This window comes from Bacillus sp. 3255 (assembly GCF_031456485.1).
Classification (GTDB): Bacteria; Bacillota; Bacilli; order Paenibacillales; family NBRC-103111; genus Paenibacillus_E.
Window position 1 is genome coordinate 115344 of the sequence record NZ_JAVDUS010000009.1, and the last position, 57671, is coordinate 173014.

Genomic DNA, 57671 nt, shown 5'->3' on the forward strand with positions numbered 1-57671 from the left:
CATTATGTATCTCTTTACATCAAAATATATGGTCAGCGGTATGACAGTAGGAGGAGTTAAGTAATGGCAGCAATGCGAAAAGTGCTAGTTACGGCAACGAATTATTCCGTCTTGTGTGCGGAAGCGAAACAGATGCTGGAGGAAGCCGGCTGCGAAATTATTGAAAACCAGGTCGGCCGTCCGCATACGTTCGAGGAGCTTGTGCCTCTCGTAGGCGATATCGACGGCGTGGTCGCAGGAGTCGATACATGGGACGAAGCCGTATTCAAGCTGGCCCCCAAGTTGAAAGGGATCGCACGATTCGGCGTAGGGGTAGACAATATCGATTTGGCCCAAGCCAAGGCATACGGCGTCAAGGTAACCAACGTGCCGGCCGGCAATGCGAACGCCGTGGCCGAGCTGGCGGTCGGATTCATTCTGTCCGCGATGCGGAATATCTCCGCACTGCAGCAATCCGCACGGCGCGGTTATTGGGACCGCAGAGTCGGAGAGGAGATGGCGGGGAAAACCATCGGTCTGCTCGGCTTCGGCAACATCGCCCAGATGGTGGCCAAGAAGTTGCAAGGCTTCGACGTGAAGCTGATCGCCTTCGACAAGTTCCCGAATGCTGCGAAAGCGGCGGAGCTGCAGGTTGAGATGGTCAGCTCGGATGACGTGCTCAGCCGGAGCGATGTGGTCAGCATGCATCTCCCGAGCTTGAAGGAAACGTACCATATGATGAACGACGAGGCATTCGCCAAGATGAAGCCTGGTGCGATCTTCGTCAATACGGCGAGAGGAGCTCTGGTGGACGAAAAGGCGCTGTATCGTGCGCTGAAAGAAAACAAGATCGCGGGCGCAGCCATCGATGTCTACGAGCAAGAGCCCGTTTCGGCGGATAATCCGCTCTTCGAGCTGGATAACCTGATTGCTACGCCGCATACCGCTGCCGAGACCGTAGAGACGTATCGCAGAGTCAGTCTGGTGACGGCCAAGGCGCTGATCGATATCTTCGCAGGCCGGGAGCCGGATAACGGGCTTACGTAAAGGGGATGGCGTCAGTCATGCAGATCAACCTTGGCCGTGTTAACCTGGCCGGATTGGCACCGAAGCGGCTGCCACGCATGCTGCCGGTCAGGCAGGCGTTCACATCCAAGAGGATCGACCCGGCCGACCTGCCGAAGACGATAGCCGAGCAATTCCGCAGAGAGGGCATCGGCGATACGATTAAGCCGGGGATGCGAATTGCCATCGGCGTCGGCAGCAGGGGCATCGGCAATCTGGCAGCGATTGTCCGTGCCGTTGTATCCGAGCTGCGCAGTCGCGGAGCCGATCCCTTCATCGTGCCGGCCATGGGGAGCCATGGCGGCGGCACGGCGGAAGGACAGCGCGATGTGCTGGCGGGCTACGGAATCACAGAAGATCATGTCGGGGCGCGGATCGCAGCTTCTATGGATACTGTCCATGTGGGAACTGTGCAGGACGAGGTCGAGGTTCATTTCGACAAGACCGCTTATGAGCAGGCGGACGGTATCGTGGTTGTGGCTCGAATCAAGCCGCATACGGACTTCAAGGCGCCGATCGAAAGCGGCATCACCAAGATGCTGACCATCGGCCTTGGGAAGCACAAAGGTGCAGCCTACTTGCATCAGTTCGGCTTTCAGCGCTTCGGAACGCTGCTGCCGGCGGCAGCGTCGCTCCTTCTTGAACGTACGCCGTTTCTGTTCGGCATCGGCATTGTCGAAGACGCCTATCATGATACGGCGTTGGTGGAGTGCGTGGCGAAGGCTGAGCTCCCGCATCGCGAGCAGGAACTGTTGATCGAAGCGAAACGGCTGATGCCCCGGTTATGGATGACGGATATCGATGTGCTGGTCGTGGACCAAATCGGCAAAAACATCAGCGGGAGCGGGATGGATCCGAATATCACCGGGCGCTCCGGGGCCGGGGGAATATTCGGTGACGGCCCCCGTATTCATAAAATCGCTGTGCTCGGACTAACGCTTGAAACGAAGGGGAACGCGGTCGGGATCGGCCTCGCCGATTTTACGACCAGACGGACGGTTGAACAGATCGATTTTGCGGCTATGTATACGAACGTGATTACGTCCCTTGGAACGGAGGGAGGGCGGCTGCCGATCATCATGGAGAGCGATGAAGCGGCAATTGCCGCCGCCGTCTTCAGTTCAGGAGCAAGGGATCATGCGCAGGTCAAGATCGTGAGAATCCGGGATACGCTTTCCCTGCATGAAATATACGTATCGGAAGGCTTCTGCCCAGAGGTGGAGGCCCATCCGCTGATGCAGCCGACCGGCTCGCTCCAGGACTGGCCTTTCAATGGGGCGGGAGATGTCGTAACGGAATGAGACAGGCAATAGGAGGAGAAACAAGGTGAGAATGAATATTGCGGACGGCATTTGGCCGACAATGATTACGCCCTTTACGGAAAAGAACGAAATCGATTATGAAGCCTTGGAACGGTTGATAGAGTGGTATATCGAACAAGGGGTTCATGGACTTTTTGCAGTTTGCCAGTCCAGTGAAATGTTTCTCTTAACCTTGGAGGAACGGGTTGAACTGGCGGCATTCGTCAAAGCGAAAGCGGCAGGCCGCGTTCCGGTCATTGCCTCAGGGCATATTTCCGATACCTTCGAAGACCAGGTGAACGAAATTAATCGTATGGTTTATACAGGAATTGATGCCATGGTGTTAATTACGAACCGTTTGGCAGGCGAGCATGAGTCCGATGAAGTGTTATGGAGCAATTTGGAGAGGCTGATGGCAGCCATTCCAACGGATGTACCGCTCGGTTTCTACGAATGCCCCTACCCGTACAAGCGTCTGATCTCTCCGGAGATCCTGCGGAGATGCTCGGCAACGGAACGATTCCTGTTTCTTAAAGATACCAGCTGCGATGTCAGCCAGATCCAAGCCAAGCTGGCAGCCATTCAGGGCACAGGGTTGAAAATCTACAATGCAAATTCAGCAACGTTATATGAAACGCTGAAACTGGGGGTCTCCGGATACAGCGGGGTGATGGCCAATTTCCATCCGGACCTGTATGTGCGGCTTATGAACAAGGCTTTCGCTGCGGGCGAACAGGCTGCCGAGCTTGCTGACTTCCTCAGTCTGTCATCCTTGATCGAGAAGCAGCTGTACCCGGTGAATGCCAAGTACTATCTGATGCTCGAAGGCGTACTCCGTAACGAGTACTGCCGATCTAAAAATCATGCCGAGTTTACGCCGACGAACCGGCTTGAGGTGGCACAATTGCACCGCATGTCCAAGCGGTACCGGGATTAATCCAATTGGAAAAAGGAGGGATGCGAATTGGACCCTACCGTCATCTTCTTGATTGGAGCCGCCGGAACCGGGAAATCTACGATCGGTAAACGGATTGCATCCGAGCTTCAATGCTGCTACCTGGATAAAGATACCGTTTGTAATAAATTTACCGGGCTATTGCTGGAAACGCAGGGCTATTCACCCTATGAGCGTGATAACTGCGCCTTTTACCGTGAAGTGGTGATGGATATTGAATACCAAGCTTTGCTTGACATTGCCGACGATAACCTCAAGCTCGGCAGATCGGTCGTCCTGGATGCGCCGTTCTTGGGCTACTTTTCGAACAAAGATTATGTGAAGGAGCTAAGCCGGCAATATGATTGGCACCATATCAAACGATTGGCTCTGCAAGTCCGTATAGATATACCGGTGTTAAAAGAAAGGCTGCAGGCCCGCGGGCTGGAAAGGGATCAGTGGAAGCTGGCCAATTGGGAAGCCTTCGTTCAAAGCATTCAGGAGAAAGAATGTCTTTGGGAAGATATTGAAATGAAACGGGTGGACAACAGTTCGATTCCGATAGACAGAGCAGGACTTATGCGCGTATTAGGATGTCACGAACAGGAGGAATCGGTATGTGGAGGAAATTAGGAAATTTGAACAAGATTGCGGAAACCGGCATCGTGCTTATTATCCGATCGGATAGCGAGCAGGAAGCGCTTGCTGTCGCGGAAGCAGCGATCGAGGGCGGCATCAAGGTGCTGGAAATTACGATGAGCGTGCCGAACGCTCTGGAAGTGATTCGCACATTGGCCAAGAAATATAACCATGGCGATATTGTGATCGGCGCAGGTACGATTCTGGATGGTGAAACCGCCAGGAATGCGATTCTGGCCGGTGCCGAACTTCTGGTAAGTCCGCAGCTTCATCCGGATATGATTACAATGGCGAACCGTTATCAGGCGATTACGATCAGCGGTGCTTTTACGCCCAAAGAGGTTGTGGAAAGTCTGGAAGCGGGTGCAGACATTGTGAAGCTGTTCCCGGCTGAAGCAGTGGGACCGCAGTATGTTAAAGCGATTAAAGCGCCATTATCGCAGGCGCCGATCGCGCCGACCGGCGGCGTGACGCCGCAGAACGTGCATGAATGGCTGCAGGCAGGCTGTGTGGCCGTCGGTGTGGGAAGCTACATTACGAAGGCGGCACAGAAAGACGGCGATTACGGGAAAGTCACCGCTGCGGCAAAAGAGTTCCTTCAAGCCGTTTCACTCGCCAAACAGGCATGAGATTGTTATAAAGGGTTGTCCTGCAAGTCGTGCATCGTGACGGCGGGAGAACCCTTTTGTTATGCAGCACATTTCGGTGCTGAATTGCTTGTACGTACCTTTTTGCTGATAAGGTTTCAGACTAACGCCAAGAAGTCCAACTCCAAGAAAATGTATCTAAATAATTTTCAAAAAATCCTGGGTTCAAGTATAGTCAAACATGTACGTACAAGTTATAATACTTTTGTAGGTAATTGAATTGAGCACGGTTACATGGACACAATGGCCTTTCTCTCGTCCAAATGGGGGGAGGGCCGTTATTTATGTGAAAAGATACGGAGGAGTATATGATGAGTGTTGAGATTAGGAATGCAATTCAGAATGGACGAACTTCGTTAGGTATCGAGTTTGGGTCTACGCGAATCAAGGCCGTGCTGATCGGGGAAGACTACACGCCAATTGCCTCAGGCAGTTACGATTGGGAGAACAGCTATGTCAACCAGATTTGGACATACGGGCTGGAAGATGTTTGGAAGGGCTTGCAGCATTGTTACCGGTCCATGGCGGATGAAGTAAAGGGCAAGTACGGAGTTCCTTTGCAGACCATCGGTGCCATAGGATTCAGCGGTATGATGCACGGGTATATGGTATTTGACGAAAAGGGAGAGCTGCTGGTACCTTTCCGTACGTGGAGAAACAATATAACGGAGCAAGCGTCGCACGTTCTGACCGAATTGTTTCAATACCACATTCCCCAGCGCTGGAGCATTGCGCATCTATACCAAGCTATTCTTAATCAGGAAGCGCATATTCACGATATCGATTTCCAGACTACATTAGCCGGCTACATTCATTGGAAACTAACCGGCCGGAAAGTATTGGGCATAGGCGAAGCTTCGGGCGTATTTCCGATTGACTTAGCATCCAAGACTTACAATGCCGGCATGATTGCCAAATTTAACGAATCGACTGCGGCACATAAGCTGCCGTGGAAACTGGAGAACATTTTGCCTGAAGTCTTAGTCGCGGGCGAACATGGCGGTGTATTAACGGAAGAAGGAGCACGGCTCTTAGATGTCAGCGGGGAATTAAAGGCCGGTATTCCGATCTGTCCGCCTGAGGGAGATGCAGGGACCGGTATGGTTGCAACGAATAGTATCGCTGAACGTACGGGGAATGTTTCGGCCGGTACTTCCGTTTTTGCTATGGTCGTACTCGAGAAGGAACTCTCTCAAGTGTACTCGGAGATTGACCTTGTGACGACACCGACGGGTAGCTTGGTCGCTATGGCTCATTCCAATAATTGCACGTCCGATCTCAATGCTTGGGTCGGTTTATTCGAAGAATTCGCCGTGGCCTTGGGACAACGTGTAGACAAAAATCAATTATACGGCACCCTGTATAACTTAGCCCTGCAAGGAGACCCGGACGGCGGCGGCTTGTTGGCTTACGGTTATCTTTCAGGCGAGCACATCACCCATTTCGAAGAGGGACGTCCGTTATTCGTGCGTTCATCAGATAGCAAATTTAACTTGGCGAATTTCATTCGAACCCACTTGTTCACCTCGTTGGGAGCACTGAAAATTGGCATGGACATCCTGTTACAGCAAGAGCATGCCAAGCTGGAGAAAATTCTGGGTCATGGCGGTTTCTTCAAGACGGAAGGCGTCGGCCAGAAGATCATGGCGGCTGCTCTGAATGTTCCTGTCTCGGTCATGGAATCGGCGGGTGAAGGGGGAGCATGGGGCATCGCGCTGCTCGCTTCTTACATGAGTTCCAAAGAGGATGGCGAGTCGTTAGATGACTTCTTGAGTACCAAAATATTCGCAGAGAAAACAGGCAGGACCGTATTGCCGGAGCAAACGGATGTTGCAGGTTTCGAAGTCTTCATGGAAAGGTACAAAAAAGGGCTGGTCATCGAGAAGGCTGCCGTCGACAATTTGTAAGGCTAGGAGGATTTTCATTGACAGCACGTAATTGCACATATGCAGGTTATCTTTTGACGCATTTCATCGGGGAACATCCGGACGGTGAGCAGATCTATTTCTCCTACAGTGAAGACGGTCTGCATTGGAAAGATCTGAACGCAGGTTTACCTGTGCTGCGCTCCGAACTAGGGGAGAAGGGCGTGAGGGATCCTTTTCTGGTACGCTCGCCCAAGGAGGATAAGTTTTATCTGATCGCTACGGATCTTCGAATTGCCAACGGGAAGGGCTGGCAGGCCGCGTCGGCTGCCGGCAGCCGAGACATCATCGTATGGGAATCGGCCGACCTGGTCCGTTGGTCTGCGCCATGGGCGGTCACGATCGGCGTTCCGGGGGCCGGCTGCGTCTGGGCGCCGGAAGCGATCTATGACGAGGACTCCGACGATTTCCTGGTGTTCTGGGCCTCCGCAACGCAGGAGCCGCAGGATCAAGAACGGAAACAAAGGATCTATAGCGCCCGTACCCGGGATTTCCGCAGCTTCACAGCCGCTGCGACGTACATTGAGCGGGAGAACCACATCATCGACACGACGATGATTGCCCATAACGGTACTTACTTCCGGTATTCGAAGGATGAAACGACGAAGAATATCCGGGTCGAGCAAGGCGCGTCGCTTGCCAAAGATGCCTTTAGCCATGTGAGCGCTCCGGCTTTGGAAGCATTGTTCGGTGTGGAAGGACCGCAAATGTTCAAGTTCAACGACCGCGAGGAGTGGTGCCTGATCGTGGATCGCTTCGCCGAAGGGAAGGGATACCTGCCGCTGGTGACCTCCGACCTGGCAAGCGGTGAATTCCGCGTTCTGCAGGAGGGCGAGTTTGACCTGGGTCGAACCAAGAAACGCCACGGCGGGGTTCTCCCGATTACCGCTGATGAATGCAGCCGCCTGCTGGCGGCGTTTGGCGACGGCCATCAAGTATTGCCCGGGCAATATGCCGATCCCGATATTGCGAAGTTCGGGGACCGCTATTATCTATATCCCACAACGGATGGCTTCAAGAACTGGTCGGGCACGCAATTTCACGTGTTTTCTTCGGCGGATATGCGGATCTGGAAAGACGAAGGCGTGATATTGGACCTAGCGACGGAAGACGTGCCTTGGGCAACCGGCAGCGCATGGGCTCCGGCCATTGCCAGCAAAGCCGGGAAATACTACTTTTATTTCTGCGGCAAGATGGCCAGCGGCGAAAGCGCCATAGGCGTTGCGGTTGCCGAATCGCCGGCAGGTCCGTTCCGCGCACAGCCGAAGCCGCTGATTACATTGGAACAAATGAAGCGTCTGGGCATATCCATGGTACAAACCATTGACCCCTCCGTGTATATGGAGGAGGACGGCAAGGCCTACTTGCTGTTCGGCAACTCACACGGTGCGATCGTACAGCTCAGCGAAGATATGGTGAACGTCGTGGAAGACACAATGAACAATATCGCCGGCCTGTACGACTTCCGGGAGGCGGTCACTGTGCTCAAGCGCGGCGGCTTGTACCACTTCACGTGGTCTTGCGACGACACCGGAAGCGAAGATTACCATGTGAACTACGGCACGGCGGAGCAGCTGTATGGTCCGGTAACCTATCGGTATCCGATTCTTACCAAAAATAAGGAAAAGGATATGCTCGGCACCGGTCATCATGCCATTCTTCAGGAGCCCGGTACGGATCAGTTTTGGATTGCTTATCACCGGTTCGTCACGCCGCTTACCCGGTTTCAGGAAGGCAAAGGATTCCATCGGGAAGTCTGCATCGACCGGCTCACCTTCGGTGAAGACGGATGGATGCAGCCTGTACAGTTATAAAGCAGGCAGCTAACGTAATAAAGAAAAGAAAGCGCGAGTGTTGTTGAACTCGCGCTTTCTTTTTAGCTTGGAATCGTTCACCGTAACGTTTGATGCGAGCGAAATGTCATCCGGTAGGCGGTCGGCGAGAAACCGGTCGACACCTTAAATAATCTCGATAAATAGGAGATGTCGGGTATTCCGACTGTTTCACCGATTTCGGATAACAAGAGGTTCGTCGTCACAAGCAGCAACTTGGCTTCTTCCAGTCTTTTCTTATTGATGTATTGGATCGGCGACGTACCGAACTGCCGTTTAAATACGCGGATGAAATAGTTGGGATGTAAGTGGGCTTGTTCGGCCAATTCTTCAATCGTAAGGTTTCGGTGGTAGTTGCCTTGAATATACGAAATCACTTGCTGGAGCGGTTCAGATACAAGAGAAGGCCTGAGCCCCTCCATGGATGTAACAGCGTGTTCCAAGTAATAGGAAATTAATCTCAACATGGCGGATTTAATAAGAAGCGGGCCGCTGATGGAGGCGGCTGAATCGCCATTGAGCAATTCGCCGAACAGCTGTACCGCTTCGCTGTCATTCGTCGTATCAATGAAAAGTGGAGTTTGAAGCAAATCAAAGAGGTTGCGTTCTCCGACCCGGGCCGTGAAATGGCACCAATACTTCGTGTATCTGGGGCCGCTTGTGTAAGAATAAGATTGCTTGACGCCATGCGGCATCAGGAACAATTGTCCAGGCTTCGGATGAAATTCCGAGTCTCCAATCTTGATCCAACCTTCCCCGTCACAAATCAAATAAAATTTGTTGAAGTCCGGTGTGTAATCGATCTCCCGCCAATCGCTCCATACACGATTGTATCCAATCGCTGTTACGCGGACATCCAAATTCTCCATGTACAGTCGGGTTAATTGCCGGTTGCTCACATCCTCACTCTCCATTCCATCTGCGGTAGATAGTATTATACAACAGGAAGTTAAGATTAGATATTCATTTGGCTGCATGAAGTTGCTAGGATAGAAGCGAATCCAATATGAGAATAGGAGGCAGTATGACATGAACGGGAACACAATCGCCAGCGGTCCGTTTGAGCCTACCTTCGAATCGCTCCGCCAATTCGAATGCCCGGAGTGGTTCCGTGACGCCAAGCTTGGGATCTGGTCGCACTGGGGCGCTCAGTCGGTACCGATGTATGGAGACTGGTATGCACGAAACATGTACATCGAAGGCTCCGAGCAATATCGCTATCATGTTCGCCAATATGGACATCCCTCGAAGTTTGGCTACAAAGATCTGGTACAGCTGTGGAAAGCGGAAGCGTTCGATCCGGATGCATTAATGGACTTGTATACGGCAGCTGGAGCTAAATATTTCGTGGCACAAGCGATGCATCATGATAACTTCTTTAATTATGATTCTGACATTCATCAATGGAACTCGGTCAATATGGGTCCCCGCAAAGATATTGTTGCTATGTGGAAGGAGGCGGCTGTACGGCGCGGATTGCCTTTCGGTCTGACCGAGCATCTCGGCGCGACATTCAGTTGGTTCCACTGGAACAAAGGACGGGATAAGGAGGGCCCCTATGCCGGCATTCCTTATGACGGCAGCGATCCGGCATTCGAAGATTTGTATTTGCCGAATAGCGAACACTTTACCGAGAAGCAGCAGACCGACCTTACGGAGCCTTGGTATACTTCCAATCCATGGTGGCATCGTCATTGGCTGTCCGTCATGAAGGAAATCATCGACAAGTATCAACCGGATTTGCTGTATTCAGACGGCGGGTTACCGTTCGCAGACACTTGGTTGGGGACGCAGAAAGCTTTCGTAGATGCCCCTGACTACAAGGCGGGACTTCTTGCTGTTGCCCACCTGTATAATACCAGCGCGGCCATCCATGGCGGCGTGAACCGGGCAGTCTATAACCAGAAGGACCGGCGTAAGGACGTATACACCATTGGCGTTTTGGATATCGAGAGAAGTCAGGAGCCTGAGATCAAGCCTGAGGCTTGGCAGACCGATACCTGTGTCGGTGAGTGGTTCTACAATGTGAAGACGGTGTATAAGAAGCCGGAGCACGTCATCGAAATTTTGGTCGATATCGTTTCGAAGAACGGCAATCTTCTCTTGAACATTCCGCAGCGGCCGGACGGCACCATCGACGATGAGTGTAAGCATATTCTCCGGGAGATGGCCGACTGGATTCGAATTTGCGGAGAAGGGATATATGGTACGCGGCCGTTCCGTGTGTCGGGCGAAGGCTTATCCCAGGTCGTTATCGATCACTTCACCGAGAACGCAGTGAACTGGTCGCGGGACGATTATCGGTTCACACAGAAAGGGAACATCCTGTATGCCTTCCAAATGCGGTGGCCTGAGGATCATATCGCCGTTATTCGCACTTTGACAGCCGCTGACAAAGTCAAGTCAGTCCGGCTGCTGGGTATGGGGGAGGTCCCGTTCGAGCAGCCCTATGGAGCTCTGATCGTTTCGCTCCCAGCATGCAGGCCGTCCAAGTTCGTCAACTGTTTGGCTATTGAGCTTGAGCCCTGATGGGATGTTGAGCGGCGAAGCTTGTCAGCTCCGAATAGGGCCTCGAATGGGCCACGCATGCCACGTAAACAAACAAAGTAAATAGAGGAACTGTGAAAGATAATTGGCTGCTTAGGCAGCCATTTTTTTTGTTTTATTCGATTAGGACGTATTCATCTTCTAAATTACATGTTCGCTTTAGATATTGAGCAGTGCGATTTCAGATTTTGATGATAAGTTTGGTTTTTGATGATTTATTGTGTGTAAGGGTTTACATATGATGAGTGTATTGTTTTCGCTTGCCTGCCTTGTTGCAGGAGAGCGTCATGATGATGAAGAGGTGATGGATGTTTGAAGAAGATGTCTAGAATAGGTTCGAAGCGCACGTTCAGCATGCTGCTCGCCGCCGCATTGATTCTCGCAGAACTGCCTGCGAATTTCTCCACAGCGCAAGCGATTGCCGAGCCAGCAGGAACGCCCGGCGGTGTGGAGGCTAACGTGTTGAAATTATGGTTGAAAGCGGATTCAGCCAGCATGACCGTCAATGGGAACGGCGAAGTTACAGAGTGGAAGGACAGCAGTCCGCAAGGGAATCATTTCATCAATGACGGGACGGTCGGAGTCAATAGTCCGCGGACGAAGCCGAAATATGTTGCCTCCAATCCGCTGCTGAACTTCCAGCCTACGGTGCAATTTATCCGCTCAGGCAACGGAAGTCTCTTATTGGATAAGGACGGTTTGTTCGGCCAGGATGAGCCGGTTCAACATGCGAGCGCCTACGCGGTCACCGGCGGGTTATCGGTATCGAACCAGACGTCGCAAATTTTTTATGAAAATTTACAAGGAACAGGGAGGTTCGGAGCGTATATCCCTATCTACTCTTCCAATGCTTCGCAAATTTTCTGGGATTCGGGGGCTGTTTCATCCGGCAATCCGCGGATCTCGACAGGGTATTCCGTGCCTCCGCTTCAATACAACAGCTGGGGCTTTCAATTTGAATCGCAGCCAGCTGTCACCGGTGCCGTCTATCAAGCCATTACGTTAGATGGACAAACGATCGCCCAATCAACGCAGCCGCGACTTGCTATGGCCGGGGATGGAAGCAGTCCAATGTCCCTCGGTTCGGCTGTTGGCGGGGGATCCGGGTACAACGGACAAATCGGGGAGATGATCGTATTCGGCGATGCCCTTACCGGCATGCAGCATAATCAAGTGCAGACGTATTTGGCCCTCAAGTTCGGCACGCCGTTGAAAGGGAAGGATTACGTATCGGCCGGCACGTCGCCTCAGGTTGTGTGGCCGTCAGCGGCCAACGCGGCTTATGGCCATAACGTAGCGGGAATCGTACGGGACCAGCAAGGTGCCTTGGCTCAGAGCACCGGCCGAAGCAGTGAGGGCGGGGCGACGTCGCAGGTCGTCATTAGCGCCAAACAAGCTTTGGCGGATAAGCAATACCTGCTCTGGGGAGATAACGGAAGCACCGCTGCTCCGCTGCCTTACGGGACGGACTTCAAGCAGTCGGCGCGGACGTGGAAGGTCCGGAATACCGGCGATGTCGGGACTGTGCAGGTCGCTTTCCCGCAAGAGCTGCTCCCGTTAGGCGGATTGCTGTTAACGAGCAGCAGCGAAGACTTCAGCCATGCGGTTCCGCATCCTTTGAGCCCGGTGGAGCTGCACGGAGCCGCTTATTATGCAGCGGACGCGGAGCTGGCGGACGGAACTTATTTCACCTATGCGGAGAAAATGCCGTCCATCCAGTTATCCTCCCTCGAAGTATGGGCGGACAGCCAAAAGCTGGGGATGAATACCCCATTCACGCCTGTGAAGATGGACGGGTATGAGGTGATAGTCCAGGCGGATGCCAAGCCGATCCGGTTAGAGCTGCAAGCGGACGCCGGTATTTCAACGTCCGTGACCCTGACGAATCAGGAAGGTTCGAATCAACCTGTGAGCGACGTCACCCGGGTATCTCTAGCGCCGGGTATGAACAAGCTCATGATCCGGTTGACGAGCGGTGATTCAACGAATACCTATACGCTGCAAGCCTACCAACTATCGGCTAAGGGAACGAACGGCCAAATCCGGTTGAACGGAAGCACCGTTACCGCCAGCTCCTATCAGCCGAACACGACGAATATTCCCGCCAATGTGGTGGATGGGGTCTGGGATAACGATGTACGTTGGTCGGCTTCGGGACAAGGCCAATGGCTGCAGTTCGATCTGGGACAGCCTGAGCAGGTCACCTATTTGAATATTGCTTTCCTTAACGCGATCGATCGTCAAACCCATTTTGAGATTGTCGGTTCGAATCAAGCGGATTTCCAGAATTCCGCGGTGCTGTTGCCCAAACGGAAAAGCCGAGTTCTGCAAGCCTTCGATGACATCATGCAGCCCTATGTGTTGAGCAGTCCCGCAGCCGTACGATATTTGCGTCTCGTCGGATATGGCAATACGGCAACAGGCAGCTCAGGCAACTGGAACAGTATAACGGAGGTTGAGCTGTACACAGGCACAGCCCCCGCAGTGGAGGAGCCGGCGGAGCCTGAGGGACCGCCGCAAGCCGGCGATAAACCGGTGGAGCCGCTGCCTCCCGTTCGGATCGTGAAGGTCAGCTCCGCCAATGACTTGCAGGCCGCGCTGGATCAAGCCGTGCAAGGCACAACAATCGAACTGCAGAATGGCACGTACCAACAAAACGGTCCGTTCGTGATGAAGAATAAAATGGGTACGGCCGCGCTTCCGATTCGGATTGTCGCTGCGGAGCAGGGGAAGGCGGTGATCGCCGGGGACAGCTACATGCATATCGAGAACTCCGATTATGTGGAAGTGGAGGGGCTTACGTTCCGCTCGGGCGGCGGGTCGGAGTATGGCGAGGATACGCTGCGCAGCAGAGCGGTTCCGGATGAAAGACTGACCGCCTTGAAGGGCTTGCATCCGGGTGTGGAGCTGTACGATTCCAGCAATGTCTCCATTCTGCGCAATGTGTTCGCCTTGGATGAAACAGGTCAGAGATACCGCTTTACGAAGAATGAGAACGGTGTTAACAAGCCCGTCTGGTGCGTGATTGGCGTAGAGAACAGCTGCCGCTATGGCAGCGAGTATGACCCTCATGGAGCTGTGTATACCGGAGAAACCCCACATACGCCGAACTCCACGCTGCTTACGGACGGCGGGACCGACCGGCATTATATTCAGGTAGAAGGAACCAGCAGCCATAACCGGATCGCGTACAACGATATCGGACCGAAGACCGGTTTCGGCGCCGTGATGACGTACGACGGCAAGGATGCGGTTTCACAGTACGATGTCATTGAATATAATCATTTTCATGATATCGGACCGCGGGTGAGCAACGGATTGGAGGCGATCCGTCTGGGACTATCCGGATTATCGCTAGCCCCCGGCCATGTCACGGTTCAATATAATTTGTTCGACGGATTGAACGGCGAGGACGAGATCGTTTCGGTGAAGAGCAGTGATAATACAATCCGGTACAACACCGTTCTCAATTCTTACGGAGGGATAGTTGCCAGACACGGTCATCGCAACAGCTTTTACGGCAATTTCATTATGGCCGATGGCAAGAAGCCAGGTACGAGCGGCTTCCGCATCTATGGGAATGATCACAAAATTTATAATAATTACATGGAAGGGCTTACCGACGATGCCATCCAGCTGGATGGCGGAACGGAAGACGCCGGGCCCGACGGGGGAACGAATCCGGTCATCCGCTGGGGCACCGGAGCGAACGATTTCGCGGAGCTGAGAAGCCTAACGCCGGCGAGACAGCAGGAGCTGCTGCGCGGACATTGGAGACAGTACAATGTACAGATCTTTAATAATTCCATCGTAGATTTAGGAAATAAGGCATCGGCGGTATTAATTGACAAACGCACGTTCGAGCCGACGGGAACGCAGATTTATAATAATGTGATTTACAGCAACGCCGGGACAATATTTAATGAAACGAAAGATATTACATCCGCCGGCAGGCCGGCTTATGTAGGCAACATGGCCGACGGCATCGCGGCCGTGGCTGCGAATGCGACGGTCGTAAGCGCGACGTACAAAGGCGATTTGAAGCTGGTTCGCGGCAGCGACGGACTGATCCGGCTATCGCCGCTAAGCCCTGCGGTCGATGCCGCTCAAGGTCCCTATATCGCTGCGGACGATATGGACGGTCAAAGGCGGACGCATACCGCCGACGCAGGCAGCGACGAGTACGAGCCGGCAGCCGAACCGGGACAACGGCCGCTTACGGCAGCCGATGTCGGACCTGCGGCCGGCCGGAGCATCCCGGAGACGGTGAAGCCGAGTTTGAGCAGCCTTCAGCTTAGTGCGAATCTGACCGTCTCGCCGGCCTTCCGTTCCGAGACCACCTATTATACGGTGACGGTTCCTGCCGGAGTCGGCAGCTTGAGTGTGACGCCGTCTTCCGATCGTGCGGGGTCTGCCATTCAGGTGAGCGTAGACGGCGGCGCGCTGCAATCGGTTCGCAGCGGCAGCGAGAGCGGACCGCTGGCCATCGCCGCTAGCGGCAGTGTGATTCTGATCGACGTGTCGCTGGCTTCCGGCGTGCATCAAACGTATACGATTATGGTTCAGCGTCCTCCGGCAAGCGGCTCGTCTTCATCGGATTCAGCATCCGGCTATTATCCGGCACCTACACCAGCACCAGCACCTGTGCCGAACCCGATACCTGAACCGGACGTGAAGCAGCCTTCGAAACCGCTGGAGCCTGCAGCACCGGTGCCATCGCACAATTCGTTCGCAGATGTGCCGAACCATTGGGCAGCGGAGGCTATCTCCCGCGCCGCTGCCAAAGGCATTGTCAACGGCTATTCGGACGGCAGCTTCAGGCCTGACGAGCCGATGAGCAGATTGCAATTCGCGGCCATGCTGGTCCGCGCCCTGGGCTTGAAGGCCGAACCGGCGGAGCTGGATTTCGCCGATAGGGAGGATATTCCCGCATGGGCCGAAGGCGAGCTGGGCGCAGCGCTGGAAGCGGGCATTCTCCAAGGCTACGAGGACCGGTCATTACGGCCCAATGAACTCATCAACCGGGCTGAAATGGTCACGATGCTGATCAGGGCTTATTCCCGAGCAGAGGGAAGATCCGCTGCGACCACGTTCAGCGACAATTCCCGGATTCCGGACTGGGCGCTTCCAGCCGTATCGCAGGCGGCCGCTCTGGGGCTTGTAAGCGGCCGGGCGAACGATGCTTTCGAGCCGTTCGCTGCGGCGACGAGGGCGGAAGCCGTAACGATCTTGATGCGAATGTTGGAACGTTAGCCTATCTCCTAGCATGCAGCAGGTTTGGCTTCCCGGAATACGGGGGCCGGCCTGCTGCATTTGCCGCTTAAATCTTACGCATGAAAGGAGTTCGAATAACATGCAGGGTATCCGCACAGTAAACAGGGAAAACTGGGGGAACTATCTCGATCTGGACGCGATCGTCCGGCAGGCCGATGCTTATCTGACTGCTCCTAGCGTACATATCACAGAGGCAAGAGCCGCCCAAAGTCCCGGAAGCGCACACGATTATTATTCCAATGGAGATTATTGGTGGCCGAATCCCGGTACGCCGGACGGACTGCCTTACATTCGCCGCGATGGCGAGAGCAATCCGGGCAATTTCCATGAACACCGGATCCTCCTTAGACGGATGCGGTCCCGGGTCGCCGCTCTGGCAGCGGCCTATCGCATCACGGGAGATCAGCGGTATAGCGCGAAAGCCGCGCGGCTGTTATCCGCCTTCTTCCTGGACGAACGCACGCGCATGAATCCGCATCTGCTCTATGCCCAAGCGATCCCCGGCGTATGCGACGGAAGAGGGATCGGTGTCATCGACACCCTGCACCTGATCGATGTGGCGGCAGCCGTACAGGTGCTCATGAGCTATCCGGCTTCCGAGACAGATTCCCACGTCATGCAACAGGTCGCTTCATGGTTCGCGGATTACTTGCAATGGATGAACGAGCACCCCCAAGGGGTTGAGGAGAGGAACGAACCCAACAATCACGGGATCTGCTGGTTCGTGCAGGCTGCCGCTTTCGCGCGGGTGACCGGCCATCGTGACCTGCTGGATTGGTGCCGAGAACAGTTCAAGACCCGGCTTCTGGAGGAACAGATGGACTTGAACGGCAGTTTTCCCCGGGAATTGGCCCGTACGAAGCCATACGCCTACTCGCTGTTCACTCTGGACAATCTGGTAACGCTGACGCATCTTCTCTCTACGCCGAATGAGAACTTGTGGGAATTCCAGCTTTCGGATGGACGCGGCGTACGGAGGGGAATCGACTTTCTCCTGCCCTATTTGGCAAATAAACAAGCTTGGCCCTATGGGCGTGATGTAGAATACGACGCTCACTGGCCTTGCGCCATGTCTTTCTTATTATTTGCAGGGCTCGCTTACGGCTCTGATAAGCTGTTAGCCCTCTGGCAGACGCTCGATCAGAAGCCGCAGGAAGCGGAAGTCCGGCGGAATATGGCTATCCGGCAGCCCCTGCTCTGGATATAACGGAGTCATATCGACAAGACGGTTCCTTAACTTTTCGTTATAATACAATTGAAAGCTGTTACAACATGGTGATAAGGGGTTAGTGCTAATGAAGTTTAATCGGATCCGGTTTCATAAACGCAGCGTCATGGTCACTTGGCTCACCTCCTATATTTCGGTGCTGCTCGTTCCGATTATTATCAGCGGAATTCTATATGCGGCATCTTGGCATGTCGTCGAATCGGAAGTGAATCGCGCCAACACGAACGCACTCAAACAGATGGAAATGGCGATCGATAACAGTCTAGGCGGCATTGAGCGATTGAGTCTGGAAATTTCTCTTAATAAACAAGTGAACGCTTTTATTAATACGCCGCAGCCGCTTACGGATAACGATTATTACGATTTAGTCACGATATCCAATGATTTGCGGGTTTATCAGACAGCCAACGAGTTCATTGAACAAATCTATCTTTATTATAAAAATAGCGACACGGTGATATCGACGCGCAATCGAACGGACAGCCGCACTTTATTTCAGATACTGGACGGACAGAGTCTCAAAGGTCCTGAGGCTTGGAAGACGTTCCTGGATCAGAGGTACATCCAAACCTATATGCCGGTTACGGTATCGGAAGACGACAATCCGTACAAAGCCGTACTGTTTGCGAAATCCGTTACATTGGCGAATCGGGATCAACCGGGAGCGGTGCTCCTGTTCGTCATGAAAGATTCCAAGCTGCTTGCCAATATCCCGCCGTCCGAAGCGACATCCGTTGCGGTGCTCGACAAAGAGAACCGGCTGGTCGCCTCCAGCGGGCTTGAGCAAAGCCCTGCGTTCCTCACCTATGACAATTTCTCCGGTGACAACGGTCTTTTCTACGCGGATGTGTCCGGGGAGCAGGTCGCGGTATCGTACACAACTTCGGCAAGGACCGGCTGGAAATACTTGTCCATGATTCCCGCCGAGCGCTTCGACGACAAGATGAAATATATGAAGCGGCTCGTATATGCCAGCATTGTGCTAAGCCTCTTGGTCGGCGGGGCGGTCACGTTCCTGTTCCTCCGCAAAAACTACAATCCGATTCATCTGCTCATTCGGAGCTTCTCGATGAAGGCGGGCATTTCATTCGCCGAGGGCACGAACGAGTACGGCTTTTTGCAAGAAGCGCTCAACAATACGTTCGCTGAGAAGGAAGAGGTCGACCGCCGCTTGCACCAGCACCGCGACGCCATTCGCGCGCATTTCCTGCAAGGTCTTCTGAAGGGGAATCTGGAGCAGGACATTCCCGTTCATGAATCGCTCTCGGCTCACGATATCCGGCTGGTCTCTCCGCAGGTTGCCGTCCTTCTCTTTCATATCGATCATTTCGGCAAGCTGCAGGATGATATGACGATAGATCCGCAGAAGGTGAAGCTGATGCAGTTCATTCTCATGAATGTGGTGGAAGAAGTGATCGGCAGCCATCACAGGGGGTTCACGACGGAAATTGACGATATGCAGGCATGCATTTTTAATTACGGTTGCGGGCAAGACCCGGATGAGCTGCGGCGAGTTGCCGAAGAGGTCAAATTGTTCCTGCTGGATCATTTCCATGTGCAACTGACGGTGTCCATCAGCGGCATTCACACCGATCTGTTCGGGATTGCCGAAGCCTATCAAGAAGCGCTGTCGGCGATGGCTTACCGGCTTGTGACAGGAAGCGGAGCCATCATTCGATACGACGAGCTGCCGAGTTCGGAGGCTGTCCGGCAGGCCGGCAATTATTATTATCCTTTGCACGTGGAGCAGCAATTGATTAATTTCGTCAAGACCGGCGATTATGAGAAGTCGAGTTCAATTATTGAGCAAATCATTGAAACGAACGTCTCCAATGCGGTCCTGTCCGTGCCGCTGGGCAAATGCCTGATGTTCGATCTTGCCAGCACGATGCTGAAAACCATGAATGAAATCGGATCGCAAGGCAACAGAAAGTTTTTCATGGAGCAATTTAATCCGGTCGAACGGCTGTCCGGATGCGAAACGATGAATGAGATGAAGAAGGAAATTCTCTCGATTCTCGAGCAGGTCTGCCAGTCCATCCAAGCTGACCGCAAACAGGAGAGCAGCCCGCTTGGCGAGCTTGTCAGCGCATATGTGAAAGCGAACTTTGCCGAAGAAAATCTGAACATCTCGATGATCGGAGATAAATTCGGGATGACCCCTTCCTATTTATCCAAGCAATTTAAAATGCAAACCGGCGACTCTCTGCTTGATTTCATAAGCCGGACACGGTTGGAAGAGGCTAAAAAGCTGTTAGCCGAGCAGCCCCTCTCCATTATGGAGATCGCCCGCAGAGTCGGCTATGCCGACATCAATACGTTCAACCGGACGTTTAAGAAGTTCGAAGGCATTACGCCGGGCAAATACAAAGAACTGAAATGAACCGTATGGACGGTTAGTGAAAGTCGTACAAGCTTGCTTGCGCGGCTTTTCATTTTTTGCATGACGATTGCAGATTCTGATGATTGCTTTTTACGGATTTTAAAGAGCGTTTTGCAGTTTTGACGATATTCAAAAGGGCGGTTCGCCATCCATACTAAAGGCACGGTGCTGCAACAAGGGAATTTGCACTAGATCATATGAGGGGGATTCACATGAGAATACAATCCGCAAAAAAATCAATAAGCCTGGCCCTGAGCGTTGTGGCAGCTTCCAGTCTATTCGTCGCATGCTCCAAAGATAGCACGGGGAGCTCAAGCCCAACGGGAGCGGCGAAAACGACGGCTGCACCGGCAGCCGCAGCAGGCCAATATCCAATTAGTACGCAGGAGACCCTAACATCCTGGGAACAGATGGACACGAACCTGGCGTCTTTCGTCCCCAACCTTGCTGATTCGCCGTTCGGCAAACGCTTAGAGAGTGAGACCGGGGTGAAGGTCAAGTATACGCACCCGGCCGACGGTCAATCGAAGGATCAATTCAACCTGCTGATTGCATCGAACAATTTGCCGGATGTCATTGAATATAACTGGGGAGGAGGCGGATCGGCAGCATATCCGGGCGGACCGGAGAAAGCGATCGCAGACAAGGTCATCCTTCCTCTTAACGATTTAATCGATAAGAGTGCGCCGAACTTAAAGAAATTGCTGCAGCAGGACAAAGAATTGGACAAAATGATCAAAACGGACAACGGCACTTACTACGCTTTCCCGATGATTCGGCCGGATAACGGACTCGTGTTCCGGGGGCCGATGATCCGCAAGGACTGGTTGGATGAACTGAATCTTCAGGTGCCTACGACGATCGACGAATGGTATACAGTCCTTAAGGCTTTCAAGGAGAAAAAAGGGGCAACCGCGCCATTTACGGCTCAATACAGCAATGAATTGAATATCCAGGATGCGTTCATCGGCGCTTTCAAAACAGCCAACCGTTTCTATATCGACGATCAGGGCAAAGTGAAATACGGGCCTGTGGATCCTCAATTCAAGGATGCCCTGAGCTTGCTGCACAAATGGTACGCCGAGGGATTACTGGATAAAGACTTCGCGCTGAACACGGACTCCAAATCGCTGGATACGAAATTAATGAGCGATGCTTCGGGGGCGACTGTCGGCTTGCTAAGCGGCGGTATGGGCAGATGGACGGATACAGGGAAGAAGAAAAATCCGAAATTCCAATTGGTCGCAGCTCCATATCCGACGCTTAATAAAGGGGAACGCGCCTTCATCGGACAGCGTGATTTCAAATATAATCCGGCTGCAAGCAAAGCTGTTTCCGGGGATTCCAAGCACGCGGAACTGGCCGTGAAATGGATGGATTATGCATATAGCGAGAAAGGCAGCTTGCTGTTCAACTTCGGTATCGAAGGCGAGAGCTACTCCATGGTGAACGGTGTTCCGAAGTTTTCCGATAAAATCACGAAGGATTCCAAATATAACCTCCAGCAAATGGTTTCCCAGTATACGAAGCCGAACGGACCGTTCCTGGGCGATAGCCGCAAAAGTTTCAATACGTTCAAGGAGCAGGATGAAGCCATCAAGATTTGGGAACAGACGGATGCCGCCAAGCATGTGATGCCGCTCTTCTTGACGCCGACTGCTGAAGAAAGCAAGGAGTTGGCCAAATTGAATACCGCGATCGCCAGCTATAAAGAAGAAATGTTCGTTAAATTCGTGATGGGCAAAGAGCCGATCGACAAGTTCGATGACTATGTGAAACGGATCAAAGAAATGGGCATCGACAAAGTGACCCAAATCTATCAAGGCGCACTGGATCGATACAATAAGAGATAATTAGCCGGCGGCGAATCCGGCGGAGGGAGGAACCTTTTCTACCATCCGCTGGACGTGGCCGTGGCAGGAGAGGGTGACGCGATGAACACCATGATTTCCAAAACCAAGCCGATGCCAGCCTTCGGAGAGAAGAGGAAATTCCGTTTCGGGATTTTGCTGGATATCCGCAAAAATAAACTGCTATATGTGATGCTAGTGCCGGTTCTTCTGTATTATATCGTGTTTCACTATGCGCCTATGTACGGGGCCGTGATCGCCTTCAAGGATTTCACACCGAGACTTGGCATCTGGGGGAGCGATTGGGTCGGATTCGAACATTTCCGCGAATTTTTCACTGGCCCTTATTTCTGGCGAACGATCAAAAATACGGTGCTGATCAGCTTCTATCAGCTGTTATTCGGATTCCCCGCGCCGATTATCCTGGCTCTGCTGCTGAATGAATTGAAGCATGCGATGTTCAAACGAACGGTACAGACCGTGACTTATATGCCGCACTTTATTTCCTTGATTGTTATCTGCGGGATACTGAAGGATTTCACCTCCAGCGAGGGCGTCATTAACGATATCATCGCCTTCTTCGGCGGGGAGCGGATGACCTTTCTGCTTGAACCCGGTTTATTCCGCAGCGTCTATGTCACTTCGGGCATTTGGCAAAATATCGGTTGGGGAACGATCATTTTTCTGGCGGCTTTAACCGGGATCGATCAAGAGCAGTACGAGGCAGCCAAAATCGACGGGGCCGGCCGCTGGAAGCAGATGACGCACGTCACGCTGCCGGGACTGATGCCAACCATCGTCATTCTGCTCATTCTCGATATCGGGCGGATGATGAATGTCGGGTTTGAGAAAATCATTTTGCTGTATAATCCAGGCACATTCGAAACGGCTGACGTCATTTCCTCCTATGTGTACCGCGTCGGTTTGCAAGATTTCAACTATAGTTTCAGTTCAGCGGTGGGCTTGTTTAACTCGGTCATCAATTTTGTCCTGCTCATTTCTTCCAACTGGATAAGCCGCAAATTTAACGATACGAGCTTGTGGTAAAGGAGAGAGAGTGATCATGCTGAATAAAGCGAGCTTTTCAGAGAAATGTTTCGATTTTTGCAATACGTTGTTGATGCTCCTGTTGATTGTCCTTACCATATACCCGCTTATTTATGTAGCGTTTGCTTCCGTCAGTGACGCAGGAAGCCTGATGGGGCACAAAGGCATATTGTGGCGTCCCATCGGTTTCTCGCTTGATGCCTATACCAATGTATTTCGCAATCCGATGATACTCAAAGGTTATGGAAATACGCTGTTTGTCGTGCTGATCGGCTTGGCGCTGAATATTGTGCTGACCTCGTTCGGAGCTTACGCGCTTTCGCGGAAGAGCTTGCAGTACCGCAAGCCGCTCATGTTGTTCATCATTTTCACGATGTTCTTCAGCGGAGGCTTGATTCCTCTTTACTTGACGGTGAAAGGGGTGGGCATGCTCGATTCCTTATGGGCGCTAATTATTCCGCAGGCCATTAATACGTTTAACTTGATTCTCATGAAGACGGCCTTCGAAGCCATTCCCGATGCGCTGGAAGAGTCGGCCAAAATGGACGGGGCGAACGATTTCGTAATTTTATTCCGGATTGTGCTGCCGCTCTCCATGCCTGTCATCGCCGTCATGCTGCTGTATTATGGCGTAAGTCATTGGAACTCCTGGTTCAGCGCGATGATTTTCCTGCAGGAACGTTCGCTCTATCCGCTGCAGCTGGTTCTGCGGGAAATTCTGCTGCAAGGGGAAGCGAACGCCAACTCGGGCGCTTCCGACGGCGATGCGGCTATGCTTGCCGCTACCTTGAAGTACGCGACGATCATTGTCGCTACGGTTCCGATTCTATTCGTATATCCGTTTCTGCAAAAATATTTCGTCAAAGGCGCTCTGATCGGAGCGATCAAAGGTTAGGGGAGGACACTCGCATGAAAGACAGCGGCGGATCGGCCGTTCAGCTCGATGTGAATTGGGAGAGCTTCATGGCGGCTAACGATATGGAGTGGGTCGTCAAGCCTGTGAGTTGGGATGAAGGGGCGTTCCTCGGCAATGGCTTGCTGGGCACGATGGTATACGGGGAGGAGCATGCGAGCAAACGGCATGTGCTCCGCATGGTGACTGGTCGTACGGACGTAACGGCTATCCGGACGGACAGACCCGGATTCCCGCCCCGCGTTCCGCTCGGTGAGCTGGACCTGGAATTGCAAGGGAAGATCTATCACCCGACGCATATGAGGGTCCGCTTGTGGGACGCGGAGCTGCAGGCAACCTTGACCACGACGAGCGGGGAAGTTAAGCTTCGCTCGCTGGTACACAGTCTCTATCCGGTGATAGCCGTAGAGATCGAAACGTCAGAGGGTGAAAGCGGTGCACGGTGTGCGTGGTATGCCTATCCGGAAGTCGACCCTGTGTTGAAGAACGCGGACGGCTTGAATATGAATCAATATATGCCGGTTACGGAAGTGGAACAAGGGGAGGAGGAGGGCGGAATACGCGTGTGCACGCAGCGGTATTCGGGCGGGGGCGGCTGTGTTACCGCCTGGAAGGATGTGCAGGCTGGGCCGAATCGCCGGATCTGTTATCTATCCGTCGCCCGTGGGCATGACGATGCGGCTAGAGCCGAGGCCGTGGAAGCGGTGGCGCAAGCTTCGGCTGCGAATTTTGAAGCGTGGGTGCAAGCTCACCGGGCATGGTGGCACCGGTATTACCGTCAAAGCTTCGTCTCGCTGCCAGATGGCCGATTGGAAAGCTTTTACTGGATTCAGATGTACAAATTGGCATCGGCTACGCGTGCGGACAAGCCGCTGATCGATAATCAGGGGCCTTGGCTCACATCCACACCTTGGCCTGGCGTTTGGTTCAATATGAATGTGCAGATGAGCTATTCGCCGGTCTATACAGCCAATCGTCTGGAAATAGGGGAATCGCTGGTCCGTTCGCTGGATGCCAACAGGGATCATCTGGTACTGAATGTCCCGGAAGCATGCCGGCACGACTCCGCCGGGTTGGGACGCAGCTGCAGCTTCGATCTGCGGGCTGATGTAGAGGATGAGGTAGGTAATTTGACGTGGATTTGTCATTGCCTATGGCGGCATTACCGGTATGCGATGGACGATGACCTGTTGAGAGACATTCTATTCCCGATTCTAAGAGGAAGCGTGAACTATTACAGACATCTCCTGGAGGAGGGAGTGGACGGGTTCCTGCATCTGCCGGCGACGATTTCTCCGGAGTATGGCTCGTTCATGCGGACCACCGTGCCGGACTGCCACTATGATCTAGCCTTGCTGCGTTGGGGATGCGAGACACTGCTTGCCATTTGCGGACGGCTGGGGACCGGCGATCCGTTGATTCCGCAGTGGGAAGACATTCTGGCGCGGCTGGTTCCGCTGCCTGTCGACGAGACAGGTTGGATGGTCGGAAGAGATATGCCGCTGGCGTACGGACACCGTCATTTCAGTCACCTGCTGGCGGTCTTCCCGCTGCATCTCATTGGAGGAGAGACGGAGGTGGAGCGTGCTTTAATCGCAACCTCCCTGCGTCATTGGCTGGCCAAGGAAGGCGATCTGCGCGGCTTCAGTATGACAGGCGCCGCATCGATTGCCGCAAGTATCGGTTGGGGGGATGAGGCGCTTCGGCTGCTGCAAGCCTTGCTGCACATCATCAAGCCGAATACGATGTACAAGGAAGCGGGACCTGTTATCGAGACGCCGCTGGCCGGCGCGGAATCGATTCACGATATGCTGCTGCAGAGCTGGGGCGGCAAGCTCCGGGTGCTGCCGGCCGTGCCGGAGGCGTGGGCAGAGCTGGCTTACCACGATTTGCGGGCGGAAGGCGCGTTCCTGGTAAGCGCGGTCCGCAAGGAGGGCGCTACGCAGTGGATCCGGGTGAAGAGCTTAGCCGGAGAACCTTGTCTTATCAAGACAGGGTGGAACGGGCGTATTCGCTGGGATATCCGCGGTGCGGACGGTGCGGTAAAAAGCACCGGCGAAGCGGTCATTCACGATGAGATCTCGCTGGATATAGGCGCAGGCGAAGAGGCTGTTCTGTATCCGGGCGATAAGGCTCCGGAGCTGCTTGTGCGTCCAGTCGAAGAAGCCGGCAAGGTGGTACGGTATTATGGCGGACATAAACCGTGGCGGCTTTATGGATTTCATTCATCCCATTGATCGTGGAGGTTTAAATATGCGTATTAAACAAGGAGACACTGTGTTGTTTCAGGGTGACAGCATCACAGACGCGGGAAGAGTCCGGGACGTTCCTATGGACTTGGGCAGGGGATATACCCGCTCATAACGGCGGCATTATTGGCAGCGGCCTGCCCCGATCTGCAGTTATCCTTCATAAACCGCGGTATCAGCGGGAATCGGGTCAAAGATCTGCAAGCCCGCTGGGAACAAGATTGCCTGAAGCTGCAGCCGGATTGGGTATCCATTTATATCGGAATTAACGATTGCTGGCGCCGGTATGACCGTAACGATCCGACGTCTGCGGAACAATTCGCAAGCGGATACCGGGAGCTGCTCGTCCGGACGCAGTCGGCGCTGGACGCCAAGCTGATTCTGATCGAGCCGTTCGTGCTGCCGGTGCCGGATGACCGGAAGCAGTGGCGGGAGGATCTCGATCCGAAGATCGCCGTCGTGCGGGAGCTCGCGCGCGAATTCGGCGCGCTGCTGATTCCGCTGGACGGCCTGTTCGCTCAGGCGTCAATGACCGCGCCGCCAAGCTATTGGGCCCCGGATGGCGTGCATCCTTCGGCAGCAGGCCATTCGTTGATCGCCAAGGCCTGGCTGAAGGCTGCCGGTGCAGAAGCAGCGGCCCGTTAAAGCTCCGTATCGCTGCGGTTGAGAGGCCCGTCAATGTGGACGGTTCCGCATTTGCGGGCGTTTTGTGGTTCCTGCTGTTTATCAATGTCCTTATTATTTACTCCTTGTTGGGTTCCTATCACATTTAGGAAAGAGGGCGAATCTGAAGCGTCCCCTGTAAGTCCCTGTTTAAACGTGATCCTGCGGAGCATCCTAACTTTGAATATACTTTTAGTTTCAAAGAAAGGGGAATAAGCCATGAATAAACTTCACAAGCTTATAGTAACTTTCGCCTTCATTTCATCTTGCACTTATGGCTTGGCAGAAACAGTTGGTGCACAAGGTCATTCAGGGGTTGGTATGAATGCAACCACAGGTACGGATACGACAGGGATTTATAGTAGCTTAAGTACTTCCGGAGCTTATGGCACAAGTGTCGGATCAGGGACAGGAACTCCGGCAGTCGGGACAAGCAACGATGCCTCTATGCGGAGCGGGTACTTGAATAGCAGTGCCGCTTCTGATGCGAACGGGATCCGCAATTTAAGTTATAACGCCACGTCGAGTACGGATTTTGCCATTCGCACGAATGATGTAGGCCATAACGTCTCCTCAACATCGAATTGGGGCTGGCTTGGATTAATCGGACTTATGGGCCTATTGGGCTCTAGACGTAAAGTTACGGACAGATAAAATAATGATAAAACGCAAGCTGCTAGGGATTTATCCTTGGCGGGTTGCGTTTTTTTGTGTTTCACTGGAAAAAAACGGTTGACAATTTACGGAAAATCATTTATTTATTAATTAATAAATAAATGTGGGGAGACATCAGAAATTGGCCAAAGAAGACCGCAAACAACAACTTATCGATGCAGCCGTAACCGTCTTCGCCAAACAGGGATTTCACAAGACGACGACCGCACATATCGCACAGGCGGTGGGAGTTACACAGCCTTATGTGTTTCATTTTTTTAAAACGAAGGAAGAACTGTTCATCGAAGTACTGCAGCAATCCATCCAGCGTATTGCAGGGAAATTTAGAGAGGTTGAAGCGCCGGCGGAGCAATTGGCAGATCGGATGGGCGCCGCCTTCTATCAATTGCTGGGGACTCACCGGGACGAAACGCTGCTGTCGATGCAGGCGTTCACAACAGCTGAACCGCTTATACGGCAACAGGTTCAGGAAGGCTTCGCGCATATTCATCAGGTGGTGAAGGAGAAATTCGAGCTCGCTGACATTCCGCAGCCCGGCTTTCAAGCGTCCAGCTTCATTGGCCTCGGGCTGGTCGCGGTTATGTCCGAAGTGCTGGAGCTGCCCGAGCTGTCCCCTAATTGTGAGAATGAATAATTACCTTGAATGAAATGTTAAGGGAGATGAGGACCAGTGGCGAAAGTTATTCCGGGAAGATACACGGCGCGAGTGGAAGGGGATTTCGTTGTTTTTCTGATTGGCATGCGTGTCAACCGGGTATGGGCAATCCACAAGTGGCTGCCGGTGCTTCAAGCAATGGGACCGATGATCCGGGAGCTCTACACGAACCGCAAGCTCGGCTTCCGTGGAACGGAGTTTATGTGGGGATGGCGTACCATTCATTTGCTGCAATATTGGGATTCTTACGAGCAGCTGGAAGCGTACGCCCGCGGCGGACAGCATCTTACCGCCTGGCGGAATTTCAACCGCAAAGTCGGAACGGACGGAACCGTTGGTATCTATCATGAAACGTACAAAATCCGAGCCGGCGAGTATGAGTGTGTATATGGCAATATGCCGGTGTTTGGGCTGGCCAAAGTATCGGAACATCTTCCCGCCGTTGGCCATATGGAGACGTCGCGCCGCCGCATGGGCGGAGAGAACGAACCCGCCGTACCGACACCAACCAATCCTCGATAAGGGGATAGGATAAGCAAGGCTGCCTGGATGATGCGAGCATCAACCGGCAGCCTATTTATTTACTTGGATTTCTTCTTTGCGGCAGATCGGCCTTGCTTCTTCGGATCATCCGATGGAGGTGCAGCGTGCTGTGAGCCATTGGGCTTTATGGTATCGGCCATGTTCTCATGCTCCTTTCCTGAGATTCGTACATAGTTATATGCATATAAGCCTGTTTGATCCTAAAAGGATTATCGCAATGTTTTCCATGTGGAATGCCTATAAAAAAACGGTTGACAAAAATTAACTGCCCCGGCATAATAACATTGACTGAACCGTTCAATCTAAAGTCAGATTCAAATTAGGTTCGCTGCATATTTTTTTATAATAATATTGACTGATCTAGTCAATCAACAACGAGGAGGAAATGGTGATGACAACTCATCTTAACCAAAGCAAAGCTATCGTCATTGGCGGGGGGATGGCCGGGTTAATGACCGCGCGCGTACTCTCGGATTATTACGCGGAGGTGCTGATCGTCGAGAAAGACGATTTTCCCGCGGGCCCCGATCTGCGTCCCGGGACTCCGCAGGCTTTCCATCCGCATCGCTTCACGACGCGCGGGAAATCGATTACGGAGCGGCTTTTTCCTGGCTATGAGCATGACTTAGTGGCGCAAGGCTCCCCTTCGTCTCTGAACAAAGCCGTTTATTTCATGAACCAGCACGGGAGCCTGGAACTAAAGTATGAACGGAATGATATCAAATTTAGTCGAGCGGTACTTGAGTGGGTCATCCGTCAACGTGTAGAAGGCATTCCTAACGTACGCTTCTTGTCCAGGCACGATGTCGTACGGTTGGTGACCTCCCCCGACCGCTCAGCGGTTATCGGCGTTCAAGCCAGAGATCGAGATGATCCCAAAGAGGAGAAGGTTCTGACAGCCGATCTGGTTGTGGATACGAGCGGACGTTCCTCGAAACTGTCGGGATGGCTTACGGAGCTAGGCTACGAAGTGCCGCAGCCGGATCGTCTGAAAGTTTCGCTCGGTTACAGTACCCGCCGCTATAAGGTGCCTGCCCATCTGACCCACCTCATCGATAAATGGGACGTCATTAACCTCCAGGGGCAGCCAGCAGCCGGCACTTATACGGGTGTGTTCTCTTTCATTGAGAATCAGGTTGCCGAAGTGCTGCTCTACCGCCCAGGCGGGAATTACCCTCCTACGGATGCCGCCGAATTCGAATTGGCTGTGGCGCAGCTGCCGAACCCGATCATCTCGGAAATCGTACGCGACCTTGAACCCATCACTTCGCCTCGAGGCTTCCGCGTTCCGGAATTATATTGTCACCGCTATGAACAGATGTCCCGCTGGCCTGCCGGATTGCTGGTCTTGGGAGATGCTTACTGCATCTATGATCCGATCTTCGGCCAGGGCATGACGGTCGCCGCGATCGCTGCCGAAATTCTGGCAGCCAGTTTGCGAGAACGACACGCTGCATACCAGCCTGATTGGGAGCACAGTGTGCTTCGCCGAATCAAAGAAGCCATCGAGCCGGCGTTCTGGCTTAACTGCTCGGCCGACTTGCAGTGGGAAGGTGTTCACTACGAGGGTTCGGATTCACGTAAGGGGAATGCCTTCTCCCGGGAATATATGGAGCTGTATCTCAAGCACGCTATAAGCAAGCCCGATTGGCGGCTATACGGTCTTTACTGGGCTGTGAATACGTTGTCCGTGTCACCGAGACATATTTTCAACCCGCAGACGGTTGTCCAAGTGCTTAACTTTACAGAGGAAGGCAAGCAGCTTCTCGCAGAGCTTAAGGTGGAAGACGGGCAGACTGTGGAGGCCGTGCTGGATGGGCTTCTGCCCCGATTCTCGGATAAGCCTTTCGAGCCGGCGAAGGAATAGCGATTTTGGATATAGGTTTTGTTATACTGGTAAATATCTATATCGTCCGCAAAGGAGCACTCGACATTGGCACCATTAAACGATGAACAATTACACCAAATCCGCGATGAACGTAGAGAGCAAATTAAGGCGGCGGCTATTCAGGTATTCGCCCGAAAAGGCATCCTAAACGCGAAGATGAGCATGATCGCAGAAACGGCAGGAATCAGCAACGGGCTGTTGTACCATTATTACAAATCCAAAGATGAATTGTTTCTGTCACTTGTTCAAGAGGCGATGCTCGAGACGGAAGCGGCCATGCGAGGCATTCATGAAATGCCGGGCACACCAATCGAGAAAATAAGGGCATTGACGGCGGACATTCTAGATGAAAGCGGAGCGCCGTATTTCATGCTCATTCACCAAGCGCGGACGTCCGACGGGGTGCCCGACAAGGTTAAGCTTCTTCTGGAGGCGTATTCGATGGATACCTTCATTGATCAACTGCTTCCTTTATTCCTGGAAGGACAGCAGGCAGGAGAATTGACGGAAGGAGACCCCAGAGAGCTTATCGCTTGTTATTTATCCGTTCTCTCCGGCATCATGGTCATCAATTCCAATGGGATCGAGGACTACCGAATTCCGAGAGCCGATATGTTGATGCGATTGATTGCGCCGCAGTACCGAACGAATTGATAACTAATGACATGTGGGCAATTCGTATTTGAAGCTGACGCCGATTTACGTAAATGATCCGATTCTTGGAATACTAACGATGTAGGTCCAAGAAAACGGAGGTGAATGCAATGAAGAACGATAAGAAATCGAAAGATCGGGAATTGCAAGGTAACGCCCTGACTCATGAACAGTTATCTGATGTTTATGCGGCAGGAACGAGCGATGGCATACACGAGTTAGCGGAAGGCAAGATCAAAATAACGAACGAAACCTCTAAGGATTTGTCCAAATAAGAGGCTTTGAATTGATGAAGAAATAAACGGAGCGCCACGGATTTGTGGGCTCCGTTTTATCTTTCATGATGATGGAATGGGAGGACTGCTGCCTGCGTATGAGGTTGATCTCAGCAGGGGATACTCTGTTAGAAACAGGAAGAAGCCTTGTGGATCAAAGGCAGTTACGATAGAAATGAAGGAGCGTAATAACGAATGGAAGTTAGACTGGATTATACGAAAGTGCGGCCTGAATCGCTGCAAGCCCTTTTAAAATTAGAAGGATATGTGAAGAAAAGCGGCCTCGACCCCAAACTGGTGGAATTGATCAAAATTCGCGCCTCGCAAATTAATGGCTGCGCTTATTGTCTAGACATGCATACAAAAGATGCGCGCGCGGCAGGGGAGACGGAGCAGCGAATATACTTGCTAACCGCATGGCGTGAAGCCCCTTTCTATACGGAATCGGAGCGTGCCGCGCTAGCCTTAACGGAAGCTGTAACCCGAATTTCAGATGCAGGCGTGCCCGAGGAATTGTTTGAGAAAGTTCGCAGACATTTCGATGAAGAACAATATGTTGATTTAATTATGGCAATAAACGCGATTAACTGTTGGAATCGTATCGCAATCTCAACGGGAATGTTACCGGGTGACTATCAGCCGTCCGCACATAAATAATGGTTCAACGAAGGAAGCCGCGTCCGTCAGGATGCGGCTTTTTGCTATTTGACCTATACCGACAGTTAAATATCGTCCGTCAAGACAAGCGTCTTCCCGTTGACAATTCCCTTCAGCTTCAGCATGGCCAGATTAACGTAAACCGTGCCGTCATATGTAAAAGATCCGGTTCCTTGTGAATACTGACTCTTGGAGGCAAATAAGCCGATAAGCTCGCCATCAAGACTCACCTGCACCATGGGTTCACCCCAGCTGATGGTATAGAAGCTGCTTAAGGTGGTAAGAGAGACATACTGCGCGCCATCTACTTGGATGAGTCCGAATTCTCCCGTGCTTTTTTTGGCTTTTTCCTCATTTAAGCTGAGAATGGCCGTCGTAATCGTCTGAAATCCGCTGCCCGGATCATTCGAAGCTTGCGGCTTAGGCGTTGCGGAAGGGGAAGGCGTCGGAGTCGGGACCATCGGCTGAGTTTCTTTCTTCTTCAGCGAGATGCCCATATCCGCATCGAAAGAGACCTCATACCCGGTTGCTTCGCCAAGAGCACGGACCGGCAGGTATGAAGTGCCGTCCACAACGATTGCCGGAGTGGCTAGCGTTTTGCCTTCGATTTGGAAGGGGAAAGCTCCCTGTATCGTTCTGCCTATGAGATTAGTGACCTCTTCTGCATGCGCAGATACGGTTGTCGCTATAAGAAATCCGGCCAAACCGCCGATGATATATTTTTTCAATGGATGCACCGACCTTCGTACAGTTTGATTTTATGATTGCAGAAATCTATGATTAATAAGATTAATAATACGCTATGTTGTTTTGGGCCTGCAACTGATTCATGGTGCAATAATGTACTATAGGGACTTTCATCCAAGATGTAGGATATGAGAATAGCCAGAAAGGGGTTATCTCATGGACATAACATCTTTTTTAATTTATTGCTTCATTGCTACGTTCACACCGGGACCTACCAATATCGTCATATTATCCACCGTTCAAAATACGGGCGCCCGAAAGGCAATAAAGTATTCTTATGGAGCAACTGCCGGTTTTGGACTGTTACTCGTTATTTCTGCCATGTTAAATTCGATTCTCATGACGATTCTGCCGAAAATCATCATAGTGATTCAGATCATTGGCAGCGTATATATGTTATATTTGGCCTATCAAATATACAAATTGGATGCAACGAATTCGACTGTACGCCAAACGGCTACCTTCATGTCAGGCTTCCTTATGCAGTTTCTCAATCCCAAAGTCATCTTATTTACATTCACTGTCGTACCGACTTTTATTTTACCCTATTACAGCTCGAGCCCCGCAGTGACGATAAGGATTTTCGCTATCATCGGAATTGGATTTTTAGCATTTATGACATGGGTGCTTTTCGGTGCATGCTTCAAAGCATTTTTACAAAAGCATAACAAGATAGTCAATGTTGTGATGGCGTTATCTCTTGCTTATGCGGCCGTCATGGTATTGAAGTAGGTAAAGCTGATGAAGAGGTGATGGAAAATGAACAAATTTATTTACAAAAAATGTGCCGGGATTACGGCGTTGTCCGCCAGTATGACCGATTTTACGTATAAGAAGCATGCTCATCAGGAATATGCGATTGGAGTTACGCTGCGCGGGATTCAAGAATATAACTTGGAAGGCAGTTTGCAATTATCCTACCAGAATGGCATCATGCTTTTTCATCCGGAACAGGCTCATGATGGAATGGCGCACGACAAGACAGGGCTGGACTATGTCATGCTCTACTTCGAACCGCAATTGCTTCTGGAGGTTATTGAAAAAAAGGATATCATCCGTTTTTCAAAACCGATAGTGTATGACGACCGGCTTCAGCGGCAAATATTAAGCCTCTCCAATGCGATATGTAACGAAAAAGATGAAGCTTTGTGCAGTGAATTGTTCTTATCTCTCACCGATCGCCTCGTTCAAACGAAGCTTTCGACGGACAACAAGAAGGATAACACGCTCATTCGTAAAGCAAAGGATATGCTCCATGCCAATCTGGAACATGTTCTTAAACTTGACGAAATCAGCAGCGAGCTTCAGTTATCCAAGTTTCAGTTTATTCGATTATTCAAGGCGCATACTGGCATTTCACCGTATCAATACTTTCTCAATTGCAAAATCGAACGTGCCAAACAGTTAATTGAAAAAACGAAAGATGTTTATTCGGCTGTAGCCGCCTGCGGGTTTGTAGATTTAACACATCTAAATAAGCATTTTAAAAGTGTATATGGAACTACAGCATTTGAATATATGTCCTATTTGAATTGAATGAGCACGAAGCTATAACTCCTTCCTACTCTATTGTCTTTTAGTTAGATCCAGTAGATAATAATGGTAATCTGTAGGATGTGTTTAAGGAATGATAGTACACTCATAGAAACGGATGATGCTTAGTGTTCTTCGTGAATTCTCGGGCCATAATTGAGAGAACGGTTGATGGAGAAGCAGAAATAGTAGTTCAAACGAGGAATAGGTCAGGGGAGCCTCAACGAATTGAGCTTCCTGGCGGAAGAATTGAGCCGTACGAATCTTTAATAGCCGCTCTGATCAGGGAAGTGAAGGAAGAGACCGGGCTCGATGTAGTTGAAATTGAAGGTGAGGATACTCGGATTGATACCAAAGGTATTGATCCGGGTTTCGAAGTGGAATGTATGAGACCGTTTGCTGCTTATCAAACGATCAGAGGTTCTTTTGACTCTGTTGGTGTTTATTTCCGCTGCAGGGCTCAAGGTGAGCTGCTATCTTCAGGAGATGATACGAAGAACCCGCGATGGATCAAAGTCGATAAACTAAGATACATGATGAATGAGGACCCTCTGCAGTTTTCCAATGTTGATAGGGCAGGGATCTTGTTTTACTTGAAGTCATTGGATTAAAAAAATCATGCTCTCGTCTCTTATTTCCAAGGGGCGAGAGCTTTTTTATTTTTAATTAAATGGAAGGGGTTTAGCAAAAAAGAGGCAATAAATAAAATAGTGAACTTGCTGTGGTAAAATGGGTTTACCTGTATGGTTTATGTTTCTGAGGGGGCATGGCAGATGGATATTAGAAGAATTATGGTGACCGGAAGGATGTACCGAGACTTAGAGAAGCTGGCTTTGCTGGATCCTAAGCGGGAGTATCTGTTTCTTCCGGAGGCGGAGGTAAGAGCGCATCATTTCGACTGGGCGGATGGTTATGTGGCATTTAAACCGACGGAATCGTTTCATTTTGGCAAGTTGCGATGGGTTCATGCGCTTGGGGCTGGCGTAGATGCCTTCTTATTTAATCGTGAGTGGAAAAAAGATGTATTATTAACGCGTACGATCGGCAGCTTCGGACAGAAAATAGGGCAATATTGTTTGAGTTATCTGCTTGCCGATGTACAGCTTCATGAAAATTTTCAACAACACCAGCTCGCTAGACAATGGATGCCTTCACAGACGAAGCTGCTTCAGCAGCTAAACGCCGTCATTTTCGGTACGGGTACGATTGGTGAAGAAGTAGCGAGAATGCTGAGTATATTTGGGGCCAACGTTATCGGAATATCTCGCAGCGGTGCTCCGAACCGGCATTTTCACAAGGTCCATCCGGTGACCGAGGTACAGCCTTTGTTACCTCAGGCTGACTGGGTGATTAACACGCTCCCTTTAACACCGAGCACGGATCGATTGTTCGAAGAACGGGTGTTTTCCTGTATGCGCGGTGCAGGCTTTATTAATGTGGGCCGGGGTGCTTCCGTGGATGAAGATGCTTTATTCGGGGCGATTGAACGGGGCCACGTTCGCAGAGCTGTTCTTGATGTGTTTAGAGAGGAACCTTTGTCCGCTGCATCGCCGATATGGAGTCATCCCAATGTTGTTATTACACCTCACATTTCGGCAATTACCGGACTGGATGAAGCGGTTGACGGCTATCTTTCCGTGCTAAGAGAATTGGAGAACGGGCAGGAACGAGTTAGCCATTCGGTGGACGTAAGCCGAGGATATTAATGGGTTGGAGTTTATTCGGGAGAGGTAGCTAAATGGGTGATTACTATTGGAATAGCAAGATCGATTACTTAAGCAAGACGAGATCGCTCTACTACAATGATGACTATTTGGAATTCCTCGTTAAGTGTGTTTGGAAAATAACATCTCCGGTTCGAATCATCGATTTTGGGTGTGGTTATGGCTACTTGGGAACCAAGTTTTTACCATTGATTCCGGAAGGCTCTACGTATACGGGTGTCGATGCTGGCAACAAATTAATCGACCATGCAAAGGAGCTATTTGCCGGCACTCCGTTTAAAACCGAATTTATCCTTGGCGATGTTCAGAAGATGAGTTTTGAACAAAAGTATGATATTGTGGTTTGCCATGCCTTCCTATTGCATGTGGAAAATCCGAAGGAGACTCTTCAAAAAATGTTATCCTGCTTGGTGGATCAAGGCAGAATTATTTGTTTTGAACCACACTGGATCTCCGCCATGGCAAACTATTATCTCGATGGTTACAATTCTTCAGATGTCGTCCAATTAGGATTTCTTCAGGAATTGTTCGAAAGAGACAGTAAACGCAGCGGCAAGGATGGGAATATCGGAATAAAGCTTCCTGTCTATTTAAGCCAACTAGGCGTTAAGCAAATTGAGTGCCGGGTTAGCGATAAGGTGAATTTCTTAGATCCTTATTCTGAACATGGGAAACAGGATGCCCTTTTCAACTCATTAAAGGAAGACGGATTCGGAGCAGAACCAGGTGCAGAAGAAAGGTTTATTGCAAATCTCGTTAACCGTGGTGCTACCTGTGAAGAGGCACTAAAGGAGTACAGGCTGGAATTATTTCTGTCAAACATATTTCAGAATGACGTATTCCTGACCTACGCTGCAAATATGAAGATTACGACCGGGGTTATTTATCAAAACAAAAGAGGTCAACCAGAACAATCTGGCTGACCTCTCCTCACATAATGCCAAGGCGTTTCAAGGCTTCCAGCGTAACCGTCTTGGCGGTTGTTCCGCTGCTGTCCACGTTAGCGGCGAACACCCAGTCGGTCTTCCCGCGCTCCACATAGCCCACATACCAGCCGAGGCCCATGTCCGACAGCCGCGTGCCGGTCTTGCCATGCACGGTGTACTTGTCCTGGTCATTATCAATCATGATCCGCTTGACGGTCTTCATCGTCTGCTCCTGGAAGGGCAGCGTCTCCTCCACCAAGTCTTCCATGAAGCCGACCTGCTCCTCCGCCGAAATCTTCAGCGAGCTGTCCAGCCAAAAGGTATCGATCCCCCCGCTAATATCCATATTGCCGTAATGAATCCGCTCCACATAGTCCTTCATCCGCTCGGCCCCGATGTCCCGGGCCATCGCCTGGTAATACCAAATTGCGGATGCCCGCATGGCCGAGGCCAGCGTATGGTCACGGTTCCACGTCTCGAATGGCCGGACGATGCCGTCCCATCTCTTCACGTCGTATTCATCCTGTACCGCTCCCGCCTCCAGACCGATGAGCGCGTTAGGCACCTTGAACGAAGACTCCGGCGTGAACCGCTGCCGGCTCCGTTCGGGATTGCAGACGTAGACGCGGTCCTTCTTCAGGTTTTTGATGATTAGGGTACCCTGTACATCATGGAACAGTTCCTCGCAGGGGAGCTTCGTCTCTTTCGCGGCGGCATTCACGGGCAGTGCAGCACTACCTGTTGAACCGGCGAACAGTAGGGCAGCGAATGTCAGAGCGACTTGATTTTTCTTTGACCAGGTTAGCAAATTGCATTCCTCCTTAGGCTTCTTCATAATGGAATAACAGTAAGGCTCGTGTCGACAACACTGAGTATAGAGGAATGAACGGCTGGGCTGCACCGCCGTTTGCGGCGATTGTACCCGTACAGTTGGTAGAAGGGAGTGCTAGGGATGCTGTATGAAGCGATCGTGGAGCAGCTTCTGCAGGAGATTCAGGACGGGAAGCGGAGGCCGGGGGACAAGCTGCCGTCGATCCGGGAAGGGGCGGAAGCTTTCGGCTGCAGTCGAAATACGGTGATTCGGGCGTACGCCGAGCTCGAGATGAGGCACCGAATCTATGCCGTGCCACAGAGCGGCTATTATGTCGCGCATCGCCGCCAAGGCGGGAATGAAGCAAGAGGCGGAACGGAAGTACAGGACGTTATCGATTTCGAATGGGCGGGCCCAGACCGGAGCGCCATGCCGTACAGGGATTTTCAGCACTGCATGAACGAGGCCATCGAGAGATACCGGGAGGACATGTTCACGTATTCGGAGGGGCAAGGCCTCGCTTCGCTGCGACTTCAGCTGGCGCGGCATCTGCGAGATTTGCAGGTGTTCACGGTCCCGGAGCGCATCTATGTAGTGACGGGCTCTCAGCAGGCGCTGCATTTGCTGGTGGGGCTGCCTTTTCCGAACGGCAAGAGGAACATTGTCTTGGAACAGCCGGTCCACGCCGGCATGATCGAATCGCTGCGGGGCTATGCTGGGGAAGTACACGGCATTCCATACGAAGAGGGCGGTATGGATCTGGGGCGGTTGGAGACGTTGTTTCGGGACGGGGATGTCAAATTCTTCTACACCGTCTCGCGGTTCCACAACCCGACCGGGTACAGCCACACGAACGAAGCCCGCAAGCGAATGGTGGAGCTGGCGCAGCGGTATGACGTGTATATCGTCGAGGACGATTATATGGGCGACCTTGATGGAGACTCGAGGAACGACCCCATGTTCGCTACTGATCCGTCCGGACGGGTCATCTATGTAAAGAGCTTCTCCAAGGTCATGCTCCCCGGCTTGCGCCTAGGGCTGGCCGTCCTGCCGGAAGGGCTGCGGGAAGGATTCCTGCGGGCGAAGGCAGCGGCCGACGTACATTCACCCCTGCTGACGCAGGGAGCGCTCGAGGTATACCTCGAGAGCGGCATGTTCGCCGCCCACATCGGCCGGATGCGGCAGATCTATCGCCGCAAGGCGGTGCTGCTGCAGGAAGCGTACCGCAAGCATCTGCCGCCGGGGACGGCTTACACCGGATCGTACTCCGGCTTCTACAGTACGATCGGGCTGCCGGCCCCGCTCCGGGCGCAGGCGATGGCCGATCACCTGCTGCAGCGCGGCGTGCGGGTCGACCCGGCCCGGCGCATGTACCTGCCGGAGTTCCGGCAGGAGGGCGTCCTCCGCCTCAGCGTCTCACAGGTGGAGGAGGAACTCATCGAGCCCGGCATCCGGGCCATCGGTGAAGGAATCCGCGAGCTGCTCAGGCAGCGCACGGAAGTGAGGTTTGTGGAGCGGGGTTAAGAGCGGTTATACCCGGATGAGTAACCCCTGTCGGGCCGCCTAAACTTCAAATATAAGACCCCAGCCTATTGCTGTGGGTCTCTTTTTGCCGTATCGGTATGTCCACTTCCAATTACTAGAAGTTTACACTATACTCGATGTGAGTGATTTTACTGGTTGTCCTTTACTAGATGGCAAGCTGATAACATAATGACATTAAATGATAGAATCGAGGTCTGCAAATGAGAGTAAAACGAATTGTTGCCAATATTCATACACAGAATGTATCGGCAGCGAAAAGCTTTTACCAAGACATGCTCGAGCTTGATTTATTGATGGATCATGGTTGGATTGAAACATACGGCTTACCCGGGAAAGAAAGCATTCAAGTAAGTTTCGCCTCACAAGGTGGCTCCGATACGCCTACGCCTGATCTTTCTATTGAGGTTGATGATGTCGATCTGGTGTTTGAACGCATGAAGAATGCTGGATACAAGTTAGAATATGGACTTGCTGATGAGCCTTGGGGAGTTCGGCGATTCTATGTCCGTGACCCATTTGGCAAACTTATTAACATCCTTTCTCATGGACATTAGATAAGCGGGAAGTTTTTAAATAAAAAATTATCTTGTAATTGTAGAAATGGAAACAAGGAAAACGACATGATAACGAAACCAAATTCCAATGCAGTTTAAGAGAGGAGCTTTCGCATGAATTACACCTTAATGTTTTATGAGAGCCAGGAGGACTTTGCGGCAAGAACGGATGCGGCCCGGCAACAAGAATACTTGGCAAGCTGGACGCACTATGTGCATGCATTGCGGCAGGCCGGCATCGTCGTATTCGGCTCGGGTCTATATCCCCCGGAGTCTGCGGCCACATTGAAGCGCCGTGGCGGTGAGATGGCCGTTCAGGATGGGCCGTTCCCGGAGACGAAAGAGCAGCTCGGCGGGATATTCGTGATTGATGTGCCGGACCTGGATACCGCATTAGAGTGGGCTGCTCGGGGGCCCGTCGATACGGTAGAGGTCAGACAGAACATTCCCGCGTTGAAGTAGTCCTATGGACACCTATCGGGTCATTGAACAAACGGCACGTGATGCTTATAGCCGCCTGCTCTCCTATCTGGTTGTAAATTGGAGGGATGTTCCGGCTGTTGAAGATGCCATAGGAGATGCATTCCTCGCTGCGCTGGAAGCTTGGCCCAAGGTGGGCCTTCCGAATAAGCCTGAAGCATGGTTGATCTCGGTTGCCCGCAGGCGGCTTATGGACCGCGCCCGCCATGCGCGTGTTTCGGATCGGGCGCTGCCGGCACTCCTGGCGATGTCCGAGGATGCGCAGCATCTGACGACTTCCCGTGCTGCCTTTCCGGACGAACGGCTGAGGATGATGTTTCTTTGTACGCATCCGGCAATTGATCCTGCGATGCGTACGCCGCTTATGCTTCAGACTGTACTTGGAATCGATGCAGCTCGAATTGCGTCTGCCTTCATCACCAAGCCCTCCACGATGAGTCAGCGCCTAACTAGGATAAAAGCTAAAATTCGTGCGGAACGCCTCACTTTTGAAATGCCTGCTGAAGAAGAGATTTCGGAACGGTTAGAACCCGTTCTGGAGGCCATCTATGCAGCTTACGGCAGTGGATGGGACGAGGCCGCCATTGCCGGTTCGTCTCGCAGGAAATTGGCGGAGGAAGCGATCGACCTCGGAAGGCTGCTTCTCCAATTCGTCCCCCGCGAACCGGAAGTTTACGGTCTGTTGGCGCTTATGCTTTATTGTGAGGCGCGACGTGACGCAAGACATGATGACAAGGGGAGCTATATCCCTCTATCTGAGCAAGAATGCGCGCGATGGAACCGAAGCTTGATCTCGGAGGCGGAGCGTTATCTGCTGAGTGCTTCGCAAGTCGGTGGAATCGGGCGCTTTCAACTCATGGCTGCGATTCAATCGGTGCATGCGCAGCGGCTATGGACGGGGCGTATCGAGTGGGAGGCGATTGCTCAATTATACGAAGGCCTCATCCGTTTGCACCCCACGCTCGGCGCATTGGTCGGTCAAGCAGCAGCAGTCGCGGAGGCCTATGGGGCGAAACGCGGTATGGGCTTATTGGAAGTTATTCCAGCTTCTGAAGTCATTAACTATCAGCCTTATTGGGCGCTTGCCGGTCATTTGTACAAACGGATGCATCGCAAAGAGGATGCCCTTGCTGCATATAGCCGTGCCATTGGACTCAGCATGGATGTTTCAGTTCGACAATTTCTTAACAGGCAGGCATCCGATTTAACGGAGTAACGAGATAAGTGTTGTTGGGCAGCCGGTTAAATTAATCGGCTGCCTTGTAATTTTGAAACGTCTAACTGTAAGGATGCTTGTTAGATGTAGGACAGAGAGGAATCAGATGATTCAAGTTGAACAAGTAACTAAGAAAATTATACTCCTATTTCTTCTGACGCTATTCATCTTCGGATGTACTCAACCCCAAAAAATCGATAGTCGTGAGTATCTAGATATATATAAAGTTGCTATGAAAACAATATTTGAGCAAGAAGCTAATTTTTATAATGATGCCAGAATGAGTTATTTATTAGTTAGAACGGATAATTTGGAACTCAAAACTGAAGATAAAGCCGAATTATTAAACTATGTAAAGAAAATCAGTGAAGTTGATGTGGGGGAAGGGAGATATTCGGATATAGAGACCAATTTGGTGAAAAACAAATTTGGCGGTATGGCGATCGAATTAGAAAATGTAATTTTCAGAACAGACGGGAAAGTAATCCTAACTAGCCGGAAGACTTTCTTAGGCACCATTCAGCTAAGACAAACAATCGAGAAAAAAGATGATCGTTGGATAACAGCCAAAATAGATAAAATTGTGAAATCTAAATAAAGCCGGAGGCAGATTCTGCCACCGGACACATTTTGCCCTCCCGGCTGATTGTTCGGACGTTTCTTGCTCTAAGGCAGCAATCGGATTTGCACGCGAAGTCCGGGGGCCGAAAGCAAGAAATGTCGGTTTTGCAATCGCACATTTTCTTTTACAATGAAGGTAGGCTATCATGAACCAAGATGATGTAGGCGTAGGAGGGGACCGATGGGCAACTGGTTGAACGGCTGGAGACAATTGTTTAATTCGGGACGCGACGACCGCAGCGGCACCTATCTGCAGAGGCTGATTTGGGTAGGATGCTTATCGGTATGTCTGCCGATTATGATTACAGGTCTGGTTTACTACCAGTTTTCTATGGAGCGGACTAAGGAAGAGATTATTGACGAGAGCCAATCCACGCTCTTAATGACCAAGGACAGGGCGGAGCGCTTGCTTCAAGGCATTGAAACGGACTCTCTGCAGTTGGCGGCGGATCCGCTCATGACGGATTTGTTCGCCGGCCGGATTACAGATATGCCGCTGATCTGGCATTTGGATTTGGTCAATAAGATTACGCTGGTCAAGAATACGAATAATTTCATTAAAGAAATATATTTTTACAGCACGCTCGAAAGCGTCGTTCTTACGAATAATTACGGCTCCATGGAGCTGGAGCATTATAAATACAAAGCGGATATCGAGCAGCTCCTGAACGATGACAGTCTGACGAAGTGGACTTACTTGCCGTCGAGCTCCCAGGAAGGCTTGATCACCTTCGTCCGTAAGGTGCCCGTCGGCGCGAACAATCATGCTCAAGGCATTTTGGGATTGCAGGTAGACATTGGAGAGATCGTTCGCTTCCTTCCGGAGTCAACGGCTGTGATTCCTAAAGGGAAAGAACTGGTGTTTCTCAGTGCCTTGGGGCAGCCCCGACAGGGGGAGAAGCCCGCCAACTTGGAAGCATGGTCCGGCTACGAGACCATTGCCGCAGCGCAAGACAGCATCGGCAGCTTCTACGAAGCTTGGCAAGAGGGGAGGAAAGCGCACGTCTCCTACATCAAAAGCATGTTCGGCCGTACGTACGTCTCCGTCATTCCGGAAGACATCATTGCCGATAAATTGGCGTGGATTCGGGTACTGACGATAGCGGCTCTCCTTTTTATCATCACACTTGCAGCGATGTTTACGTATTTAAGCACGAAGCGGGTGTACAGCCCGATCGAGCAATTAATTAAGCACAGCAGGTCTCTTGGAGCCGGCCGGATTCAAGGGAGCGAGAACGAGCTGGATTATATTCGGACCTGTCTGGACTACTTGAACAAGGAATCTCAGAGACTCGGCAAATATATGGAGAAAGTACAGCCGACCTTGCGGGAACGGTGTCTCCAGCAGCTAGTTAATGGCGATTATATTCTCAGCGACGCACTGCTTCACGATTGTGAGATGTACGGACTGACGGTGAAGGCGACCTACGGGGTTATGATTGTGGAAGTGGAGAACGCCATCAGGGAAACCCGTTTTCTGCCGAGCGACAAGCCGATTCTTGCATTTACGCTGGCGAATGTCATTCAGGAGATCATGGAGACGAATCCGGATCTGCAGGGCTACGTATTCCCTTATGAAGGAAGAGGCGTAGCGCTGATTCGCTGGGACGATATGGAGGAGCAGGGCAATCTGCCGCAGCGGATGATCGCTTTCGCCCAAGCGGTGAGCGATTCGCTCCAGAGCTGCTTGTCCTTCGAAGTGTCCGTAGGCATCGGCCGCTGTTACTCGCATATTGCCGACGTCCCGGTATCGTACAAGGAAGCTGTCGTTGCGCTGCAGTACCGGATCTATCAGGATACGGCCTCGATTCTCTACATCGAGGATTTGGAGAGCTCGAAACCGCGCTCCGTTTTCCGCTACCCGAGGGAGTTGGAAGGCACAATCGTCGACTCGCTGTCCAAAGGGGAAACGAAGATGGCGGAGCAAGCGCTTGAGAAATTCACTAAGGCGCTGCAGCAGTCGAAGTCGTACCATTTTATACACCAGAGCTATTCCGTTCTCCTGTCCGCTATTATTACTTCCTTAGAGAAGCAAGGCGGCAGCATTCTGGATATTCTGGAGCACAATCTGTTCGGACAGCTGGAGAGCAAGCGGACCTCGAGAGATATTATCGACTGGTTCACTGGAGTACTGTTTCCGCTGCATAAGCAATTGATAGAGGAATCGCTGAACGATAACGGGCAATCGGCAATCTCGCAGATCTGCCAGCATATTCGGGAACACTGCCGGGAGGATCTGACGCTGGTGCAGTGCGCCGAGCTGGTCGGGATGAGTCCGTCGTATGTCAGCCGGCTGTTCAAGAAGGAAATGGGGATCAACTTCCTCGACTTCGTCTTGGAATGCAAGGTGGAGGAGGTCAAGCGGCAGCTGCTGGAGACGGACCAGAGCATCAGCGAGATCTCGTCCCTCATTGGCTATTCCGAGCGAAATCTCACCCGCATCTTCCAGCGCAAGGTCCAAATGACACCAAGTATGTTCCGTTCCGCATACAGGTGATTCTGATCGAGGCTCGACATCAGTCGAGTCTCGATTTTTTTGTAATATGAGCGAAGCTTAACCCTTATTCCTGCGGGGAAAAGTGACGGTCGAGGAGTTTATTGCAAGGGTCATACGTCACATACCTGATGAGAACTTTAAAACAATTCGGTACTACAGTGTGGATTCGCGGAAGCTAAAAAAGGTAAGTAAGAAGCCTGTTACAGACTGGCAAAAAGAGGCGAGAAAATGGATTGTACGAGCACAAAGGCAGCAAAAACGCAGAAATTGGAGAGAACGAATTCATAGAACAACGGGAAAGGATCCACTAGTCTGTCCAAAATGCGAATGTTATTATGATTACAAAGGTATTCGTGGGCATGAATACAAGTTTACCGATGTTCGTCAAACTTAAAAGGCCGTCAGGGCGATATTCCCTGACGGTTTTTCTTATGTTTTTTTCGATACTCGGCGGATAGTCGAAAATTTTATATGATTTATCGAATAGAATTACCACGATTCATAGGAAAAGCGCAGATTGTATTCTATTTTTCATATAGAATTAGCGAATTTCGGTTCAGAGAGAGGAATATATGCGATTTTTCATATAGAATCCACGCAGAAGGTGAGCAGGGTCAGAGGACAATATATTACGCCCTGCGTGGCACTTGGATACGGTATGAACTCCGTGTGCATCGCCAAGTCGGACAGAATACAAGTGTTCTATCGATTTATAGCACAACTATGGCGACCGATTTGCGGCACTTTGTAACTAACAATTGCTCATGGCCTTGGATGAAGAGGGGGTTTCAATACTCCATTCCTCGGAATCCCGTTCCCCACGCTCCGTTACTCCTTAGGCCAGGATCACCTCCTGCCAACCACCTCATGGAACTAGGGGTCTTCATATACAGTTACAGTGCTGCACGTCGAAATCTCACCCGGAGCGCCGAATAAAAGGAAAAACTCCCGCTATTCCTATGCCGTATAGGCTTTTGGGGAGGAATAACGGGAATTACTCCCGTTAAAATAGCGAAGAACGCCCTTTTGCGGCCATTTTGCTCTGAATTAACAGGAGATTATCCAGTTATCCTACTCGCATCGGCTCTATTCAGTGGATTTAACAGGAGAAAATCCCGTTACCCACGCTCCGTCGGTCAGGTTTGCCTCCTGCTGAACCAGGGTTCCTCGTATGCCACAGGGCTGCACGTCGAAATCTCACCTGGAGCGCAGAATAAAAGGAAAAACTCCCGCTATTCCTATGCCGTATAGGCTTTGGGGAGGAATAACAGGAATTACTCCCGTTAAAATGGCGAAGAACGCCCTTTTGCGGCCATTTTGCTCTGAATTAACAGGAGATTATACAGTTATCCTACTCGCATCGGCTCTATTCAGTGGATTTAACAGGAGAAAATCCCGTTAAAATGGCGAAGAATGCCTTCTTGCGGCCATTTTGTTCTCAGCGGGCAAGCTGCAGCGCACAAGACAGATTTTGACCTGTACAAGTTCGGGCCTGTCCAAAGCAAGGATTGTCGCTATGCTGCCGTTCCGCAGCGTCCTATGATGAGTTCACAGGGGCAATGTGGATCCCGAACTAACCGAAACCGAAAGAGGTGCTTAGCGATGATAGAGTCTTCCAGAGCCCAACCCCGCCTGACGGCGGCGGCAGTTCCCAAGCAAGGCTATTGGTTCCGCCTGCGGGACCGCATGCTGCAGCATAAATACATCTATATGCTAGCGCTGCCAGGCATCCTTTATTTTATCCTGTTCAAGTTTGTGCCCTTGTGGGGATTGCTGCTTGCCTTTAAGGATTACAATCCTTACAGCGGTTTCTGGGGCAGCGAATGGGTTGGGCTGAATCATTTCATCCAGCTCTTTGGTGACAGCAATTTCTATGTGATGTTGAGGAACACATTCGCGATCAATATTTTCGGTCTTGTCTTCATGTTTCCGCTGCCGATAATTTTGGCCCTGATGCTCAATGAAGTGCGGCACGAGACCTTTAAGCGGATAAATCAGTCCATCGTATATCTGCCTCATTTTCTGTCCTGGGTCGTCGTAGCCAGCATGACGTTCTTCATTCTCTCGACGGATGTCGGCATCATTAACAAGCTGATCACGGAGTCCGGCGGCGAGAGCATTGCGTTCTTATCGAACCCGAACTACTTCTGGTGGTTAATCACGGCGCAAAACATGTGGAAAGAAGCAGGCTGGGGGACGATCATTTTCTTGGCTGCCATGGCGGGAGTCGATCCGCAGCGCTATGAGGCGGCCGTCGTAGACGGAGCGAACCGGTGGAGACAGATTTGGCACGTTACGCTGCCGGCCATCCGCCCAACGATCCTGATCCTGCTTATTCTGCGGCTCGGACAAATGGCGGACGTAGGCTTCGAGCAGATTCTGCTCATGATCAATCCGCTCGTCATCTCCATGGCGGAGGTATTCGATACGTATGCGTATACCCAAGGGATACTCAAGGGGCAGATCAGCGCCGGGGTTACGGTAGGCATGTTCAAGGGCGTGGTCGGGTTCGTACTGGTCATGACCTCCAACTATATCGTGAAAAAACTCGGACACGATGGAATCTATTAACAAGGAGGAGCTGATATGAGCTTTATTGCACGAAAAAAGAAGCTGGAGCTGTTCGACTATGTCAACTACACGCTCCTTGCCTTGATTTCACTAATATGCGTATTCCCGTTTTTCTACGTATTCAGCGTTTCATTCACAGATCCGGAGGCTTATGTGCCGTTAGAATTTTATATATTCCCGGAGAAGTGGTCACTGTCCGCCTACAAATACATTTTGTCGACCGACAGCTTCCTGAATGCGCTGAAGAGCACGACATTTATTACCATCGTCGGTACCGTTTTGAACCTGGCCGTCTCGTTTTCTCTCGCTTATGCACTGACCAAGAAAGCGTTGCCTGGCCGCGGACTGATGCTGAGCGGGGTCATCTTCACGCTCGTGTTCAGTGCGGGAATCGTCCCGAGCTACTTGTTGATCAAACAACTGGGCATGCTGAATTCCTACTCGGCGCTGATCTGGCCGTCGCTGACGAATGCGTGGAGCTTGCTGGTCATCAAAAGCTTCATGGACTCGCTTCCTACCGAGCTTGAGGATGCGGCCAAGATCGACGGCTGCTCCGACCTGGGAGTGTTCCTGCGCATTGTGATTCCATTATCCCTGCCGGCTATTGCGGCTTTCACTTTGTTTTTCGCCGTTTCTCATTGGAATACTTATTTCAACGCACTCATTTACATTTCCGATTCGAAGAAATGGACCTTGCAGGTGCTCATTAAGACGCTCGTAATCGATTCAGACACCATCGGCGTCGGGCAATCCGGGGGGGATGACAGGCTGGTGCCGCAAGAGACGATCCGCATGGCCTCGATCATGTTGGCGATGGCGCCGATTCTGGTTGTGTATCCGTTCCTGCAAAAGCATTTTGCCAAGGGAGTGATGCTGGGCTCGGTTAAGGGGTAGTGTACGTCCGAAACTCAAATACAGCGGTTACCGGTTCAGGCATGCTGACGTGACCCAATTCAGGAGGAAGCTATGAGTGTAGATCGCAAGGAATGGTGGCAAAGGCCGCTGCGCGTTATCCAACCGAACCTGCAGGTGCGGGATACCAGGTTGATAGATCCGGAACAGCTGGCAGAGCAGATGAAGAGCATGGGAGCGAACACGATTGTTTTTAATGTTGGAGGCATCTATGCCTGGTACCCGACACAAGTGCCTTTCCATACGGTAAATGAGCATTTGCCCGCCACGTTCGACCTGCTTCAAGCGGTGATCGCGGAGTGCCATAAGCGGGATATTCGCTTCGTTGCCCGGTTCGACTTCAGTAAGACCGAGGATTCGGCTTACCTGAGCCATCCCGAATGGTTCGCGCGTCAAGCCAGCGGTGAGCCGCTGACCGTCGGGGCTATGAGGCCGGGCAATTGGTCGCTGTTGATGTCGACTTGCATTAACAGCGCTTACCGCAGCGAAGCGGTGGCCATCCCTGTGCTGGACGAGGTACTGAGGGGTTATGACGTGGACGGCATATTCTTTAATGCGCCGGGGTATGTGACTTGCTATTGCGACGGCTGCCGCAGGAAGTACCGGTCCGTCTACGGCAGAGAACTGCCGCAGGACGCCAAGGAGTTCGCTCCCGAGTGGGCATCGACCTGCATGAGAGACAACATGGACCGTTTGTATGCCTTCATGAAGGCGACCCGCCCGGAGGTCCCGATGATCCTGTACTATAACTTGTACAAGGACAATTTATTTGACCGTGCGCAAACGACGGATATGCTCTGTACGGAGCCGCAGGACATCTTGTCGCTCGGGCATCGACACATCCCCGAGTTCTGGAAGCCCGCGCTGAGCATCAAGCTGGGCCGGTCGCTGCCTGAACGCCCGGCACCGTTCGGCATCGTGCACTCCAGCCCGGGGATGGATTGGCGCCATACGGGGTTGCCTCCGGCCGAATACCGCTTCTGGCTGTCGCAAATTCCGGCTCATGGCGGAAGCATCTGGCATTCGCTCACGGGCATTCCGGAAACGATTACGGACAAGCGCATTCTGGAGGTTGTAACCGAGTTCAATCGGAACGCGGCCAAGGTAGAGTCCTACATGGAAGACGCGCAAACGGTAGCGCAGGTGGCTCTGATGTGGACGGCCGATGCTTCGGCAGAGGGCTGGGCCGACGGGCTGATCGCCCGGCAAATCTTATTCGATGTGCTGCTGCAGGAGCAGGCGACGCCGGAGAGACTGCTGCAGTACAAGGCGCTCGTGATTCCCGAGGGCATGACCTATACGGAGGAATTCCTTGGGGCAGTCACGGCTTATGTGCAGGCAGGAGGCCATATTCTCGTCGAGGGGGCGATCCCGGAGCGGAAGGAGCTGCAGTCCCTGCTGGGCATATCGCAGGAGATGCACAGCAGCGAATATTTGAAGGCATCGTATTTAAGATTCGAAGGCGCAGGCAATCCGCTGCAGAAGGGCTTGGAGCAAACGGAGCTCATCGCGCACCGGGGCAAGGTCGTATACACCCGGCCTGCAGACGCGGGGACCGAGGTATTGGCGACGCTGGTGCCGCCGTTCTCGCCGATGGAAAGCGTAGGCGCGCCGCCGGAGCGGGCGTCGCTGGCTGTCAGCCACACCGACATTCCGCTTGCGCTGCTAGCCGCCTCCGGTCAAGGCCGAGCCTTGTACTTCCCGTTCTCGCTCAGCCATCTCATCAATGAGTTCAAGCTGGATGAGCATTACCAGCTGCTGGCGAATAGCATCGATTTGGCGCTAGGCGAGGAGAAGCTGCTGGAGACGAGCCACTATCAAGGGCTGCAGGTGACGGCGTTCAAGAAGGACGACAACCTGCTTGTCCATCTGGTCAACGGGGCCGGCAGACGGCCGCTTTCGACCCACCTGCCCCTATATGGCATTCACGCGAAGCTGCGGTTGAACGGCAGGAGCGTCAAGTCGGTGAGGCCGCTGATCGGGGAAGAACCTCTGGAATATTCCGTGAGCGAGGGAATGCTTCATGTGAGAGTGCCGGAGCTGCAGATCTGGGAATGCTTGCTCATCGAAACAAGCGAATCGTGATATGATCATGGGTAATAGTGTATCCACATCCACATGTACGAGTATGGACCTACAACAATCCTTAAGGGGGATGTAAATATGAAAGCACACAAGAAAAGTACGGCAGCCCTATCCTGTCTCGTGGCCTTATCTTTATTGGCGGGCTGTTCGGGAGCGAACGAAGCCGCTAACTCCGGAAAGACAAGCGGGACGAAGACTGATAACGGGCCGCTTACGATCAAAATTTTCGCCGGCTTGTATAACGAAGTGCCGGATATGAACAATGCCTATTGGACCGAGTGGCAGAAGCGCACGAACACGAAGCTTGACATCGAATGGGTCCCGGACGGCGATTTGAAGACGAAAGCGGATCTGCTGTTCGCCTCTGCGGACCTTCCCGAGGTGGTCGCCTCCCCGGATTCTACATGGCCGACCCTGCGCAGCGCGATCAAGAACGGCGCCTTCTGGGATCTGACTCCCTTCCTTGGGGATCTCAGCGAATATCCCAATCTGAAGAAGAATATGGCGCCGGACTGGCAGAAGTACTTATCCGTTGACGGCAAAATCTATGCCGTTCCGCGCTCCCGTTCCCGAATCGACAACGGCATCAAGATCCGCAAGGATTGGCTGGATAAGCTGAATATTCCTGTACCGACGACACTGGATGAGTATGCCGCCGCTCTGAAGAAGCTGATCGACAGCGACCCGGACGGCAACGGCAAGAAGGATACGCTGGGACTGATCGGCCATGGCGTTATCATCAGCGACGGTGACGATGCGTTTGCCGCCGGCTTCGGAGCTCTGGAGCCGACCTACAATAGCGAGGGCGGAATGATCGATAAGCGGCTGACTCCGCAGTATACGGAGATGGTAAACTGGTTCCGCGGCTTGTATACGGACGGTGTGCTTTCCAAGGAGTTCGCGGTCATGAAGAAGACGCAGGCGGAGGAGCTGTATAAGACCGGACGTGCGGCCTCCTACGCGCGAAGCGTATGGTGGGATAAGGAGTGGGAGGATTCGATCAGCAAGACGCAGCCGAACCCGAAGATTCTTAACCTGACCCTGAAGGGACCGAAGGACAATGCGATCGTTCTGTCGACAGGGGTATCCGGCGGCTACTATATCAGCAAGAAGGTGCCGGAAGCTAAAGTGAAGCAGCTGCTGAAATATTTTGACTTTACGGCTTCCGAGGAAATGACGGACTTTGGCTATTACGGCATCGAGGGCGTTCACCATAAGGTCGTCGGCGGGCAGAAGGTATTGACGGATCAGGGCGTGAAGGAAGTCAACACGACAAGCAAGGGCGCCGGTGTTCTGGCCTATGCGAAGTGGGGCAAGGTAGAGAGTGCTTCCGGGGACAAGGCGTACAACGATGCGAAGAAGAAGGAAGTCGAGCAGTACGATACGATCGGCAAGGTTGATCCGTTCCGCTACGTATACTCTCCGACCTTCAACAACATTTGGCCGAAGTACGAGAGCGAGTTTAAATCCATGGTGACGAAGGCGATCGTAGGCCAAATCTCTATGGACGAGTACAAAACGTATATCGAGAAGCTGAATAATATGCCGGAGATGAAGAAAGCGTTCTTGGAAAATACCGAGGCTTACAAGGAATTCCACAAGAAATAAGCGGCAAAGCAGAAGCGGTTACCAGGGGACTTCCTTGGTAACCGTATCACTATCCGAGAGGAGAGTCGGGACATGGCCTGGTGGGCGACGAATAAGCTGCGTTTGATTCAAAATAATTTGCGGGAGAGCGATGCGAATCTGGACGTGGATGCGTTGCTATTGAAGCTGAAAGAGTTATCTGCGAACGTGCTGATGATGAATGCGGGAGGGATCGTGGCTTTTTATCCGACGGAGCTTGAGTACCATTACCGGGCTGCCGGACAGAGCAAGGATTTGCTCCAAGAGGCTGTGGAGAAAGCGCATGCCAACGGGATGAAATTCATCGCGCGGTTCGATTTCAGCAAGGCGCACGAATCGATCTATCAGAAGCGGCCGGAATGGTTCTACCGGACCAAGGAGGGCAGGGAGGTCAACTATCACGGGATTGTCCATACGTGCGTCAACGGCTACTACCAGCGGGAGTACGCACTCCGAATGATCGACGAGGTGCTTACCCGCTATGAGGTGGACGGCATCTTCTTCAACATGTTCGGGTATCAGACGAAGGATTACAGCGGCAAGCATTACGGCATCTGCTTCTGCGACAGCTGTCAGACCGGATTCAAGGCGTTCAGCGGCGGGCTGGCGCTGCCGGCGTCGGAAAGTCTGGACGACCCTGTATACCGGTTGTATAAGACGTTCCAAGAGGTGACGACGAAGCAAATTTTGGACCGCATTCATGCGCTTGTAAAAAGCAAGGATAGAGAGATCGCCATCTCCACTTATAACGAGTATAAGGTCGATATCGTCCGCAAGGAGTCGAATACGGACATCCACCGGCCGCAGCCCGTCTGGTTGTACTCTGCTTCGGAGAATGTGCAGTCGCTGGAGGACAGCTGGGGGGATAAGCTCGTCAGCAATTGCTGCATTAACGCGATTGATCTCGTTCATCGCTTCACGGGTGTCTCGAAGCATGAAATCAACATTCGCCTGAAGGAAGGGCTGGCCAGCGGATCGGGCCTGGACTTCTGCATCATCGGCGTGTTCGAGGATTATCCGGATCGGGAGAATTTGCCGGTTGTATCCAACGTTTTCCAGTATCATAAGGAGAACGAACGTTATTACGGACAGTTCCACTCCATGGCGGATGTGGCCTTGGTGAAGCCGGGAAGACCGGCGCAGAAGAACATGAAGGAATATTTCGGCTTGTACAAAATGCTGAAGGAGGAGCACATCCTCTTCGATGTCATTCATCAGAGCACACTCGCGGCGAATGGCGAGCGTCTCAAGAACTACCGGGCGATCCTCATCCCGGATACGGCCGGTTTCTCTTGCGAGGAGCTGGATGTATTGGAGAGGGCGCATGAGCAGGGCGTCGGACTGCTGGCTACGGGGGGAGCTTTCACCGAAGACGCGGAGGAGCGGGAGTTTCTGCGGCGCGTATTCGATGCAAGGGTAGAGGAGGTTCACCACTACTGCCAGGAGGCGGCCTACCTGTGGACGGAAGACAAGCAAATATTCTCGCGGTTTCCGGAGCGGGATTGGGTATTTCTTGACGGGCCGTTTTATCGCCTGCAGTCTGGAGCCCGAGTGAAATGCCAGCTTCCGCTCGTGGAGCCCTCGACCTACGGTCCGCCTGAGCGGGCGTTCGGACACCGCATCTCCGAGCGGACGGCGGGAGCGCTGATTGCCGCGAATTCGAAGGGAATCGCCGCAATCATTCCGTGGCAAGCCGGTACGCTGTATTACCAGCATGGCTTCGCCGACCACAAGCACGTGGTGCTTGACCTCTTGGAGCATGCGGCAGCGCAGCGTTGGAAGCTTGCTACGAATGCTCCTTCTTGTGTGGAGGTGTTCTTCCATCGGTTGGATAATAACACGTATGTGCTTCATCTGCTCAACCTTTCCGGCTTCAATGGGATCACGTATCACGAGGCGGTACCGGTGTACGGAATTGAGCTGTCTCTTCGCGGGGTGGGGCAATGCCGATGCGCCGAGGATTTGGTGACGAAATCGAAGGTTGATTATGGGAACGCGGATCAAGCGGTTACGCTTCGGCTCTCCGAGTTGAAAGACTTCGCTTCCCTGGTCATTCGGGTGTAAAATGAACGAGAGGGAGGAGCCGGTATAGCTGTGACCGGCCCCTCCTTTTGATGCCCTTGCATTGCGAGGACAGGGATCAGCTGCCAGGTATGGAAACAAGCCCTTGGCAGTTCGCCAAAGGCTTGTTGTTCATGCCTTACTTCCCGGTAATGACAATCTCCCACTCGTGGATTTCATAGCCTCTGGCGCCTTCGATGACGAACGGATCGTTCTCGGCATAAGACTTGGCTGCTTCTTCAGATTCGGCCATATAAATAACCAGACCGCCGCTGCCGTCTACGAAGCGGCCGTTAGCGAAGATTTTGCCTTCACTGCGCTTCTGCTCCAGGTAGTCGAGGTGCTGCGGGCGGAACGTCTGGCTCTTCTGAGCATCCAACGTAGGCAGGAAACATGCAAAGTATTTCATTGAGAATTCCCTCCGTTTAATTTCGTTTGTTGGAACACATACATCGCGGACATGTCCTTCTCGGCGAGGTCGGTTTGTTTAGCTTCACTTAGCAGCGTAAGCGCCTTGGCTCCCATCGGCAGCTCCAGATTCAGCTCGTCCGCCACCTGCTGCACCAAGGCGACATCCTTATGCAGCAGCTTCAGGGCAAAGCCTGCCTCGAACTGGTCCTTGGCGATGAAGCTGTTATAATGCCGGTCAAGAATTCGGCTCTGGGCGAAGCTGTTGCTCAAGATTTGCACCAGCGTATCCAGGTTTGCGCCCAACTGCTGTCCTAGCACCAGCGCTTCACTGGCGGCCTGGGTATGGATGCCGACCATCAGCTGGTTAATCAGCTTCACAACCGTGCCGCTGCCGACCTCACCGACATGGTAGATATGCTTGCCGAGAGCTTCGAACAGCGGCTTCACGGACTCGAACACTTCCGTCTTGCCGCCGACCATGATGCTGAGTGTAGCCGATACCGCGCCTGCCGTTCCTCCGCTGACAGGAGCATCCAGAAATTCCATCCCTTTGGCCTCAGCGGCAGCCGCGATTTTTTTGTTCAGGGCCGGGGATACGGTACTGAAATCAAGAAGCACGAGCCCAGGCCGTCCATGAGAGATGATGCCATGCTCTCCGAGGTACACTTGTTCCACATCTTGCGGCAAAGGGAGGCAGGTCATCAGCACGTCCATTTCTTGACTTAGGGATTGCAGAGAAAGACCCGTGCGCCCTCCGGCTTCGGCGAAGCGCTGCTCCGCCCCGGGACTCCGGTTCAAGCCGTACACCTCGCAGCCGGCCTTGATTAAATTGGTTGCCATCGGCAAGCCCATATTGCCGAGGCCGATAAAGCCTACTTTTGTCATTGTCGCAGCCTCCTGTCGTTATGTTAACAATCTGGCAATATTGCGTACGCGTTCATACAGATACGTCTCGGCGTTCTCCATACAAGCTTCAAGTGTCACTGGCCCGGGAACGATGGAGAAGGTGGCTCGAAAATGGTTCAGCAGCTGCTCCGATCCGGCACCCAAGCTGCCTGAGATGAGCAGCGCGGGGACTCCCGCGGCTTGGGCCAGCTCGGCAACGTGAATCGGCAGCTTGCCGTAGAGCGTTTGGTCATCGCTGCGGCCTTCGCCGGTGATGACCCAGTCCGCGCCTGCGATCCGCTCCGGCAGCTTAACGGCTTCCGCGAGCACCTTCGCGCCGGGCTTCAGCTTCGCGCCAAGCGCCAGCATGGCGAAGCCGAGTCCTCCGGCAGCTCCCGCTCCCGGCTGCAGGCTGAGCCCCGGCTGCTCCAGCTGCTCTTCAACCATAGCGGCATAGGCCTGCATGGCGGCTTCAAGCACTTGAAGCTGCTCCGGGGTCCCGCCTTTCTGGGGACCGAACACATAGGTCGCTCCGCTATCGCCGCAAAGCGGGCTCGTAACATCGCAGGCGACCTGGATGTCGCAGTCCTTCAAGCGGACGTCCAATCCCGCCAGATCGACTGTTCGTATATCCGACAGCGAAGCGCCGAAGCCGTCTGCCGGATTCCCGTTCGCATCCAAGAAGAGGCCGCCAAGCGCTTGGAGCATGCCTAATCCGCCATCGTTCGTTGCGCTTCCTCCCAGCCCGAGGATGAAGCGGCGGTGCCCCTGGTCCATGGCTGCTAGAAGGACCTCGCCGATGCCGCGCGAAGTTGTATGCATCGGGTTTCGCTGAGCGGGAGGAACCATGACCAAGCCGCATATGCTGGCTGCTTCCAGCACGGCCGTTCCTTCCGGCAGCAGCCCGAAGCGAACTTCGGCCCGTTCGCCCAGCGGTCCCGTTGCCGTTAAGGGAAAGAGATTGCCGCCAGTGGCAGCCACCAGCGTATCTACGGTCCCTTCCCCTCCGTCGGCGATTGGAATGACGGTTACGGCGGCGTGCGGGATTTCCCGCAGAATTGCTTTCTTCATGATAGTCCCCGCCTCCAAGGAGCTGAGACTGCCCTTGAAGGAGTCCGGGGCAATAATAACGTTCATGGCGGTGACTCCTTTCATTCGATTTATTTCTAATTATAGCTTCTAGTGGAAAGGAAAGTCTTTATGGATGGGATACAAAATGAAGGGAAGAAATCTGTTCCTTTTTGGTTATTGTGCAAAATACGATGGGATAAGCGAGGTGGGCGGGGATGCTGACACGCGATTTGGCTGAAGAAATCGTACAAGAAACGATGAGACGTTTAAATCGGAATATCAATATTATGGATGAGAACGGCTGCATTATCGCAAGCGGGGATGCTGTGCGGCTTGACACGCATCACGAAGCGGCGGCTGAGGTTATCCGTACAGGGCGGACACTGGTGATTACGCCGGACAACAAGGGGCAGTGGCGGGGAGTGAATGTCGGGGTGAATCTGCCCATCGTGTTCCAGAACCGAACGATCGGTGTAATTGGCGTCACGGGGGATCCGGAGGAAATTATGCCTTATGGGGAACTGGTGAAAATGATTACGGAAATGATGCTGAAGCAAAATTATTTGAAGCTTCAAACGGAGTGGCAGCAAATTACGATGGACATCGTCGTGGAGGAGCTTATTCGTACGGAAAACCCGAATCTCCAGAGCGCACTTCACCGGCTGGATACATTGGCTCTCCATATGCAGCCCCCTTATCAGCTGGCGGTTCTTTCATTGCCGAACCGAACCTCGCAAACGCACGCTCTGTTCCGTCTGGCGGAGTTCGTTCTGGCGAATACCCGGCTGGTAAGCAGCTTTCTCAATGTCCATACGTGGGTTATGATTTGTTATGACAGAGGGGAGGCCCGGGTACGGAGGGATATGGAGCGGTTACAGGACCAGTTCCAGAAGCAGGGGATTGAAGCGAAGATCGGCTTAAGCACCTCTGTGCAGACATTCGAGGACATTTCATATGCTTACCAAGAAGCCTGTGCGGCGCTTAAGCTTGGAGTGAAGCAGGGCAAGGGGATTACCGGCTATCTCGAGGTGGAGTCCCAAGCACTCCTTAGCGAAGTGCCCGCCAAGTCCAAGGCAAGGTTCGTGGAGAGGCTGTCGCCGAAGCTTCCTGATAAGCTGCTGGCCACGCTGCGCGTATTCCTCGAGTGCAACTTGAGCATTGCCAAAACAGCCGAGCGGCTGGAGATTCATCGCAATTCACTCGTCTATCGGTTGGCTCAGATCAAGGAAGTGACAGGTTATGACCCGCAGCTGTTTCAGGATGCCGTTTCACTGCAATTTCTAGTATGGCTTAAGGAAGGTCAATAGTGCTACGCTACTGAAGTAATAGCCGATCTCATAACTCTGCTAATATGGCCGGCAGCCGGATTGGTTTCTCAATAATAAGCAGAAGAAATTGTACGACCCCCACTAACGAAATGGCCACATTACGTTCGTATCCTATAGTGGGTGGGCTTCGATAATTTCAAGTTTTTGTTTCAGACTAACGATGCCTGGATGATTACGCGTAACACAATTTTGTACAACTTCGCTTTTATCGTCCTCGGCCTTGTTGCCGCCGTTACGCTCGCGA

46 protein-coding genes and 3 pseudogenes (2 of these 49 cut by a window edge) are annotated in these 57671 nt (G+C 52.3%); 43 read left to right on the top strand and 6 right to left on the bottom strand.

Annotated features, from left to right (window positions below; all coding sequences use genetic code 11):
- From J2X61_RS15395 to J2X61_RS15430, 8 genes are all read left to right on the top strand, one after another.
- A protein-coding gene (locus J2X61_RS15395) for a carbohydrate ABC transporter permease (RefSeq protein WP_310188876.1) crosses the window boundary here: on the top strand, positions 1-64 show its 3' portion. It extends 767 nt beyond the left edge of the window; the window shows 64 of its 831 coding nt (coding positions 768-831); its start codon lies off the left edge, out of view; the stop codon is at positions 62-64.
- Entirely contained in the window at positions 64-1026 is a 963-nt protein-coding gene (locus J2X61_RS15400) for a phosphoglycerate dehydrogenase (protein ID WP_310188878.1), read from the top strand. The genes J2X61_RS15395 and J2X61_RS15400 overlap by 1 nt, the downstream gene beginning before the upstream one ends.
- A 17-nt stretch (positions 1027-1043) precedes the next feature.
- Positions 1044-2345, top strand: coding sequence for a nickel pincer cofactor-dependent isomerase, group 22 (locus J2X61_RS15405; RefSeq protein WP_310188881.1), 1302 nt, complete (start codon positions 1044-1046; stop codon positions 2343-2345).
- A 31-nt stretch (positions 2346-2376) separates the two neighbouring features.
- Positions 2377-3282, top strand: coding sequence for a dihydrodipicolinate synthase family protein (locus tag J2X61_RS15410; RefSeq protein WP_274469258.1), 906 nt, complete (start codon positions 2377-2379; stop codon positions 3280-3282).
- A gap of 27 nt (positions 3283-3309) precedes the next feature.
- On the top strand, positions 3310-3912 hold the full coding sequence (locus J2X61_RS15415) for a P-loop nucleotide/nucleoside kinase family protein (RefSeq protein ID WP_274467588.1): 603 nt from the start codon (positions 3310-3312) through the stop codon (positions 3910-3912).
- Entirely contained in the window at positions 3897-4547 is a 651-nt protein-coding gene (locus tag J2X61_RS15420) for a bifunctional 2-keto-4-hydroxyglutarate aldolase/2-keto-3-deoxy-6-phosphogluconate aldolase (RefSeq protein ID WP_274467589.1), read from the top strand. The genes J2X61_RS15415 and J2X61_RS15420 overlap by 16 nt, the downstream gene beginning before the upstream one ends.
- 329 nt (positions 4548-4876) lie before the next feature.
- A complete protein-coding gene (locus J2X61_RS15425) occupies positions 4877-6472 on the top strand; it encodes a xylulokinase (RefSeq protein WP_310188884.1) in 1596 nt (531 codons plus the stop codon).
- Positions 6473-6489: 17 nt separating this feature from the next.
- Complete coding sequence (locus J2X61_RS15430) at positions 6490-8304, top strand: glycoside hydrolase family 43 protein (RefSeq protein WP_310188887.1); 1815 nt, start codon at positions 6490-6492, stop codon at positions 8302-8304.
- Positions 8305-8381: 77 nt separating this feature from the next.
- On the opposite strand, the gene J2X61_RS15435 is transcribed toward J2X61_RS15430, so the two are convergent.
- The gene (locus tag J2X61_RS15435) at positions 8382-9221 is read right to left on the bottom strand and encodes an AraC family transcriptional regulator (protein ID WP_310188890.1); all 840 of its coding nucleotides are present in this window, start codon (positions 9219-9221) and stop codon (positions 8382-8384) included.
- Positions 9222-9351: 130 nt separating this feature from the next.
- On the opposite strand from J2X61_RS15435, the gene J2X61_RS15440 reads away from it, so the two are divergent.
- The 16 genes and pseudogenes from J2X61_RS15440 to J2X61_RS15515 all read left to right on the top strand — a co-directional run bounded on the left by J2X61_RS15440 (position 9352) and on the right by J2X61_RS15515 (position 31823).
- Positions 9352-10851, top strand: a complete 1500-nt coding sequence (locus tag J2X61_RS15440; protein ID WP_310188894.1) for an alpha-L-fucosidase — start codon at positions 9352-9354, stop codon at positions 10849-10851.
- A 339-nt stretch (positions 10852-11190) separates the two neighbouring features.
- Positions 11191-16122 carry a chondroitinase-B domain-containing protein gene (locus J2X61_RS15445; protein ID WP_310188897.1) on the top strand — a complete coding sequence of 1644 codons (4932 nt, stop codon included), beginning with the start codon at positions 11191-11193 and terminating at the stop codon, positions 16120-16122.
- 100 nt (positions 16123-16222) lie between these two features.
- The gene (locus tag J2X61_RS15450) at positions 16223-17350 is read left to right on the top strand and encodes an alginate lyase family protein (protein ID WP_274467595.1); all 1128 of its coding nucleotides are present in this window, start codon (positions 16223-16225) and stop codon (positions 17348-17350) included.
- 88 nt (positions 17351-17438) lie between these two features.
- Positions 17439-19754 (top strand): helix-turn-helix domain-containing protein, encoded by a 2316-nt coding sequence (locus J2X61_RS15455; RefSeq protein ID WP_274467596.1) that lies wholly within the window; start codon positions 17439-17441, stop codon positions 19752-19754.
- A gap of 212 nt (positions 19755-19966) precedes the next feature.
- The gene (locus tag J2X61_RS15460) at positions 19967-21607 is read left to right on the top strand and encodes a type 2 periplasmic-binding domain-containing protein (protein WP_274467597.1); all 1641 of its coding nucleotides are present in this window, start codon (positions 19967-19969) and stop codon (positions 21605-21607) included.
- A 111-nt stretch (positions 21608-21718) separates the two neighbouring features.
- Entirely contained in the window at positions 21719-22651 is a 933-nt protein-coding gene (locus tag J2X61_RS15465; protein WP_310189086.1) for an ABC transporter permease, read from the top strand.
- A 16-nt stretch (positions 22652-22667) separates the two neighbouring features.
- The gene (locus tag J2X61_RS15470; RefSeq protein WP_274467598.1) at positions 22668-23546 is read left to right on the top strand and encodes a carbohydrate ABC transporter permease; all 879 of its coding nucleotides are present in this window, start codon (positions 22668-22670) and stop codon (positions 23544-23546) included.
- Positions 23547-23560: 14 nt separating this feature from the next.
- Positions 23561-25801: a glycosyl hydrolase family 95 catalytic domain-containing protein gene (locus J2X61_RS15475; protein WP_310188902.1), complete on the top strand. Its 2241-nt coding sequence runs from the start codon at positions 23561-23563 to the stop codon at positions 25799-25801.
- A gap of 16 nt (positions 25802-25817) precedes the next feature.
- A pseudogene (locus J2X61_RS15480) lies at positions 25818-26458 on the top strand (SGNH/GDSL hydrolase family protein).
- Positions 26459-26797: 339 nt separating this feature from the next.
- On the top strand, positions 26798-27130 hold the full coding sequence (locus J2X61_RS15485; protein ID WP_274467600.1) for a WGxxGxxG-CTERM domain-containing protein: 333 nt from the start codon (positions 26798-26800) through the stop codon (positions 27128-27130).
- A 142-nt stretch (positions 27131-27272) separates the two neighbouring features.
- Positions 27273-27785 (top strand): TetR/AcrR family transcriptional regulator, encoded by a 513-nt coding sequence (locus J2X61_RS15490; protein ID WP_274467601.1) that lies wholly within the window; start codon positions 27273-27275, stop codon positions 27783-27785.
- A gap of 36 nt (positions 27786-27821) precedes the next feature.
- Positions 27822-28328: a DUF4188 domain-containing protein gene (locus J2X61_RS15495; RefSeq protein WP_274467602.1), complete on the top strand. Its 507-nt coding sequence runs from the start codon at positions 27822-27824 to the stop codon at positions 28326-28328.
- A 412-nt stretch (positions 28329-28740) separates the two neighbouring features.
- On the top strand, positions 28741-30216 hold the full coding sequence (locus J2X61_RS15500; protein WP_274467603.1) for an FAD-dependent oxidoreductase: 1476 nt from the start codon (positions 28741-28743) through the stop codon (positions 30214-30216).
- A 66-nt stretch (positions 30217-30282) separates the two neighbouring features.
- Positions 30283-30891 carry a TetR/AcrR family transcriptional regulator gene (locus J2X61_RS15505; protein ID WP_274467604.1) on the top strand — a complete coding sequence of 203 codons (609 nt, stop codon included), beginning with the start codon at positions 30283-30285 and terminating at the stop codon, positions 30889-30891.
- 110 nt (positions 30892-31001) lie between these two features.
- A complete protein-coding gene (locus J2X61_RS15510; RefSeq protein WP_274467605.1) occupies positions 31002-31166 on the top strand; it encodes a YozQ family protein in 165 nt (54 codons plus the stop codon).
- A gap of 195 nt (positions 31167-31361) precedes the next feature.
- Entirely contained in the window at positions 31362-31823 is a 462-nt protein-coding gene (locus tag J2X61_RS15515; RefSeq protein WP_274467606.1) for a carboxymuconolactone decarboxylase family protein, read from the top strand.
- 65 nt (positions 31824-31888) lie between these two features.
- Here the strand turns inward: J2X61_RS15515 and J2X61_RS15520 are convergent, their stop codons facing one another.
- Complete coding sequence (locus J2X61_RS15520) at positions 31889-32551, bottom strand: stalk domain-containing protein (protein WP_274467607.1); 663 nt, start codon at positions 32549-32551, stop codon at positions 31889-31891.
- A gap of 175 nt (positions 32552-32726) precedes the next feature.
- On the opposite strand from J2X61_RS15520, the gene J2X61_RS15525 reads away from it, so the two are divergent.
- From J2X61_RS15525 to J2X61_RS15545, 5 genes are all read left to right on the top strand, one after another.
- Positions 32727-33302 carry a LysE family translocator gene (locus tag J2X61_RS15525; protein ID WP_310188906.1) on the top strand — a complete coding sequence of 192 codons (576 nt, stop codon included), beginning with the start codon at positions 32727-32729 and terminating at the stop codon, positions 33300-33302.
- A 27-nt stretch (positions 33303-33329) separates the two neighbouring features.
- Complete coding sequence (locus tag J2X61_RS15530) at positions 33330-34106, top strand: AraC family transcriptional regulator (RefSeq protein WP_274467609.1); 777 nt, start codon at positions 33330-33332, stop codon at positions 34104-34106.
- Between the two features lie 134 nt (positions 34107-34240).
- Positions 34241-34714: an NUDIX hydrolase gene (locus J2X61_RS15535; RefSeq protein ID WP_310188909.1), complete on the top strand. Its 474-nt coding sequence runs from the start codon at positions 34241-34243 to the stop codon at positions 34712-34714.
- Positions 34715-34876: 162 nt separating this feature from the next.
- Positions 34877-35809 carry a D-2-hydroxyacid dehydrogenase gene (locus J2X61_RS15540; RefSeq protein ID WP_310188912.1) on the top strand — a complete coding sequence of 311 codons (933 nt, stop codon included), beginning with the start codon at positions 34877-34879 and terminating at the stop codon, positions 35807-35809.
- Between the two features lie 32 nt (positions 35810-35841).
- Entirely contained in the window at positions 35842-36750 is a 909-nt protein-coding gene (locus J2X61_RS15545) for a class I SAM-dependent methyltransferase (protein ID WP_274467612.1), read from the top strand.
- Positions 36751-36757: 7 nt separating this feature from the next.
- Here the strand turns inward: J2X61_RS15545 and blaOXA are convergent, their stop codons facing one another.
- Complete coding sequence (blaOXA, locus tag J2X61_RS15550) at positions 36758-37561, bottom strand: class D beta-lactamase (protein WP_310188914.1); 804 nt, start codon at positions 37559-37561, stop codon at positions 36758-36760.
- Between the two features lie 144 nt (positions 37562-37705).
- Here blaOXA and J2X61_RS15555 point away from each other — a divergent pair, with 144 nt between their 5' ends.
- The 12 genes and pseudogenes from J2X61_RS15555 (at position 37706) to J2X61_RS15610 (ending at position 53735) form a co-directional block, all read left to right on the top strand.
- A complete protein-coding gene (locus J2X61_RS15555; RefSeq protein ID WP_310188916.1) occupies positions 37706-39088 on the top strand; it encodes an aminotransferase-like domain-containing protein in 1383 nt (460 codons plus the stop codon).
- Between the two features lie 221 nt (positions 39089-39309).
- The gene (locus tag J2X61_RS15560; RefSeq protein ID WP_310188918.1) at positions 39310-39663 is read left to right on the top strand and encodes a VOC family protein; all 354 of its coding nucleotides are present in this window, start codon (positions 39310-39312) and stop codon (positions 39661-39663) included.
- Positions 39664-39777: 114 nt separating this feature from the next.
- Positions 39778-40125 (top strand): YciI family protein, encoded by a 348-nt coding sequence (locus tag J2X61_RS15565; protein WP_274467616.1) that lies wholly within the window; start codon positions 39778-39780, stop codon positions 40123-40125.
- Positions 40126-40129: 4 nt separating this feature from the next.
- Entirely contained in the window at positions 40130-41359 is a 1230-nt protein-coding gene (locus J2X61_RS15570) for an RNA polymerase sigma factor (RefSeq protein WP_310188921.1), read from the top strand.
- A gap of 106 nt (positions 41360-41465) precedes the next feature.
- The gene (locus J2X61_RS15575; RefSeq protein WP_310188924.1) at positions 41466-41957 is read left to right on the top strand and encodes a hypothetical protein; all 492 of its coding nucleotides are present in this window, start codon (positions 41466-41468) and stop codon (positions 41955-41957) included.
- Positions 41958-42161: 204 nt separating this feature from the next.
- A complete protein-coding gene (locus J2X61_RS15580) occupies positions 42162-44477 on the top strand; it encodes a helix-turn-helix domain-containing protein (protein WP_310188927.1) in 2316 nt (771 codons plus the stop codon).
- Between the two features lie 79 nt (positions 44478-44556).
- Positions 44557-44826 (top strand): annotated as a pseudogene (locus tag J2X61_RS15585) (transposase); the annotation flags it as partial.
- 1253 nt (positions 44827-46079) lie between these two features.
- On the top strand, positions 46080-47048 hold the full coding sequence (locus J2X61_RS15590; RefSeq protein ID WP_310188929.1) for an ABC transporter permease: 969 nt from the start codon (positions 46080-46082) through the stop codon (positions 47046-47048).
- 15 nt (positions 47049-47063) lie between these two features.
- Positions 47064-47942 carry a carbohydrate ABC transporter permease gene (locus tag J2X61_RS15595; RefSeq protein ID WP_274467621.1) on the top strand — a complete coding sequence of 293 codons (879 nt, stop codon included), beginning with the start codon at positions 47064-47066 and terminating at the stop codon, positions 47940-47942.
- Between the two features lie 72 nt (positions 47943-48014).
- Positions 48015-50045 carry an alpha-amylase family protein gene (locus J2X61_RS15600; RefSeq protein WP_274467622.1) on the top strand — a complete coding sequence of 677 codons (2031 nt, stop codon included), beginning with the start codon at positions 48015-48017 and terminating at the stop codon, positions 50043-50045.
- A gap of 78 nt (positions 50046-50123) precedes the next feature.
- Complete coding sequence (locus J2X61_RS15605) at positions 50124-51653, top strand: type 2 periplasmic-binding domain-containing protein (protein WP_310188933.1); 1530 nt, start codon at positions 50124-50126, stop codon at positions 51651-51653.
- A 72-nt stretch (positions 51654-51725) separates the two neighbouring features.
- Positions 51726-53735: an alpha-amylase family protein gene (locus J2X61_RS15610; protein ID WP_310188936.1), complete on the top strand. Its 2010-nt coding sequence runs from the start codon at positions 51726-51728 to the stop codon at positions 53733-53735.
- A gap of 136 nt (positions 53736-53871) precedes the next feature.
- Here the strand turns inward: J2X61_RS15610 and J2X61_RS15615 are convergent, their stop codons facing one another.
- From J2X61_RS15615 to J2X61_RS15625, 3 genes are read right to left on the bottom strand one after another with little or no spacing between them, the layout of a single operon-like run.
- Positions 53872-54141, bottom strand: coding sequence for a YciI family protein (locus J2X61_RS15615; protein WP_310188939.1), 270 nt, complete (start codon positions 54139-54141; stop codon positions 53872-53874).
- Positions 54138-55028 carry an NAD(P)-dependent oxidoreductase gene (locus J2X61_RS15620; protein WP_310188942.1) on the bottom strand — a complete coding sequence of 297 codons (891 nt, stop codon included), beginning with the start codon at positions 55026-55028 and terminating at the stop codon, positions 54138-54140. Before J2X61_RS15620 ends, J2X61_RS15615 begins: the two co-directional genes overlap by 4 nt.
- An 18-nt stretch (positions 55029-55046) precedes the next feature.
- On the bottom strand, positions 55047-56165 hold the full coding sequence (locus J2X61_RS15625; RefSeq protein ID WP_310188945.1) for a glycerate kinase family protein: 1119 nt from the start codon (positions 56163-56165) through the stop codon (positions 55047-55049).
- Positions 56166-56314: 149 nt separating this feature from the next.
- On the opposite strand from J2X61_RS15625, the gene J2X61_RS15630 reads away from it, so the two are divergent.
- Together J2X61_RS15630 and J2X61_RS15635 are read left to right on the top strand one after the other, a co-directional pair.
- On the top strand, positions 56315-57406 hold the full coding sequence (locus tag J2X61_RS15630) for a CdaR family transcriptional regulator (RefSeq protein WP_310188947.1): 1092 nt from the start codon (positions 56315-56317) through the stop codon (positions 57404-57406).
- Between the two features lie 138 nt (positions 57407-57544).
- Positions 57545-57671: pseudogene (locus tag J2X61_RS15635) on the top strand (ABC transporter permease); its annotated part runs 629 nt beyond the window's last position; the annotation flags it as partial.

Bases quoted from the DNA above. Each gene is read 5' to 3' on its own strand.
- J2X61_RS15400 (WP_310188878.1), top strand. From the start codon at position 64: ATGGCAGCAATGCGAAAAGTGCTAGTTACGGCAACGAATTATTCCGTC.
- J2X61_RS15405 (WP_310188881.1), top strand. From the start codon at position 1,044: ATGCAGATCAACCTTGGCCGTGTTAACCTGGCCGGATTGGCACCGAAG.
- J2X61_RS15410 (WP_274469258.1), top strand. From the start codon at position 2,377: ATGAATATTGCGGACGGCATTTGGCCGACAATGATTACGCCCTTTACG.
- J2X61_RS15420 (WP_274467589.1), top strand. From the start codon at position 3,897: ATGTGGAGGAAATTAGGAAATTTGAACAAGATTGCGGAAACCGGCATC.
- J2X61_RS15425 (WP_310188884.1), top strand. From the start codon at position 4,877: ATGAGTGTTGAGATTAGGAATGCAATTCAGAATGGACGAACTTCGTTA.
- J2X61_RS15440 (WP_310188894.1), top strand. From the start codon at position 9,352: ATGAACGGGAACACAATCGCCAGCGGTCCGTTTGAGCCTACCTTCGAA.
- J2X61_RS15445 (WP_310188897.1), top strand. From the start codon at position 11,191: ATGTCTAGAATAGGTTCGAAGCGCACGTTCAGCATGCTGCTCGCCGCC.
- J2X61_RS15450 (WP_274467595.1), top strand. From the start codon at position 16,223: ATGCAGGGTATCCGCACAGTAAACAGGGAAAACTGGGGGAACTATCTC.
- J2X61_RS15455 (WP_274467596.1), top strand. From the start codon at position 17,439: ATGAAGTTTAATCGGATCCGGTTTCATAAACGCAGCGTCATGGTCACT.
- J2X61_RS15460 (WP_274467597.1), top strand. From the start codon at position 19,967: ATGAGAATACAATCCGCAAAAAAATCAATAAGCCTGGCCCTGAGCGTT.
- J2X61_RS15465 (WP_310189086.1), top strand. From the start codon at position 21,719: ATGCCAGCCTTCGGAGAGAAGAGGAAATTCCGTTTCGGGATTTTGCTG.
- J2X61_RS15470 (WP_274467598.1), top strand. From the start codon at position 22,668: ATGCTGAATAAAGCGAGCTTTTCAGAGAAATGTTTCGATTTTTGCAAT.
- J2X61_RS15475 (WP_310188902.1), top strand. From the start codon at position 23,561: ATGAAAGACAGCGGCGGATCGGCCGTTCAGCTCGATGTGAATTGGGAG.
- J2X61_RS15485 (WP_274467600.1), top strand. From the start codon at position 26,798: ATGAATGCAACCACAGGTACGGATACGACAGGGATTTATAGTAGCTTA.
- J2X61_RS15500 (WP_274467603.1), top strand. From the start codon at position 28,741: ATGACAACTCATCTTAACCAAAGCAAAGCTATCGTCATTGGCGGGGGG.
- J2X61_RS15510 (WP_274467605.1), top strand. From the start codon at position 31,002: ATGAAGAACGATAAGAAATCGAAAGATCGGGAATTGCAAGGTAACGCC.
- J2X61_RS15515 (WP_274467606.1), top strand. From the start codon at position 31,362: ATGGAAGTTAGACTGGATTATACGAAAGTGCGGCCTGAATCGCTGCAA.
- J2X61_RS15525 (WP_310188906.1), top strand. From the start codon at position 32,727: ATGGACATAACATCTTTTTTAATTTATTGCTTCATTGCTACGTTCACA.
- J2X61_RS15530 (WP_274467609.1), top strand. From the start codon at position 33,330: ATGAACAAATTTATTTACAAAAAATGTGCCGGGATTACGGCGTTGTCC.
- J2X61_RS15540 (WP_310188912.1), top strand. From the start codon at position 34,877: ATGGATATTAGAAGAATTATGGTGACCGGAAGGATGTACCGAGACTTA.
- J2X61_RS15545 (WP_274467612.1), top strand. From the start codon at position 35,842: ATGGGTGATTACTATTGGAATAGCAAGATCGATTACTTAAGCAAGACG.
- J2X61_RS15555 (WP_310188916.1), top strand. From the start codon at position 37,706: ATGCTGTATGAAGCGATCGTGGAGCAGCTTCTGCAGGAGATTCAGGAC.
- J2X61_RS15560 (WP_310188918.1), top strand. From the start codon at position 39,310: ATGAGAGTAAAACGAATTGTTGCCAATATTCATACACAGAATGTATCG.
- J2X61_RS15565 (WP_274467616.1), top strand. From the start codon at position 39,778: ATGAATTACACCTTAATGTTTTATGAGAGCCAGGAGGACTTTGCGGCA.
- J2X61_RS15570 (WP_310188921.1), top strand. From the start codon at position 40,130: ATGGACACCTATCGGGTCATTGAACAAACGGCACGTGATGCTTATAGC.
- J2X61_RS15575 (WP_310188924.1), top strand. From the start codon at position 41,466: ATGATTCAAGTTGAACAAGTAACTAAGAAAATTATACTCCTATTTCTT.
- J2X61_RS15580 (WP_310188927.1), top strand. From the start codon at position 42,162: ATGGGCAACTGGTTGAACGGCTGGAGACAATTGTTTAATTCGGGACGC.
- J2X61_RS15590 (WP_310188929.1), top strand. From the start codon at position 46,080: ATGATAGAGTCTTCCAGAGCCCAACCCCGCCTGACGGCGGCGGCAGTT.
- J2X61_RS15595 (WP_274467621.1), top strand. From the start codon at position 47,064: ATGAGCTTTATTGCACGAAAAAAGAAGCTGGAGCTGTTCGACTATGTC.
- J2X61_RS15600 (WP_274467622.1), top strand. From the start codon at position 48,015: ATGAGTGTAGATCGCAAGGAATGGTGGCAAAGGCCGCTGCGCGTTATC.
- J2X61_RS15605 (WP_310188933.1), top strand. From the start codon at position 50,124: ATGAAAGCACACAAGAAAAGTACGGCAGCCCTATCCTGTCTCGTGGCC.
- J2X61_RS15610 (WP_310188936.1), top strand. From the start codon at position 51,726: ATGGCCTGGTGGGCGACGAATAAGCTGCGTTTGATTCAAAATAATTTG.
- J2X61_RS15615 (WP_310188939.1), bottom strand. From the start codon at position 54,141: ATGAAATACTTTGCATGTTTCCTGCCTACGTTGGATGCTCAGAAGAGC.
- J2X61_RS15620 (WP_310188942.1), bottom strand. From the start codon at position 55,028: ATGACAAAAGTAGGCTTTATCGGCCTCGGCAATATGGGCTTGCCGATG.
- J2X61_RS15625 (WP_310188945.1), bottom strand. From the start codon at position 56,165: ATGAACGTTATTATTGCCCCGGACTCCTTCAAGGGCAGTCTCAGCTCC.
- J2X61_RS15630 (WP_310188947.1), top strand. From the start codon at position 56,315: ATGCTGACACGCGATTTGGCTGAAGAAATCGTACAAGAAACGATGAGA.